Source organism: Rhizobium sp. BK251 (genome assembly GCF_004345245.1).
Lineage (GTDB): Bacteria > Pseudomonadota > Alphaproteobacteria > Rhizobiales > Rhizobiaceae > Rhizobium.
In genome coordinates this window covers 396579-453245 of record NZ_SLUQ01000001.1, presented here as the reverse complement: position 1 = coordinate 453245, position 56667 = coordinate 396579, and the positions used below count along the sequence as shown (strand labels likewise).

Here is a 56667-nt window from a genome sequence, read left to right as displayed (position 1 = left end):
GCCATAGATCATGGTGCAGGTCGGGGCGCCATGGATGCCGAGCTTGTGCTCGAGGGAATGGCAGAAGATATCGTTTCGTGCGCCGAGCGATCCATCCGCATTGACGAGGAATTTCGGCACGAGGAAGAGCGAGATGCCACGAGTGCCGGGCGGCGAGTCCGGTAGCCTGGCGAGTACAATATGGACGATGTTGTCCACCGCGTCGTGGTCGCCCCAGGTGATGAAGATCTTCTGGCCGAACAGGCGGTAAGTTCCGTCCGGCCGGCGCTCGGCGCGCATCTTCAGCGCGCCGACGTCCGAACCTGCATACGGCTCCGTCAGGTTCATGGTGCCGCTCCATTCGCCGGAGACGAGCTTTCCAAGATAGGTCTCCTGCAGATAGGGGCTGCCGTGGGCGACCAGGGCCTCAACTCCGGCCATCGTCAGCGTCGGTCCGAGCGCAAAGGCCGTCGAGCCGGAGTTCCACATTTCGAGGGCGGCGACATTCAGCATGTGCGGAAGGGCCTGCCCGCCATATTCCTCCGGCGCGGTCAAACCGTTCCAGCCGCCGGCGATCCAGTCCCGATAGAGATCGGCCCAGCCATCGGGGATCCTGACCTCGCCGTCGACCAGCCTTGCGCCCTGCCGGTCTCCGATGTCGGCAAGCGGAGCGACCTCATCGCTGGCAAAACGCCCCGCTTCCAGCAGAATGGCATCGACGAGGTCCTCGCTCAGTTCACCGAGCAATCCGGCGTCGAGCGCCTCCTTCATGCCCACAACATGCTTCAGGGTGAACGCGATCTCATCGACAGGTGCCTTGTACATGCGATCCTCCTGCTCTTGCGCTTCCGGCTCCCATGCGGGTGCTCCACGGCCCACAAAGGAGCCGGCTCCACCTGCCCAATGGCTAGTTTATTTTTACGTAAACGTCAATTTCGAACCGTGCTTGCATCGTCCTCGATAAAGGCGCATCGAATGCCTGCCGCGTCTCTCGTGACGAGAACAGTATGCGCTTGCATAAACGATCGTCATGGAGAATCTCTAGGCTTGCACACCCCGGAATATAAGACCGAATACTGACATGGACACACTGCCCGCCAACATTCCCGGCCTCGTCTGGGCCTATCGCATCAACCGTGGCGCGGCAAAGCCCGCGCGGCTATCCAACGAAGCGCACAAGGGCGATCTCGCGGCCGAGGACGGATTCTTCTGGCTTCACCTCAATCTCGCCGATGCGCGCGTGCCGGCCCTCCTGGAGGAGATCGAGGGCCTTCCCGAACCGGTGCGGGCTGCCCTTACCACGCACGACACCCATGCCGCCGTCACGGTGGACGACCAGATGCTTTTCGGCACGCTGGTGGATTGCCAGCGCGAATTCGACCGCGACACGCGCGACCTCGGCTGGCTGCATTTCGCCATTTCCGATCGCTTCATCATCACGACGCGCCTGCAGCCCTTGCGCAGCGTCGAGCGCGCCCGCATGGCGATCGAAAAGAATGCAGCGAAGTTCCAGCGGCCGGTCGACCTTTTCGAACTGCTGGTGGTCGAGTTCCAGCGTACCCTGATCTCGATCGTCATGGACATGACGGAAGAACTCAACGTGATCGAGGATTTCGTCTATGACAACGCTCCGCGCGACGAGCGGCGGCGTCTGGCCCCTGTGCGGCGGACGATCGTCAGGCTTCATCGGCACCTGCGCACGCTGCTGAGCCTGATGCGCCGCGCCGCGGCCTCGGACGACGATGAAATGCCCTTCGGCTTCGAGGAGATCGCCGGTCGCCTCACCGGCCGGCTGGAATCCGTGGATCATGACGTCTACGCGCTTCAGGAAAGGGCACGGCTGCTGCACGAGGAAATCGACTCGAAGCTCTCATCCGAGACGAACCGGCACCTCTACATTCTCTCGCTGATGACGGCCTTCCTGCTTCCGCCGACGCTCGTCACCGGCTTCTTCGGCATGAACACCTCGAATCTGCCTTTTGCCAGTGGCTCCAGCGGCGGCACGGAATATGCGGTGGCGCTCATCATCGCGTCGGTGCTCTTGGCCTGGTGGCTGCTGAAGCGGGTCAATATCCTCTGAACGAAGACGCCCGGCATCTCTGCCGGGCGCGAATACCATTCACAGATGTCCCTCGCCCTCAAAAGTAGGGCGAATAGCACTGCTGGCGCGGGCCGTAATAGGGCTGGAAGGTGTTGTCGTAGGACCTGTAGGAGCGGTAACGACTTTCGCACCAATAGACGTGGCGCGGGTTGATGCCGCCTGCCGGGGCAGCGTAGTAACGCGGCTGGCTGGCGATGGCCCCGCCGATGATGGCGCCGGCGCCGAAAGCCGCAAGCGGGAACCAGTAGTTGTTGTAGTAGCGATATCCCGACCGATAGTAGGGATAGCCGCGATAGCCGTTGTAGTAGCCGTACCGATAGGGCCGGTAGCCGCCGCCATAATAGGGCCTATAGCCGCCATAGTAGGGGCGGTAGCCGCGATATCCGCCGTAGCCACCGTATCCGCCGAAACCGCCGTAGTATCGGCCCGGGCTGCGGCGTTCATACTGGAACTGGACATTCTGGACGTCGGTTGCGGCAGGTACAGCTTGCGGGACCGCAGGCGCCTGCGGCAGCGGCATGGCTTGGCCCTGCACGAAACTCGACAAAAGCACGGCCGCAGAAACGGCCGCGGTTGCGATCCTCATGCTCAACCTACTCATTGTGAATCTCCAATCCTGAGCGGAATGACGCTTATGTATAACAACTGCGACGCTTCTGATTTGTTCCCCGCTGTTACTTCCGGGGAAATATCCGGAAAGTTTATCAAGAATTTCTAACAGAACCAATATTAACCGGGCATTAACCGGCCATACCCAACCTATTCCGATGGCGGGATTCTGGCGGGTGCTAAACTTGCATGCGGTCCTTCTGGCGCTGGCCCTGGCCGCGCCGGCGCACGATGCGGCGAGTGCCGATCGCGGGCCTTGGCGCGACACGAAAAACGCCCTCGTCATCGATGCCTACGAACTTAACATGATAGACTGGGATGCGCTCCTCCAGGACAGACGCATCGCCGGCTTCATCTCCAAGGCGTCGGACGGCCTGCCGGAAAGCTTCAGCTGCGATGGCGACCATGCGGGCGATACCGTCGCGCACTGCAAGACCATGTGGCGGAAATATGCGGTGAGCCGCGAACTCTACCAGACGCGCCGCATGGTGGCGCGCGCCAACGGCCTGCTCTGGGGCGCCTATCACCTCGCCCGCCCCGGCAATCCGGTGGACCAGGCCAATCACTTTCTCGCTTACGCCGATCCGAAGCCTGACGAGCTCATGGCCCTCGACATAGAGGGGATCGACCCCGAAAAATACATGTCGCTCGAGGACGCGCAGATCTTTGCCGGGCACATCAAGACGCGCACGGGGCGCTATCCGATCCTCTACACGAACCACGATACGGCTAGGTATATCGCGGCGCATAGGCGCGAGTATCCGATCCTGTCGCGGCTGCCGCTCTGGTATGCGCGCTACAAGCCCGACATCGTCGGTGTCTTTCCCCTCGGCAACTGGGAGAACTATGCGCTCTGGCAATTCTCGTCGGCTACGAACTGCAGCAAGAGAAAATGCCCTTACCGCGTGACCGGAACGTTGAGGGATATCGACGTCAATGTCGTTCCGATGGGCAAGCAGCACCTCGCAAAGATATGGCCACATGGCCACCTTTTGCCGGCAAAGCCGCTGGAACCGGAAATCATGATTGCGGCAGCGAAATCCTGCACATGGCAGCTGCCCGCCATGCCGTTCCCACTCGACCCGATCGTCACCTCATCGATCGGTTCCAAGCCACGTGGGGGGAGGCCCGCGGACTGAGCTGTTCGCGTGCGCGAAGACCTCAGGCCTCGATCTCTACGTCCGTCTTCGGCCGCGAGCAGCAGGCGAGGATGTATCCCTCGTCGATTTCATCGTCGAGAATGCCGCCATTGTGGCTCATCTCGACCTCGCCCGAGAGCTTCATGACGCGACAGGTGCCGCAGAGGCCGGATTCGCAGGCCGCTCCGATGCGCACACCGGCGGCACGCGCCGCCTGCAGGATCGTCTGGCCCGACGCGCAGGCCGCATCCTTGCCGGCCATGGAGAACCGGATCGTCGTCCCCTCCTCCGCCGGCGCATCGTCGCTCACCTCGGCAAGCGGTGTCGGCGCCTCGGCCGGCAGGAAGCTTTCCTGATGATAGCGCGACATGTCGAAGCCGTGCGCCTCGAGCATCGAGCGGACGGATTCCATGAAGACTTCCGGGCCGCAGCAGAAGATCGTCCGCTCCATGAAGTCGTGCGCGAGCAGCGCGATCTTCGCCTTGTCGATCCGCCCCTTCAGGCCCGACCACAGGTCGGTGCGGCCGCACTGCTCGACGATGAAGCCGAGGTCGAGACTGGGCATGAACCGCGCCAGATATTCGAGCTCGGAGCGGAAGATGATGTCGGAGGGGCTGCGGGAACAGTTGATGAAGGTGATGTCCGACAGCGGCGCCGTATCGGCCATGTAGCGCGTCATCGACATCATCGGCGTGATGCCGGAGCCGGCCGAGAGGAAGAGATATTTCTCCCCCGGATGGCGGACATGGGAGAAATCGCCGACCGGCCCATAAGCGCGAATGCGCATGCCGGGCTTCAGGTTCTCGAACATCCAGCGCGTGCCGACGCTGTCCTTCTGCGCCTTCACCGTCACCGCGACAGAGAAGGGCCGCGAGGGACTGGAGGAAAGCGTATAGGTGCGCATGGCGGGTTCCGGCCCCGTCGGCAACTCCAGCGTGACGAACTGGCCCGGCAGGTAGCGGAACCAGTTCTCGCGGTCGGAGCGGAACGTGAAGGTCATCACGTCCGGCGCCTCCGGAGTGGCCGAAAGGCATTCGAGAAGATGCAGCCTGTCGTTCCAGGGCTGCATCTGGTCGAGGTGCTGGAAGGAAACCGCCATGTTCATCTCACGCCACCACGGAAAGCTTGGCCTGGTCGCCCTGGAGCCGGTTGATCATGAAGTTGGAGTACCATTCCACGAACTGCATGACGCCGCCCTCGTCGGCCTCCGAATAGGGGCCGGGCTCATAGGCCGGCGAGTGGATGCCGAACGCGTTTTCCTCGACGATGCGGCGATCCTGGTCGTTGGTTTCCGTCCAGACATGCGTCAACTCGTCGAGATTGTAGTCCACGCCCTCGACGGCATCCTTGTGGACGATCCACTTCGTCGTGACGGCGGTCTCGTTTGGACCGATCGGCAGCACGCGGAAGGAGATCGCATGGTCGCCGAGCATGTGATTCCACGTCGTCGGATAGTGGAAGAGCAGCATCGTGCCGATGTGGCTGACCGTCACGTCATCAGAAAGCGGCCGCTTGACGGCGCGCTGGCCTGACATGGTGTAGCTTTCCGCGCCTTCGATCAGCGGCATGCGCGCCGTGCGGAACTGGCCGTCCGGCGAAATCTTGAACTCGCTCGGCAGGCCGGCACGCTCGCAGCGGCTCCAGTGCTCGGCGATGACGGGATCGTCGAACGCGCCCTGCACGCCGCTGACGGTCGGTGCTTCCGGGAAGGTACGGCAGAGTTCCGGATGGTTGGCCGCGCAATGATAGCATTCGCGGTTGTTTTCCCAGACGAGCTTCCAGTTGCCCTTCTCGATGATGGTGCTCTGGAAGGCGATCTTCGCCTCGCCGATGCGGTGCGGCTTCATGTAGGGTTCGATGGAATTGCGAACCGGCGCGAAATCCGGGGCGTTCTTCGCGAGGCAGATGAAGATGTAGCCTGCAACGCTCTCGCAATGGGCCGGCTTCAGGCCGAACTGGCTCTTGTCAAAATCCTCCGCCATATGGCGGGCGAAAAGCAGCGAGCCGTCGAGTTCGTAGGTCCACTGGTGATAAGGGCACACGAGCTTTGCCGAGGAGCCGCGGTCGGAGGTGCAGACGCGCGAACCGCGGTGGCGACAGCTGTTGTGGAAGGCGCGGATCTGGTTGTCACGGCCGCGCACGATGACGACGGGATATTCGCCGACCTGTACGGTGAAATAGTTCCCGGCCCTCGGCACTTCGCAATCATGGCCGATAAACAGCCAGTCGCGATAGTAGAGCAATTCCATGTCCAGCTTGAAATAGTCGGGGTCGGTGTAAAAAGGCTGTTCCAGGCTGAAACCCTGGCGGCGGTTCTTCAACTGCCTCAAAACATTGCTGCGAATATCCATTGCATATCCTCGTGCATCTCGCTGTCGTTGCGGGCGGAGGACACGGCTCGACCGGCCCCGAAAGACCCCGGCACGTTTTCCTCCGGCCGCCCGCCGCGGCCAGTTCAGAATCTCTATCCCCAGGCTGGTTTCCGGGCTCAGGAGCCGTCCCCGCAGGGACGATCGCGGCGCCTTCCCAGGCTTGAATGCCCAGTGGCTGTTTTGCCGCGTTATGCTCCACCACCGTTGCGGGGGCAGCGCCGGATTTCGACCGGCTTCCCAATTCTCCGCCTCCCTATCGGGCGGCACCTTGAGATTGCTTCATATAAGCATCGGTCCTTGCCGCCGCGTGGCTGCAATGCGACATGGGCTTCGAAATTGGCGACAGCACAGAAGCTGTGATCGCGCCGTGAGCGCGGTTCGAGGATCACCCTTCAATTCAATGCGTTAGAGGCTCCAGCACTCCGCTGGCAGCCACGTCGCCGCTGACGTCGGCGAGACCTTGGGGACGGCCCATTCCGTTTGCGACACATGCCGCCGAAAACGGAAGTCGGCAACGCGGTTGTGGCATCATAACGGCACAGCCGAGGCCGTCACCTTAAGCCGGCATTAAGCATGGGCCCCTATCCTGCCCGCACGGACACAAGATTGGAAAGAGTGCAGGCGATGGCAAGGCTCCGATACTACGATGCGAGCAACCAGGTGCCGCCGCCCGCCGCCACCGCCGCAACGATCCATTCCGAGTTCCTCCGCACGGGCAAGATCACCCGCGCAAAGGAAAACGAGCTCGCCGGTGGGCGTCGCTATCTCTCCCACGAGGCGGTGGCGGAACTCACTGGCCGCAAGCTGAGAGCGGCCGGCGAAAAGACGGTCGAGCGCCTGAACGGCTTCCACGATTCCATCAGGTTTCCCAAGCTGATATTCCACCGGACGCTGAGGGGGAGCCCTCATCTCGGTTACTGCCATGTGACCGCCGCGCGCACCCGCTTTGCGCAGTACGAGGGCGTGAACTGGGCCTTCTACATCGCCAACTTCTATGCGGAGATCGGCGACAACGACAATTTCTTCGAGCAGTTCAACCCGAAATATTCCCGCATGTACTTCGCCGTCGCGATGACCCCCTCGGAAGACTCTGCCGAGGCGGAAGCCGAAAGCGACGCGCCGAGCCGGCCGAAGATGGTCATCGACCGCAACATCAGGGGTAACGGTGTGCTCTTCCACACCCATGACCCGCAGGTCGCCATCAGGAACGTGCTGCTTCTGGGCGCACGACACGAGCAGTTGCGGGACATCATCCGCCAGCTCTGAGGGCAGCCACCCGCGTCGAGAAAGGCAATTGATCCCCGGCGTCGGAAAGCCTAATGACAGCCTGAACTGCGAACCGGTCAGGCCATGGCAAGACACATCGACATTGGAACGAACGAAGAGACGGCGATCGTCGAGGCCTGCAAGGTGCTCTCCGACGGCTTTCCGATCGCGCTTCCGACGGAAACCGTCTACGGACTTGCCGCCGACGCAACCAACCCGCTCGCCATCACCCGCATCTACGAGACCAAGGGCCGGCCGCGTTTCAACCCGCTGATCGCCCACATGTCCGGCCTTGAGATGGCGGAGCGTCACGCGATCTTCGATCCGCTTTCGCGACGGCTTGCTGAGGCCTTCTGGCCCGGGCCGCTGACGCTGGTCCTGCCGCTCAGGTCGGACAGCGCCATCCATGCGCTTGCGACAGCCGGGCTCGACAGCGTCGGCATCCGCGTACCGGTGGGCTTTGCCGGTCGCCTGATCGGTGCCTTCGGCAGGCCGCTTGCCGCCCCCAGCGCCAACACGTCCGGCAAGGTGAGCTCGACGACCGCGGAACACGTCGCGGACGACCTTGGTGAGAAGATCCCGCTCATCCTCGATGCCGGCGCGTCCGCTGTCGGCGTCGAATCGACGATCGTCAAGATCGAGGACGGCGAATTGCGGCTGCTGCGGCCGGGCGGGCTGGCGGCGGAGGAGATCGAGCGAGTCGCCGGCAGGAAGCTGCTGCGCAACGGCGCCGGCAAGGCGGCTATCGAGGCACCGGGCATGCTCGCCTCGCACTACGCGCCGGGGGCTGCAGTCCGGCTCAACGCCACAGAGGTTAACGCCGGCGAGGCGCTGATCCGCTTCGGCGACGCACCCGTTTCCGGCGTAGAGGCGGCGGCGGCCGTTCTCAACCTCAGCCCCGGCGGCGACCTTTCGGAGGCGGCGACGAACCTCTTCGACTTCATGAAGAAGGCCGATGCCAGCGGCGCGGCCACGATCGCCTTTTCCGCCATTCCCGAGGAGGGGCTGGGCGAGGCGATCAACGACCGGCTGCGGCGCGCCGCAGCCCCGAGGGAATAGGACGGGAGGCAGAAGACCCAATGGGCGGAACGATGATCTCACAGGAACTTCTCGAACGCTTCACGGCGATCGTCGGCGAGCGGCACGCGCTGCGCGATGCGGCCGATCTTGCCCCGCATCTCGTCGAGAACCGCGGACTCTATCACGGCGCCTCTCCCCTGCTGCTCAAGCCGTGCTCCGTCGAGGAGGTCTCGGCGATCCTCAAGCTTGCCAGCGAAACCAGTACCGCGATCGTGCCGCAGACGGGGAATACCGGCCTTGTCGGCGGCCAGACGCCGCGTGAGGGCGGCGCCGACATCATTGTCTCTCTGGAGCGCATGAACCGTGTCCGCGAAGTCGATCCGGTCGCCAACATCCTCGTCGCCGAAGGCGGTGCGATCCTCGCCGAGGTGCAGAAGGCAGCCGAGGCGCATGGCCGCCTCTTCCCGCTCTCGCTCGGCTCCGAGGGGTCCTGCCGTATCGGCGGTAACCTCTCCACCAATGCCGGCGGCACCGCCGTGCTTGCCTATGGCAACATGCGCCAACTCTGCCTTGGGCTGGAAGTCGTGCTGCCGACCGGCGAGATCTGGAACGGGCTCCGGCGGCTGAAGAAGGACAATACCGGCTACGACCTGCGCGACCTCTTCATCGGCGCGGAAGGCACGCTCGGCATCATCACCGCCGCCGTCTTGAAGCTGTACCCGCAACCGCTCGGCAAGCAGGTGGCCTTTGCCGGTCTCAACACCGTCGAGGACGCGCTTGCGCTGTTCAACCAGGCATCCAGCCTGTGCGGTCCGGCCCTGACCGGCTTCGAGCTGATGCCGCGCTTTGGCGTGGAGATCACCGCCCGCAACATCGAGGGCGTGCGCGATCCGCTGGAATCACCACATCCCTGGTATGTGCTGATCGATATCTCAACCTCGGATTCTGCCGAGACTGCCGAACGGATGATGACGACGCTGCTGGAGCAGGGCTTCGAAGCGGGTCTCGTGCAGGATGCCGTCATCGCCTCGTCGGTCGCCCAGCAAAAGGCGCTCTGGCACATGCGGGAAAGCATGTCGGAGGCGCAGAAGCCCGAGGGCGGCTCGATCAAGCACGATGTCTCGGTTCCCGTATCGCAGATCCCGGAATTCATGCACCAGGCGGAAGAGGCGGTGATGGCGGCAATGCCCGGCGCGCGCATCTGCGCCTTCGGTCACATGGGCGACGGCAACATCCACTACAACATTTCCCAGCCCGTCGGCGTCGACAAGGACGCCTTCATCGCACGCTGGCACGAGATGAACGGCATCGTCCACGGATTGGTGCTTGCCCATGGCGGCTCGATTTCGGCCGAGCACGGGATCGGCCAGCTGAAGCGCGACGAGCTTGCTTCGATCCGTTCGGAAATCGAGATGGATCTGATGCGCCGCATCAAGCGCGCCTTCGACCCCGCCGGCATCATGAACCCGGGCAAGGTCGTCAACGTCTGAGGCGCTGTCGGCCTACCGCGCTCCGCCCATGAGGATGCTGAGCGCGGTCGAAGCGGAGGACGTGGTGTCCGTATTGTTCGCCACGTCGTACATTGCGGCAAAGCGCTTCAGCATCTTGTCCAGCTTCTTGGGATCGTGCAGGTCTTCGATGTTGACGATCTTCTTCAGCATCTTCGCCTGCTGATCGACATCCATGCCCGAAATCGAACTCGGCAGGTTGAATGTCGTGGTGATGACCTGGAACATGGCCCTGTCGCCCATCAGGTCGTAAATCGAGGTCATGCGATCGGCGTTGCGCTCGAAATAGAGGGCAAGGCGGATCCCTTCATTGCTCTCGCCCTGCTCGAGTTCCAGCGTCTGCCGCAGATAGAGCTCGCCGGTCTTTCGCAGTTCGCTGGCATTCTGGGCAACGCCGACGCCGTCCCTCGAAAGCTGACCCTTCTCGTCGAAATTGAACGAGGTGACGAGGTCCCTGAGCTTTGCGTTCTCCGGCTTGTTCAGGATGCTCTTCGGATCATCCGGATCGGCGGCGAAAGCCTGCTTCAGCACATCGGCCGTGTATTTTTTCGGGTCGAGCCCCTTCGCTGCCAGCATGAAGGAGACGAGGTCCTTGTTTCCAAGCAGGTCGGAGACCGACTTGACCGTGCCGATCGAGTCCTCGAATTTCGCGATATCCTTTTTCGCGGCCTTCACGGCATCATCCTTGGCCGGGCCTTCGAGGGACATGGTCTTGCGGTCGCTGTAGTCTAGTGCAAGCGCGGACATCTGATTGGCGGAGAGCGCCTGCAGCGCCACGGAGACATTGCCCTTGCTGTCGAAATTGAAGGCCTTGGCGAGCTTGACGAAGCGGTCATCCTTCAGCGAATTGACGTAGCTTTTCGGATCGTAGGGGTCGCTCGTGAGGATCTTGCGCAGCTCGGTCTTCGACACCTCGCTCTCGTCGATCCCGTAGGCCCGCAGCGCCATCGAGGTGAGTTCAGGCATCTTGTTGTTGAAGGCGTCCTTGTCGTCCCTGTTGCTCACGAACAGGTCCTTGATCTTGACGATGCCGCTGTCCATCCGCTTCTTGAAATTCTTCACCGCATCGTCGATCAGATCGGTCGTGCTGTCGTCGTAGCGGGCAGTGTAGTTGGCGGAGACCTTGGCGACCTGCTCGGCCGTCTGCACGTCCTGTCCGGCCGGAACGGTGCCATCGGCCGCAAAGTTGAACATGGGAACCACGGCGGCATAACCGAGCTGGTTGGCGTAGCTCTTGGGGTCAGAAATGTCGCTTGCCATGACGGCCTTGAAGCCCGCAGCGCTGAGCGCCGGATCGATGCTGTAGGCGGCCTTAACATAGCTGAACAGCCGGGGATCCTTCACGAGGTCATCGATCGAGCGGACCGAGAGGATATTGGCCTCGTAGTAGGCCTTGTTGTATTGCGCCCCGACCTTCGTCGTGAAGGAGGGAACGGTGATGTTGTAGGTTTCGACCATCTTGTCGGTCTGGGCGGCCGTCTGGGCAGCGCCGTTGGCAACCGTGCCGTCGGCGTTGAAGCTGAACTGTGCGGCGAGCGCCTTGTACTTCGCATTGCCGTTCGTGTTGACGAAGCTCGCCGGGTCGTTGACATCGCTTGTCAGCACCTGCTTCAGGAAGCTCTTGGAAACGTAGGTCGCATCGATGCCGAGGGAGTCCAGCGCGTAGTTGCGCAGCCGGTCGTCGTTCAACAGCTCGTTGACATTCGTGACCTTGGCGATGGCCTTCCGGAAATAGGCGCTCTCGGTCTTGGCCGAGCCTTCCTCGTTGGTGAAGGACTGCTTGTAGAGGCCTATCAGTTCGTCTTCCTGCGCATCGCTCTGGACATCCTTCGACGTGGAGCCGAAGTTGAAGGCGGCTGCGAAGTCCTTGTACCTCTGGTCGTTCAGGCGATTGGCAAAGCTGTTCGGATCGCTGAGGTCGCTCTCGAGAACCTTCTTCATGAAGGCCTTGGCATAGCCCATGTCATCGAGGCCGTAAGCCTTCACCGCATAGCTATAGAGGCGGTAGTCGTCCATCAGATCATCGACGGTCTCTACCTTGCCGATGTGGGCATTGTAGTAGTCGCTCTCCCGCTTGACCTGCGTTTGGGAGGCAACCTTGTCGAGACTGCTCTTGATGTCCCGGTTGATCAATGTGAAGCCGAGATAGGTCGAGATCATGAAGGGCGCCCTCTTGAGCACGGCTGTTGGCGGACAGAATCTGTTGCCTAAGCTTCGCACGGAAAGCTTACTCGAGGCTTACCGGCCTTCGCCTTATGCGTGTATCGTTTAGGACCACTCGACGCCGCTTTCTTCACCCTTCGGAAACCCTGCGGCGTTGGCCTTTGCTAACCATCCATGGACGCAAAGTTTTCTTAACCGCGATTTTTAAGCTGTCCGGAAGAGCGGGTGCCTATTGTCGGGCCATAGAGGACGGAAAGTCCCAAGGAGAAGACCGGCGACGGCTCTCAGGTAAGACAAGGGTAGAAACTCGATGACCAACACCGTCATGAAGCCCGCATGGGCAGGAACGACACTTCGGCTGGACCCAAAGCGCTTTCCGCAGCAGGTCAGCTATGCAGCCAAGGGGTCGTCTTCCGACGTCACAATCACCATCGACGAACGGGGCGCCGTAATGCGCAAGGTGCTTCCGTCGAGCGGCCTGCCGCTTTCCATCGCCTTGCCGAAGCGCGCCTTCAAAGGCGTGGCGGCCCGCGCCATCGATCACGGCGACGGCGAAGTCACCGTGACGCTCGAACTTCATCACGACGATCCGGAACTCTGCATTCCGCTTCTCGTCGCGCATGACCTTTGTGATATCGCCGCCGACTGGCGCAGCTGGTCCGAAGCCTTCCGCATTCCCATGCTGATGGTCGAGGCCGACGGCATTGCCCGGCCGCTCGAGGAGCATCTCGGCGACATCCGGACGCAGCAGCTGAAGCCGCGGCGCCGGCACTCCTTCTTCGCAAACCGCCGCCCGCGTTTTCTGGTGCGGCGTACAACCGGCCAGCTCGGCGTCGCCATGAAAATCGCCGGACGCGAGATCATCGCCCGCAAATAGGCCCGCAGGACCCTCGCTCAAGACAAGGATCCGGTCCCACAAGGGGCCGGATTTTCCTTGCGGGTTACGGCACCAGGAATATCAGCGACAGGAAGAGGCCCGCGAAGATGATACCGCCGACCTTGCCGTTCGACTTGAAGAGCGCGAGGCACTGCGCGGGATCGTTGATGTCCAGCCGGGCGATCTGGTAGGCAAACATCACCGCAGCGATTGCGAGGCCCGCAAAAGCAAGAACGCCGGCACCGGCGACCGTGAACGAGCCAAACATCAGCAAGAGCGTCAGGCCATAGAGGCCGACGAGCCAGAGCCGCGTTCTCTCTCCGAAGAGACGAGCGGTGGAGCGAACGCCGATGAGCTCGTCGTCCTCCTTGTCCTGGTGGGCATAGATCGTGTCGTATCCGATCGTCCACACAATCGCCGATGCATAGAGAAGCAATGCCGCGACCGAAAGGCTTCCGAAGACGGCGGCCCAGCCCATCAGCGCACCCCAGGAGAAAGCAAGTCCCAGGAAGAACTGCGGCCAATCCGTGAAACGCTTGGCGAAGGGATAGAGCGCCACGATTGCCAATGACAGGACGCCGAGGATGACCGTGAACCAGTTGAACATCAGGAGCACGACCAACCCGACCAACGCCTGCAGCACCATGAATATCTTGGCCTGGCGTCGGCTCACCCTGCCGGAAGGCAGCGGCCGCGAGCGCGTACGCTCCACCTCCATGTCGATCTCGTGGTCGACGAGATCGTTGTAGGTGCAGCCGGCGCCGCGCATGGCAACGGAACCGACGAAAAACAGGAAAAGATGCAGGATGAACTGGCGGCCGGAGAAGACACCCGCATGCGCGGCCACGTTTGCCGCAAGCCCCGCCGACCAGAAGCAGGGCCACATGAGCAGCTGCCAGCCGATCGGCCTGTCCCAGCGCGCAAGCTGCGCGTAGGGCCAGAGTGCCGGGCTTAATATCCGGTACACCCAGTTGTCCGAGGGCGCGTCGGCCACGCGCCCGTGATTATGTTCCGCCCTTTTGTACATGACGCCATGTAGCGGCGGCGGCGTGCGTCGGTCAATAACCCGCCGCACGCCCAGGGGCATCATCGCGTCGAGAAATTGAACCGGTAGTTCGCCGAGACGCCGACCGTGAGCTGATTCGGGGAACCGCGCTCCGTGACGAGACTGCTGTCGGCCGCCGATCCGGCCAGACGCTTGTACTCGATGAAGGAACTCGCGGTGAGATTTTCCATCGCTTGCCAGGTAAGCGCCCCGCCGACACCGACCGATTCGATACCGCCGCCCGGACTGTAGGCGGAGAGGCCCGAAGCTGCGGCCTCCTCCGTGGTAACGCCGTAATAGGTGTCGAAATAGTCCCTGCTGGCGAAGGTCGCGCGGGGACCGCCCGAGAGCTGCAGGTTCGGGGCTATATCGGTAAACGCGTCGACCGCGAGATCGGCGACGAGCCCATAATGGGAGCGGACACCCTGGCGCAATTCGGCACGGCCGCGCAGCCAATCGGTCGGGTAGGCCTCCACGAAGCCGCCGATTTCGGCACCCCATTTCACTGCCTTCAGGCCCTTGAGCTCCGAGGCGGTATTTCCATCCTGTTCCGGGACGAACCGCCCGGCAATACCGGCGCGGACGGTACCGTTATCGAACAGGGCAACGGACGGACTGTCGTTGCGCGAGGAGAAACGCGGGGAACTTCCCTGCTTGCCGACCGAAACGAGAGGGGCGAACTGCAGGTCGCCGCGGGAGGCGCCCTTGAACTTCGGCCCGACGAAAGCCTCGGCACCGAGGCTGAAATACCAGTCGCCGGACCACCACGGCGAGCCATCCTGGGCTCTTGCCATTCCCGAAGACAAAAGAAAAACGCCCGCAAACAGGGGCGCCAGCAATCGACAAAACATATCCGCACTCCAGAACACGCAATACAAAGGCCGCGGACCGACGGCACTAAGTGCGCAATTATCCGGATGTCGTTACCGCACTGTTAACTACGGCTGCTGAATCGATTGGCGGTCGCGGGAAACAGAACGCGGCGCCGGCTTCGGCGCCGCGTCATCCCGCCTGCCCTATCAAATCAAAAGGTTACCTTCTCCAGAGGCGCGCGCGTCGCCTCGAATTCCTTCAGCCTGGCCTCGCCCGCAGCGATGTAGCTGCGATTGTCCGGAACGGCGAACTGGTTCTTCGAGAGCTGGATCTGGAAGATGAAGAGTTCATCCCAGCGGAAGCCTATCTCCGATCCGGCCAGATAGAATTCCCACATGCGAAAGAACCGCTCGTCATAGAGCGCAACCGCCTCCTCCTTGCGGGCGACAAAGCGCTCGCGCCAGTGGCGCAGCGTATACGCGTAGTGCATCGGAAGGATTTCGACGTCCTTGACGAGCAGCCCGGCCTTTTCGAGTGCTGGCGTGACCTCGCCGACCGAGGGGATGTAGCCGCCGGGGAAGATGTATTTCTCGATGAAGGCGTTGGTGGCGAAGCTCGGCTTCGGCCGGCCGATCGAATGCAGCACCATTACGCCGTTGTCTTCGAGCAGGTCACTGACCTTGCGGAAGAAGTTGCGGTAGTTGCCGATGCCGACATGCTCGAACATGCCGACCGAGACGATGCGGTCGAACTTCCGGCCCGTCAGCGTCCGGTAGTCCTGGAGCTCGAAGCGGACGCGATCGGCAAGGCCACGCTTGGCCGCACGGTCGCGCGAGACCTTGAGTTGTTCCTCGGAAAGCGTGATCCCGGTGAAATCCGACCGCTCGGTCGCTTCGGCCAGGTACATGCCCATGCCACCCCATCCGGAGCCGATTTCGAGGATGCGTTGACCGGGCTCCAGCAGGAGCTTCGCAGCGATGTGGCGCTTCTTCGCAAGTTGCGCTTCATCCAGGGTGATGCCCGCAGGCTCGAAATAGGCACAGGAATATTGCCAGTCCTGATCCAGGAAGAGATCGAAGAGCTTGGCCGAGAGATCGTAGTGATGCGCAACATTGTGCTTGTTGCGGTTGACCGGGAAGCGGCTCTTCAGCTGCTGCCACGCGATGCGGCCGATGAGCAGCGCCGCCATGCGGAAGTCGAAGATCTCGTTGGTGGTGTTCTGCTTCACCAGGGCGAGGAAGTCATAGATGTTGCCCTGCTCGAGGATGAACCGGCCTTCCATGAACATCTCGCCGAGCTTGAGCGTCGGGTCGCGACCAATCGCCTCTTCGGCCTCCTGGTCCGCAAGACGGACGGCGACCAGATCGCCAGAGCCGTCACCGAGTATGTGCGTCTCACCTGAGGCGCGAGTGATTTTCAATGAACCTTTGCGGATAATTTTCTTGACGATCGTTAAGAGGGCCGACGCCATTGACGCCTCGCATGTTTTTTGGGGGACGACAAAACAATGCGAGCACTAAACGCCTCTTTTTGCGGACAGACAAGCACGCGGAATGGCACTCCGGCACGAACGGTGCCAAAGTGTGACATTCTTGCAATGACGGCCGCTAAGCCCTTATTTTCGTTTCATGGCATCGGCGAGCGCGGCCCCGAAACTGCCCCGCGTTTCCTCCTTCGGCCGCCCCTGCTGAGGTTTTGCCGATGAGCGATCGCTCCCCGACGGCCGCGACTCACGTGCAGTCGGCACGCCGGCAGAGCCGTCGTCCCGGCGCATCGAAAGCGCGATTCGCTTGCGCCTCGCATCGACCTCGACCACCCTCACCTTCACCACGTCGCCGGCCTTGACGACCTCATGCGGGTCCTTCACGAAGCGGTCGGCAAGCTGCGAGACATGCACCAAACCGTCCTGGTGGACGCCTATGTCCACGAAAGCGCCGAAGGCTGCGACATTAGTGACGGTACCCTCCAGCATCATGCCAGGCTTGAGGTCCGAGATCTCGTTGATCCCTTCCGCGAAGGTCGCGGTCTTGAAGCTCGGGCGCGGGTCCCGGCCGGGTTTTTCAAGCTCCGCGATGATGTCCTTTACCGTCGGCAGCCCAAACTTCTCGTCGATGAACTTCCGCGGATCGAGCCCCTTCAACATGGCGCTGTCGCCCATCAGCGTGCGCAGGTCGCGGCCGCAGGCGGCGACGATCTTCTTGGCCACTCCATAGGCTTCCGGGTGGACGGACGAGGCATCAAGCGGCTCCTTGCCATCAGGGATGCGCAGGAAGCCCGCTGCCTGTTCGAATGTACGCTGGCCGAGGCGGGAAACCTTCAGCAGTTCCTTTCGGCTTTCGAAGGGACCGTTCTGGTCGCGGTGCAGCACGATGGCATCGGCAATCGAGCGGCCGAGGCCTGAGACGCGGGCAAGCAGCGGCGCGGAAGCAGTATTGAGGTCGACGCCGACGGCATTCACCGCGTCTTCCACCACCGCATCGAGCGAGCGTGAGAGCTTGCCCTGGTCGACGTCGTGCTGGTACTGGCCGACGCCAATCGACTTCGGCTCGATCTTCACAAGCTCGGCCAGCGGGTCCTGCAGGCGGCGCGCGATCGAAACGGCGCCGCGCAGCGACACGTCGAGGCTTGGGAACTCCAGTGCCGCGGTCTCCGAGGCGGAATAGACCGAGGCGCCGGCTTCCGAGACGATCACCTTGGTCGGCTTGGCACCCGGCAGCTCGGCCAGCATGTCGGCCACCAGCTTTTCCGTCTCGCGACTGCCGGTACCGTTGCCGATCGAGAGCAGCTCGACATTGTGCTTGCGGATCAGCGAGGCAAGCTCGACCTGGGCCCCGCGCACGTCGTTTCGCGGCTGGAAGGGATAGACGGTGGAGGTGGCAACCAGCTTGCCGGTGCCGTCGACTACGGCGACCTTGACACCGGTGCGGATGCCCGGATCGAGACCCATGGTGGCGCGGGACCCCGCCGGCGCCGCAAGCAGCAGATCCTTGAGGTTGCGTGCAAAGACGTGGATCGCCTCCTCCTCGGCCCGCTCGCGCATCTCGCGCATCAGGTCGAGCGAGAGCGACATGGAGAGTTTCACTCGCCAGGTCCAGCTTGCGACCTCCATCAGCCAGCGGTCGCCGGGGCGGCTCGCGCCGATCTCGTATGCGCTCGCGATCATCCGCTCGGCCGGCTTGTTTGGCGAGGCGATCTCGGCATCGGCCTCGATCGAGAGCGTCAGCACCTCCTCGTTCCAGCCGCGCAGCATGGCGAGTGCACGGTGGCTCGGCGCCGTCGCCCAGCGTTCGGAATGGTCGAAATAGTCGGAGAATTTCTCGCCGGTCACCTGCTTGCCGTCCACGACCTTCGCCTTCAGGAGGGCGGCATTGCGCATATGGCCGCGCAGCTTGCCGAGCAGGTCGGCATTTTCGGAAATGCCCTCGGCGATGATATCGCGCGCGCCTTCGAGCGCCGCCTTCACGTCCGGCACATCCGCCGTGAGGAAACCTTCCGCAAGCACTGCCGGCTCCTTCGCTCGCTCCGCGAGGATCGCTTCGCCCAGCGGACCCAGGCCACGCTCACGGGCGATCTCGGCGCGGGTGCGACGCTTCGGCTTGTAGGGCAGATAGAGATCTTCCAGCTCGGCCTTGGTGGCTGCACCAGTGATCTTGCCCATAAGCTCGTCGGTCATCTTGCCCTGGCCGGTGATCGATTCGACGATCGTGTCGCGGCGGGCTTCCAGCTCACGCAGGTAGACGAGACGTTCCGCCAGATTGCGCAGCTGCGTATCATCCAGCCCGCCGGTCACTTCCTTGCGATAGCGCGCGATGAAGGGCACCGTCGCACCCTCGTCCAGAAGCTCGATCGCCGCCTTTGCCTGATCGGGCCGGGCGTTGATTTCGGAGGAGATGACAGCGGCAAGCGAGCGGAGGTCAGCGGCCATGAGAATTCCTGCGTTTCACGAAAGTTGCGGGACCATAACGGCGAAAAGCGGCAAGGCAATGCCCGGCCCGGCTTTCCACAGCAAGATGCGCGCGATATGTCGCCTTTTTGCGGTTGTGCAGAAGCGGCATTCTTTGGTAGCAGAGGCGACCGTTTTGGACCGTCCTGCCTTCAGGACGCAAGGAAGAGTAACATGCCGAACCTGCTTCTCGAACTTCGCTCCGAAGAGATTCCAGCACGCATGCAGCGCAAGGCTGCGGGCGACCTGAAGAAACTCGTCACCGATGCGCTGGTCGAGGCCGGTCTTTCCTATGAGGGAGCGCGCGAATACTGGACGCCGCGACGCCTCACGCTTGACATCCATGGCCTGACGGCCCGTTCGGCCGATGTCCGCGAAGAGCGCAAGGGCCCCCGCACCGATGCCCCGGAAAAGGCGATCGAAGGCTTTCTGCGCGGCGCAGGGCTTTCCTCTGTTTCCGAAGCGCAGGTGGTCAGCGACCCGAAGAAGGGCGATTTCTACGTCGCCGTCATTTCGAAACCCGGCCGCTCGGCGGAAGAGATCGTCGCCGAGGTGATGCCCGGCATCATCCGCGATTTTCCCTGGCCGAAGCCCATGCGCTGGGGCAAGGCCTCGGCGAAGCCCGGCTCGCTCACCTGGGTGCGGCCGCTGCAATCGATCGTCTGCACCTTCGGCACCGAGCACGAGGAAACCGCCGTCATCCCCTTCGAGATCGACGGCATCACGGCTTCCAACATCACCTATGGCCACCGCTTCCATGCGCCAGGCGCGATCACGGTCAAGCGCTTCGATGATTATGCCGCGAGCCTGGAGAAGGCCAAGGTCATGCTCGATGCCGAGCGGCGCAAGGACATCATCCTCCATGACGCCCGCGACATCGCCTTCGCAAACGGCCTCGAACTCGTCGAGGACGAGGGCCTGCTGGAGGAGGTCTCCGGCCTCGTCGAATGGCCGCAGGTGCTGATGGGCTCCTTCGAGGAGGACTATCTCTCAATCCCCTCGGAAATCATTCGCCTGACGATCAAGACGAACCAGAAGTGTTTCGTCACCCGCCCGCAGGGTGGAGAGGGCCTCTCCAACAAGTTTATCCTCGTCGCGAATATCGAGGCGAAGGACGGCGGCAAGGAAATCGTCCACGGCAACGGCAAGGTCGTCCGCGCCCGCCTCTCCGACGCGCTGCACTTCTGGAAGCGCGACCAAGGCAACCTGCCGGACCTCGAGACACTCGTGGCATCCGCCGAGAAATTCGGCCTCGATCTCGCCAAGCCGCTCGACCAGCGCATGGCGAAGCTCGACGCGCTGAACGTAACGTTCCATGCCAAGCTGGGTACACAGGGCGAGCGCGTGCAGCGCATCCGGGCAATGGCTGCGAAGATCGCCTTTCCTCTCGGCGCCGACTACAAACTGGTCGACCGGGCCGTCGTGCTTGCGAAGGCCGACCTGCGCACCGAGGCAGTTGGTGAGTTCCCGGAACTGCAGGGCGTCATGGGCCGCAAATACGCCGCTCTGCAAGGCGAGGATGCAGCCGTCTCGACCGCTATCGAGGACCACTACAAGCCACAGGGCCCATCCGACCAGCTGCCGGGGGAAAAGATCGCGATCACAGTTGCGCTTGCCGACAAGCTGGACACGCTGATCGGCTTCTGGGCCGTCGATGAAAAGCCGACCGGCTCGAAGGATCCGTTCGCATTGCGTCGCGCCGCGCTCGGCGTCATCCGCATCATTCTGGAACGCGGCGTTCGCCTGACACTGTTGCCGCGTATCGCGAGCCATATGGGCCGGATCGATGCGGACATATCGGAGAAAGCCAACGGCAGGAAAGCCGAGCAAGGCGGGGACTACCTCACATCCCAGGGCGCAGTGGACGATGGCCAGTCGCGTCAGCTCGATCTCCTCTCCTTCTTCCACGACCGCCTGAAGGTCTACCTTCGCGATCAGGGTGCCCGCTACGACCTCATCGATGCGGTGCTGACGCCCGAGGCTGACGACCTGCTTTTGGTCGCCCGCCGCGTCGAGGCGCTGACCGCCTTCATCACCTCGGAAGACGGCAAGAACCTGCTCGCCGGCACCAAGCGCGCCACGCAGATCCTTGCGGCCGAGGAGAAGAAGGGCACCGTGATCGCAGACGGCGTTTCCGAAAACCTCTTCCGGCTCGATGCCGAAAGAGAGCTCTTCGCCGCCATCACCAAGGCGTCCGCGGAAGCGTCCGCCGCAATCGCCAACGAGGATTTCCGCTCGGCCATGCAGGCGCTCTCGGCACTGCGTGCCCCAGTCGACCGCTTCTTCGAGGAGGTTCTCGTCAACGACGAGGACACAGCCATCCGCGCCAACCGCCTCGCGCTCCTGCGACTGATCCGAGACGCGACGGGCACGGTTGCGGATTTCTCCAAGATCGCGGGGTAAGGGGCGTCTAGACGCCAGTTCAAGTGTGATTGGCTTGCGCCAACGCGAGTTTTCGCGTCGCGAATTGTCGTCAACTTGAATGGACGATCAGACTGTCCTTGCCAATTCCCTTAGGTTGCTGTTTACTACACAACACAATCATTGGGTGCGCGATGTGTTGGTCTGAATTGAGAGACTGTGCAGATGTTGCCGGGAACCTTGCCACGGTTGCGACAGCATTGATCGCGGGGGGCGCCTTATGGTTTGCGTGGCGGCAAATCAGCGAGAACCGGAAAATATCCAGGGAGTCCGGAGCACTAGGAGCCTATCGCGACTATCTGCGGCTTTGCTTTGATTTTCCTCAGTACTCCTCTGCCAAAATGGCACTCAGAGAGATAGGCGCTGAGGATTTTTCTGGAATAGAATGCGATCTTACCAAAAGGTCTGAAAAATACCTCTGGTTTCTCTCGATATTGCTGAATACCGCGGAACAAATTCTCCTCGACGTGGAGGCTGAAGGTGAGTGGAGGATAGTGTTGAAGTGGCAGCTTCACTATCACCATCCCGCCTTGCAGGAAATTTGGCCAGGGTCTCAGTTCGGATATTCCGGGGCCATGCGGAAGCTTGTCGACGAAGTTCTTGCCGAAGGCCCGGATGTGTGACGACGGCGAGGCGCCGTGAGGGCCGTTAGCCCAGGACACCGGTTGTGATGATCGCAAGGACCGCGTAGCGCGCGGTCTTGGCGATGGTCACGAGCAGCAGGAACGTCGGCAGGGGCTCGCGGAGCACGCCTGCCACGACGGTGATGGGATCGCCCACGATCGGCACCCAGCTTGCGAGCAGCGACCACTTGCCATAGCGGCGATACCAGCGCTGCGCGCGTTCCAGCGCCGGCTCGCTCACCGGAAACCATCGTCTTTCGCGGAAGCGCTCGATGCCCACTCCGAGCAGCCAGTTCAGCACGGAGCCGAGAACGTTTCCAGCGCTCGCCACGGCGACCAGCAGAAGGGGCGAATATTCAGCGCTCAGGATGAGGCCGACGAGCCCTGCCTCGGATTGCATGGGGAATATGGTTGCGGCGGCGAACGACATCATGAACAGGCCGGCATAAATTGCGAGGTCGTTCACGGCCGTTTCTCTGCCGGGCCAGATTGGCGGTCTTCAGCGATGGCGACAGTCCTTCTGGTGCGTGAATGGTGCGGCGGCGAAAGCCCCGTGGGCTGGAATTACCATGCCCGACGAGGTATTCCCAAGTCATGAACAAGATCCTCGTCAGCGCCTGCCTCATGGGCCATGCCGTCCGCTATGACGGGCGGGCCAAGCCGCTCGCCCACCCGGCAATCGAGCAATGGCGGCAGGAGGGCCGGCTGGTCACGATCTGTCCGGAGATGTCGGCCGGCATGCCGGTGCCACGCCCGCCGGCAGAGATCGAGCCCGGCAACACCGGCGAGGACGTTCTTTCGGGCCACGCCGGCGTGTTTGAAATCACGGGTGGTCACGTCACCCACGAATTCCTGCAGGCTGCCGAAAACGCTGTGGCCCTGGCGCGCGACACCGGCTGCCGCTATGCGCTGCTGATCGACGGCAGTCCCTCCTGCGGCTCTGGATTCGTCTATGACGGTTCGTTTTCTGGAAACCGCAAGACGGGAAGCGGCGTCACGGCCGCAGCCCTGAGACGCGCCGGCGTCGAGGTGTTCTCGCACGGCGACATCGAGAGGCTGATCGAGCGCCTTGCCGCTGCAGATGGTGGCTGAGAACGCCGTAGGCGGAACACTTCTCCCCTTGTCCCAAGATGCCTCCGAGCTCGGACAATCCGAGAGGTTCCGCGTTCACGCGCGCCTTCCGGAACGATCTTTGAAACCCACGAGAAGTCGAAAACCCGTGCTCCCCACGCTTACGTGCTCCGGATAACGCGAAGGTACAAGATGGTCAGGATGATGGCCCATAGATAATCGAAGGCTGCGAACCAGAGGAAACCTCCGCCGCAGAAGACCCACACGCTTCCCATCCAGACGCGGCCGAACAGGCCGATGATATTGGGAGCGCGGACCCCGACCGGATCGCGCAACCCGGGGAGATAGAGGGTCGTGACAAGGATAAGCGTCGCACCCCAGCCTCGCGTCCAGCCATCGGGGATCGGGCCGGGCAGGCCCGCATAGTAGCCGACGACATCGGGAATGAGGAGGCAGGCGAGCCCGATCGCCAGGTGCAGCAGCAGGTTGATTGACAGCAGTATCTTGTAAGTGCGCACGATGCCGGTTCGCGATACGCCGGATGCATTAATGTCCAGGCTGCCAGTCATAGGCGCTCCCCCGCTCGAGCAATTCCAGCAAAAGTGCGTAGCGATTTTGCGTCCGGAACTGCGTTAGACAAATAGATGGAGCATGCCCGTCACTCATGGAAAACGGAAACGCTCTGGACCAGCGGGAAGCCGAAGTAGCGGCTTCCTGCCGGCGATCGGGCCGGTGCCGTGGCTTTCAAGGCAGTTGCAGGCAACAGCGCTTCAGCTGCGGCGCACGTTCCACATTGCGCCCGATGCGGCTGCGCGACAAGAGCTATCGCCGCCTAAAAACAAGCGAAGGTTGTCTCTTGGGCGCATGGAGCATCCATAGATAAAAGAATGCGCCCTTGCTTCTCTTCAAGGGCGCATTCATTCCACCACTGGTGGAACCCCTAGCGACCGAAACCTTGGTCGGGTGGGGCAGGGAACTTTTGATCTTACTGTAGCCTAAGCTCAAATGCAGAAATGTCGAGCGGCTTGATTTGTTCCGTCGCGCTGGCGGCTGTCGGGGCAACGGAGGCGGACACTGGCTTGACGTCGAAGGGCGTGACGGCGGCAGTCGTCGATACGGTGTCGATACCCTCTGCGGGAGCGCCCTCGCCTTCGACCGCGGCGACAGCCGCGGGCGTCGCCTTGGAGACGAAGACGACGGGCGAGCCGCCCATCCAGGCTTCGGTGCGCACGACCTTCGGCGCGCCATTGATGTCGCGGATCTCGACCGTCTGTGTGCCCGGCTTGAGTGCGGGAACGATATAGTCCCTCTTAGGATCCTTCTTCCGCAGCGGCGGGCAATCGGCGCAGGCCTTGACGACGATGCTGCCGGCATCCGCTGCGGGCTTTGCCGGGATGCGCTCGATCGAGGAAGCGGCCGCCGAGCCTGCGGCGAGCGCGAAAGCGACTGTCAAGAAGATATGACGCATGCGGGGCTACTCCGTCTCAATATGGGAGCAGATTAGCGCGCCTTTATTTCCATCCGGTCAGGGGAAACGGTAAAAATTGAATGGAAGCCTGTTTTTGTTGCGAAATCAGCCGCCTCAGCGCCCGTCGCGCGCGATCGCCTGCCAGCCGATGTCGCGCCGGCAAAAGCCGTTGTCCCAGACCACCTTGTCCACCAGTTCATAGGCCTGCTCTTGGGCTTCACGAACCGTCGCGCCGGTCGCCGTCACATTGAGCACGCGACCACCGGAAGCGACCAGTTGGCCGTCCTTGAGGGCTGTGCCGGCATGGAACACCTTGGCCCCTGCTGCCGTCTCGGGCAGGCTCTCGATCGGCGTGTTCTTTTCGTAGGCGCCTGGATAACCCTTCGACGCCATGACGACAGTGAGTGCCACGTCATCGCTCCATTCGGCGTCGACCTTGTCGAGCGTGCCGGTGGCGCAGGCGTGCAGGATCGGCAGCAGGTCGCTCTTCAGCCGCATCATTAGCACCTGGCATTCCGGATCGCCGAAGCGGACATTGTATTCGATCAGTTCCGGACCCTTCTCGGTGATCATCAGCCCGGCGAAAAAGACGCCCGAAAAGGCATGGCCGCTTTCCGCCATGCCGCGCACGGTCGGCTCTATGACTTCCTTCATGGTGCGCGCCACCATGTCCGGCGTCATGACTGGGGCCGGCGAATATGCGCCCATGCCGCCGGTATTCGGCCCGGTATCGCCGTCGCCGACGCGCTTGTGGTCCTGGGCGGCCGCAAGCGGCAGCACGTTCTTGCCGTCGCAGAGACAGAAGAAGCTCGCCTCCTCGCCATCGAGATAGGCCTCGATGACGACCTCGGCACCGGCTTCCCCGAAGGCGCCCTCGAAGCAGTCGTCGACGGCAGCCAGCGCCTCGTCGAGCGTCATCGCCACCGTCACGCCCTTGCCGGCGGCAAGCCCATCGGCCTTGACGACGATCGGCGCGCCCTGCTGGCGGATATAGGCCTTTGCCTTCGGCGCGTTGTTGAAGCGCTGGTAGGCGCCGGTCGGAATGTCGTAGCGCGCGCAGATATCCTTGGTGAAGCCCTTGGAGCCTTCGAGCTGGGCAGCCGCGGCCGAGGGGCCGAAGACGGCGATTCCATCGCGGCGCAGGCGATCGGCAAGGCCCGCGACCAGCGGCGCCTCGGGGCCGACGACGACGAAATCGATCGCCTTCTCGCGGCAGAAGGCGGCAACCGCCTCATGGTCTTCGATGTTCAGCGCGACGAGGCTCGCATGTTCGGCGATGCCGGGATTGCCTGGAGCCGCATAGAATTCGGTCATCAGCGGGGATTGGGCAAGCTTCCAGGCCAGCGCGTGCTCGCGTCCGCCGCATCCGATCAACAGAACTCTCATGGCCTTGCCCCTTCTGGTTCGTCCTGCCGCCGTTAAGCGGGGCGGCAGCAAAGGTCAAGAGGCTACCAGCCGCCTCCCCCGCCTCCGCCACCGCCGCCGCCCGAAAAACCGCCGCCGGAGGAAAAGCCCGACGAGGAACTGGAGCGCGGCGCCGGAATGGTCGAGGCGATGGTCGACGACATCGAGGACGAGAAGCCGCCGATGCGATCGGAAAAGCTGCCGTAGGAGTGGCCGGAGTACCAGCCGGGGCTGTAGGCCGCGGCCGCGGCACCGGCTGCCGCCGCCGCAAGCCAGGCTTCGAAGGCGCGAGACCATGGCTTTTCAACCCCGAGCGCCACCGCATAGGGCAGAAGCGTCTCGAAATGCTGCGGCGACATGGTCGGCGCGCCCTGCATGTTCATCCGATCTTTCTCGGCAAGCGTCAGATATTGCCTTAGGCCGTCAATGCCATCCATCAACCGTGCCCCGAGCGGCGTCGGCGCACCCATCAGGAAGAAGAACACGAAGTTCGCAATGAAGATGCCGGTGATGGCGACAAGCAGCGGCAGCTGCTCGTTTTCCGCCGCAGACGTCGCAAGCATCGCGACGAAGCCTGAAAGGACAGAAACGGCGACGACGCCGATGATGGCGAAGACCACGACCCTAATGATGCGCACGAGAAGGCTTGAATGCCGGTGAAAGGCCTTGCCGATGCTGACCGCCAGGATCGAAGCGAAGACCGACAGGAAGAGCGGCACGACGATGAGCGGGATCGCCTCCTCGTGCAGCTTGCCGAAGAGCACGATGCCGGCAAGGAAGAGAGCGGAAAGCAGCACGCCGCCAACGATATAGAGGACATTCGCCTTGTAGTACTGGCCGCGATGTTCTCTCTCGATGGCGCTGCGGAACTTCTGTCCGATCTTCTGCACCTTCACACCATTGGCCTTGTCGATCACGAGCTGCGAGCCCTCGCCGCCCAAGTTGTCGAGCAGAGCCTGCTGCCCGGATTCCAGATTCGGTGGCAGAGCCTTGCCCGTGCGGCGAATGATGATCCTGCTGTCGAGGTCTTCGAGGACCACGTAGCCCTTGACGGCAAGGTCGAGCGCGGTCGCAGAAAGCGCCGTCCATCCCTGGCCGGAAAAGCCCTTGTTGTCGACATAGTTGACCAGCGCCGGCGACAGGCCATCCGGCGGATCCCAGCGCGGCACCATGACGCCCCGCGCTGGATCGCGTCCGACCGCGAGCCAGGCGCGCGTGTAGTAGATCAGGACAACCGCTAGGCCGCCGAAGCCGAGGATGAGGTCGAGATTGTCCTTGAGGAACCACATCCGTTCCTGCGAGGCGCTGGGCGGGGCGATGACGCCCTTGGCAAGCTTTACGGCGATGGTGAGCCCTTCGCCGACGGCCAGCGGCCGTGTCATCTCGAAGTCTACGCGGTTGCCCTGTTCGGTAACGCGCGCGTTATGCGCGGTGGAACCCTGCGGACCCGTGAAAAAATTGACGTCTTCGGCAATGGCGCCTTCTGGCAGCGTTACGTCGGCGGACGCAGAGAGGATCGGGAACCGCCAGCCGTTGCCGGTGACGTTCCAGTAGAGTTCGTCATGATCGGCGAAATAGCGGATCTGGCGGTTGGTGCGGTAGGTGATGGTGAAGCTGTGCCGGCCGGGGTCGAGAAAGACGTCCTGCTCGCCGGTGTAGATACGGATGCCGCCGCCGATGCTTTCGCTGTGCCACGGCTCTGGCCGGCCGTCGCGTTCCACCGAGACCACCTCGAAATCGACATCGGCCCTGCGGCCGTTCGCGTCGAGGAAAGTGAGCGGGAAGTCGCGGAAGATACCGCGCTTGATTTCCCGCCCCTCGACCTGAACGTCGAGCGTTTCGGAGACCTGCATCTGCCCATCGCGCTCGACCTCGACAGCGGAGCGGAATGAGTTGATGACCTCCGCGGCGGACACGCTCGACAGTGAAAGCGGCGTTGCCAGCCACAGCACCGCCAGAGCAAGCGTAGCAAGAAAGCCCTTCACCGTCCGGTTCCCCTCCCCTCGCCGGGCGCGAGGCCCGGCATCATCGTCACAATGCTTCTTCGCCCTCGTATTCGACACCCAGCGAGGCCAGCGCCCGCCAGTAATCCGGGTAGGTCTTTGCGACGCAGCCCGGGTCGAGAATGGTGATGCCCTTTATCTTCAGCCCGGCCAGCGCGAAGCTCATGGCGATGCGGTGGTCCGCGAAGGTGTCGATCGAAGCCGGCAGCGTCTTGCCAACAAGCGAGGGATCGGAGGCGACAATCAGGTCGTCGCCCTCCTCACGGGCGAGATCGGCAGCAATATTCGTGAGCCCGATGGAGAGCGCGCGGATGCGATCGCATTCCTTGACGCGCAGGTTGGCGATGCCGACGAAGCGAACAGGCGTCTCGTTGAAGGCCGCGAGCACGGCGAGTGTGGGGACGGCGTCCTGCATCTGCGAGCCGTCGATCACCGCCGGCAGGTGCGGAAACTTCGAGATGATGTCATGGGCGCGCGCATCCGGCTGGGAGAACTCGCCCGCCGGCGTGCCGAGGTCTATGCGCCCGCCCGTCAGCACTTCTGCGGCCCAGAGATAGGTTGCCGCCGATGCATCCGGCTCGACCGCAAAGTCGGTTGCCGTATAGCCGGTCGGCTCGACGCGCCAGGTCTTCGGGCTGGTACGCTCGACCTTGGCGCCAAAGGCGCGCATGGCCGCGACCGTGAGATCGATGTAGCCGAGCGCGCCGATATGCTCGCCGGTCAGCTCGATCTCGACAGGGCCGGTACCGCAGGGGGCCATCATCAGCAACGCCGAGACATACTGGCTCGAAAGGCCGCCATCGATCGTGACCTTGCCGATCTCGATCGGCCCCTTGCCGTTGATGGTGACCGGCGGGCAGCCGGTCTCGGCCGTTGCATCGATGCCGAGCGAGCGAAGCGCTTCGACGAGCGGCGCGATCGGGCGCTTGCGCATATGCTGGTCGCCGTCGACAACGACCTTGCCGTCGACGAGGGCCGCGGCCGCAGTCAGGAACCGGGTCGCCGTCCCGGCATTGCCGAGGAAGAGCGGTGCGGACGGCGCCTGCAGGCGGCCACTGCCCGTGACGATGAAGGTGGTATCATTCGGCTCGTCGATGGTGACGCCCATCGCCCGCAACGCCTCAGCCATGTAACGCGTGTCGTCGCTTTTCAGGGCGCCCGTGAGGCGGCTCGTTCCCTTCGCCAATCCGGCAAGCAGAAGCGCACGGTTGGTAATGGACTTCGAACCCGGAGGGCTCACCCGGCCCGAAAGCGGTCTGGACGGCGGGATAATGGTCAGTTGGGCTGTGCTCACGATATTGTCTCTTCCGTCGATGCGCGGCCCGGTCTCGAAAGGGCCCCTGGAATGCACGTCGCCCGTCCTCTACGACAAATGAGCCCGTCCTGCAAAATCAGAATTTGACCGTCGGGACGGCGCGGTCGGCCTCGTTCGTAATTTCGAAATATTCGCGCTTTCCGAAGCCGAACTGGCCAGCAACCAGGTTGGATGGGAAGCTCTCGACCTTAACGTTCAGGTCGCGGGCAGCGCCGTTGTAGTAGCGCCGCGCCATCTGGATTTCGCTCTCCATGGTCTCGAGCGAGCCCTGCAACTCGGAGAAATTCTGGTTGGCCTTCAGATCAGGATAGGCTTCGGCGAGCGCCAGCAGGCGGCCGAGCGCCTGTCCAAGCAGGCCTTCGGCCTGGGCGCGCCCGGCAACGTCTCCCGCGGGAACGGCCTGCGCCTTGTTGCGCAGCTCCACCACCTCTTCCAGCGTACCACGCTCATGGGCGGCATAGCCCTTGACGGTCTCGATCAGGTTCGGGATGAGGTCGGCGCGCCGCTTCAATTGGACGTCGATGCCGGACCAGGCCTCCTCCGCCATCTGCCGCGCACGGACAAGGCCGTTGTAGATAAAGACGGCGTAAAGCGCGACGATGACAATAATGGCGAGCAGGATATACATCGCGATTCCCCCGGCGAGTACAAATTCGCGCGGAGATTAGGCAGGATCGCAGATGTTGTCATCTGCGATTTCGTCGCGTTCTCACCGTTTTACCGCCGAACTGCCTGCGTTTGGATCGGATCAGGCAATAAACCGGCGCGAAAGCGCCACCGGCCAAGAATTGTTATTCCGGGCCGGTGTCGTCTAGAGGATATCAGGCCACCTCGCGGGCGAGATTCACCCCACCGGCATCCGTCAGGAGGAAAGCCTCACCGCAGGCCTTGGCAAGCGTGCGCACCCGCAGGATGTAGCTCTGGCGTTCGGTCACGGAGATCACGCCACGCGCATCCAGCAGGTTGAAGACGTGGGACGCCTTGATGCATTGGTCATAGGCCGGGAAGACGCACTTGTGCAGGCGCTGGTTGGCGTTGTCGCCCGGCGCACCGGCGGCGAGCAGCGCCTGACATTCCTTCTCCGCATCGACGAAGTGGCGATGCAGCATCTCGGTGTTGGCGAATTCGAAGTTATGGCGCGAATATTCCTGCTCGGCCTGCAGGAAGACATCGCCGTAGGAAATCTTCTCGGCGCCTTCGCGGCCATTGAAGTTCAGGTCGTAGACATTGTCGACGCCCTGCACGTACATCGCAAGGCGCTCCAGGCCGTAGGTCAGCTCACCCGCGACGGGCGCGCATTCGATGCCGCAGACCTGCTGGAAATAGGTGAACTGCGAGACTTCCATGCCGTCGCACCAGCACTCCCAGCCGAGGCCCCAGGCGCCGAGTGTTGGGCTTTCCCAGTCGTCCTCGACGAAGCGGATATCGTGCAGCAGCGGGTCGAGACCGATCGCCTCGAGCGAGCCGAGATAGAGCTCCTGCAGGTTCGGCGGGTTCGGCTTCAGGATCACCTGGTACTGGTAATAGTGCTGCAGCCGGTTCGGGTTCTCGCCGTAGCGGCCATCGGACGGGCGGCGGGACGGCTGGACATAGGCTGCCTTCCACGGCTTGGGGCCAAGGGCGCGCAGCGTAGTCGCCGGATGGAAGGTACCGGCACCGACTTCCATGTCGTAAGGCTGCAGAACGGCGCAACCCTTGTCCGCCCAGTAGCTGTGCAGCGTCAGGATCAGCGCCTGGAAGGAGCGCTTCGGATTCATGTGGTCGGGAATGGCTGCTGCGGTCATGATGAAGGCATCACTGTTCAGTTGGTTTTGGTGGCGCGACAGGTGCCACGCTATGGAAATGGGGTCAAGCTCTTCACTTGGCTCTCGGCCTCGTCACTCATCCTCGCGCTTGACCCGGTATTCGCCGGTTGCGGGATCCTTGACCAGCGTGCCCATGGCGCCGGTCTGGCGTTCGCGCTCGGCGCGGCGGGACTTTTCGGCAAGGCGCCGTGCATCCTGGATGAAGCGCCGATAGAGCAGCCAGCCGCCGCCGACGAGCACGATGAGAAAGATGATTTGCGGCATGGCTGCCCTCCGTCAGAGTCCGTAGCGGCCCCACATTGCCTTCTCCTCGGCCGCTTCCACAAGCCCTGTGGCAAGGCCCGAAACGACGCCGTTGAGGCCCGCCGAGGAGGCACCCGGAACCCTGCGACCGAAGAGGCCGCGGGGCGCGCTGACCAGCTCCAGTCGGGTCTTGTCGCCATAACGTTTCTTCAGTTCAAGCCGCATGTCGCCGAGACCATCCACCAGCCCAAGTTCCAGCCCGCGCAAGCCGCTCCAGAACAAGCCGGAGAAGATCGTCTCGTCGTCTGTCAGCTTGGCGCCCCGACGCTCGCGCACCATGGCGATGAAGATCTCGTGGATCTCGTGCTGCAGCCCCTTCAGGAAGTCGATGTCCTTTTCCTTCTCCGGCTGGAAGGGATCGAGGATCACCTTGTTTTCACCTGCCGTATAGACGCGCCTCTCGACGCCGACCTTCTTCAGCAGTTCCGGAAAGCCGAAGCCGCCGGAAACGACGCCGATGGAGCCCACGATCGAGGTCGGATCGGCGATGATCTCGTCGCCCGCGAGCGCGATCATGTAGCCGCCGGAGGCCGCGACATCCTCGACGAAGACCAGTACCTTCTTTTCCTTCTCACGGGCGAGTTCACGGATGCGGCTGAAGATCAGGCGCGACTGGACCGGCGAGCCACCCGGCGAATTGATGGAGATGGCGACGGCCGGCGCCGCCTTGAAGCCGAAAGCCTTGTCCAGGACGGCGGCCACGTTGACGAGGTTCAGCGCCGGGCGGAACTGATTGCCACCACTCATAATGGCGCCGTGCAACCGGACTACGGGGATGACCGTATCATCCTTGCGGAAGCGTCTCGGTATCAGCCTCTTAAACAATCCTGCCATCTTTCAATTCCGCTCCCTGTTTCCAATAAATTCCTCAGCAGTGCATGTATGCTCTGCAGCGTCAAACACAATGCCGAACCTCACAAAAGCTCGCCACACCGTCACATAGTTGCGAATGACTTGCATTATCATTCCAAACAGGTTACCACTGCCAATATCGACAAGACCGGGACCAGATACATATGCTTGAACGCAATACCACCCCAGGCTGGCGCCACGAACGCGAAGAAGCCTCACTTTCCGATGTCTACAGAACTGTGCGGACATCATCGAGCGGCTCGACGTTTCGGCGGATCGCAGCTTTCGCGGGTCCCGGTTACATGGTCGCCGTCGGTTACATGGATCCCGGCAACTGGGCGACGTCGCTGGCCGGCGGTTCGAAATTTGGCTACGCGCTGTTGACGGTTGCCCTGCTGTCGAACCTGATGGCCATCGTCCTGCAATCGCTGTGCGCACGCCTCGCTATTGCATCCGGTCGCGACCTTGCCCAGGCATGCCGGGACGCTTTCCCGAAATACGTGTCCGTGCCGCTCTGGGCCTTTGCCGAGATCGCGATCATCGCCACTGACATTGCCGAAGTGATCGGCACCGCGATCGGCCTCAACCTGCTGTTCGGGATACCCCTGGAACTGGGCGTGCTGATCACCGCACTCGACGTTTTTCTCATTCTCTATCTGCAGAAAGTCGGGTTCCGCTGGGTGGAAGCCTTCGTGATTACCCTCCTCGGCGTCATCGCAGTCTGTTTCGCCATTCAGATCTTCATGGCCGACCCGGAATGGGGCGCCGTCATCCGCGGGTTCTTCCCGACGACGGAAATCGTCCGCAACCCGGAGATGCTCTACATCGCGCTCGGCATTCTCGGCGCGACGGTCATGCCGCACAATCTCTATCTGCATTCCGGCATCGTACAGACCCGCGACTACGGCCATTCCGTGCCGGAGAAGCGGGAAGCGCTCAAGTTCGCCACGATCGATTCGACCGTCGCGCTCTGTTTTGCGCTGCTGATCAACGCTTCGATCCTGATCCTTGCAGCAGCGGCTTTCCACGCGCACGGCAAGACGGATGTGGTGGAGCTTGGCGAGGCGTCTTCGCTGCTGGCTCCCCTCCTCGGCCTTGCGATCGCACCGACCCTCTTCGGCATCGCACTTCTCTGCTGCGGCTTGAACTCGACCGTGACGGCCACGCTTGCCGGCCAGATCGTCATGGAAGGCTTCCTGAGAATCCGCTTGCAGCCGTGGATGCGGCGCCTGATAACGCGGGGGATTGCCATCATCCCCGCGGCCTTCGTCACCATCTGGTACGGCGACCAGGGCACGGCGGAATTGCTGATCCTGACGCAGGTCGTGCTCAGCCTGCAGCTTTCCTTCGCCGTCTTCCCGCTTGTCATGTTCACTGCAGACAAGACCAAGATGGGTGAACTCGTCTCGCCCCGTTGGCTGAGCGGCATCGCCTATGTGATCGCAATCGCGATCGCCACGCTCAACATGAAGCTGCTGTTCGACTTCTTCCAAAGTCTCACCTGATCCTCAACGGCGGCGATAGCTCGCCCGGCCGTTGTTCAGGTCGTCGACGAAGGAAGAAAAGCGATGCGTCCCCTCGTCATGCATGACGAGGGGCGCGCGCAGCGAAAGCCGCGCCTTCGAGCCCTTGATTGCCGTCACCAGAATGCGCACGGCATTTTCACCCTCACGCGGATGGACTGGCGTGATCTCGACACCTCCGAAGCGCCGGCCGCAGGCATCGATGATATCGCCGATCGACTGCGGCCGCGCGATCAGCGAGAGCTGACCACCGGGGATCATGATGGCGCCGGCCGTGCGGATCCAGCTCTCGAACAGGTCTCCGGTCATCGCGTGCGCCTCGGCCTTCAGCGCATCGGGCGTACGCCGGTCGCCGGCATCGTTGAACGGCGGGTTCATGATGACATGATGGAAACTGTCATCGACCAGTCCCGCGGCATTGCGGAGCTTGCCGGTCAGGGTCACGTCGGCCTCCGCGGTCGAAACACGCGCCGCAAATGCCGCGTTCTCGGGCAATGCGAGGCTCTTCCTCGCAAACTCCGCCATTTCCGCCGAGCGCTCGAAAAGGACCACTTCAGCTCGTTCGAGCCGCGAGGCGACGGCCATCCCGGCCGCCCCTGCCCCTGCCCCGAGATCGGCAACCCTTATGGGCCCTTCATCGGCGACGAGTGCTGCAAGCAGCATCGCGTCCATGCCGGCGCGGTGGCCGCGGCCCCTGGGCTGGACGATATGGAATCGGCCACGGTGAAAAGCGTCGATAGTTTCGGCTGCCGTCATGGCGGCTCTCAGGTCTTGCTGCGCAGCTCGGCGCCGAGGCCTGCATCAATGAGGATACGGCGCGCCTGATCGGCCCGCTCGTCATCGACCAGCAACCGCCTCTGCAGCATTCCCAGCGAACCCTCCAGCACGCTCATCGCCTGATCCGCAATCACGCAATGAATCCCCGCATCCTTCATCAGGCTCTCCGCAAAGGACAGAAGCACGGGATCGTTGGCGCGGATAAGTTCGTGCATTTGCGATATATTCCCTGTCAAATTCGCGCGACCGGGACAAATCGCCTCTTGCCGCGCCTCCTGCCCCTTTCTATTGTCAAACGCGATGAATGAACAGGAGTCCGGGTCGTTGGGCGTGGTAATACCGCTTGAAGAAGGCAAAAACAAACTCGCGTCAATCAAGCCGCTCGTCGATCTGACCAAGGCGGACATGGAGCGGGTAAACCAGCTTATCCTTTCCAAGGCAGGCTCGGACGTACAGATGATTCCGGAGGTGGCAAACCACCTCATCTCCTCCGGCGGGAAACGGCTGCGGCCAATGCTGACCCTCGCTGCCGCCGCCATGTTCGGCTACGAGGGCGACAACCACATCAAGCTCGCCACCAGTGTCGAGTTCATGCATACGGCGACGCTGCTGCATGACGACGTGGTGGACGAGAGCGACCTGCGTCGCGGCAAGTCCACGGCGCGCATCATCTGGGGCAACCAGGCGAGCGTCCTTGTCGGCGACTTCCTGCTCGGCCAGGCCTTCCGCATGATGGTGGATGCCGGTTCGCTGGATGCACTCGACGTGCTTTCGGCCGCCGCATGCGTCATCGCCGAAGGCGAGGTGCTGCAGCTTTCCGTCGCCAAGAACATGGAAACGACTGAAGACGACTATCTCTCGGTGATTCGCGCCAAGACGGCTGCGCTCTTTGCCGCTGCCGCGGAAGTCGGCCCAATCATCGCCTCCGGCGGCAAGGCCGGGCGCAACGCGCTCAAGTCCTATGGCATGAATCTCGGCCTCGCCTTCCAGCTGGTCGACGACGCGCTGGACTATGGCGGCAAGGCTGCGGAACTCGGCAAGAATGTCGGCGACGACTTCCGCGAGGGCAAGATCACGCTCCCCGTCATCCTCGCCTACCGGCGCGGTACCGGCGAGGAGCGCGCCTTCTGGCGCGATGCCATCGAAGGCGGCAGCAACAGCGATGCCAACCTGGAGAAGGCGCTGCGGCTGATAACCAAATACGGCACGCTGAACGATACGATGGCAAGGGCAGTCCACTATGGAACGATCGCCCGCGACGCGCTGGCGCCGCTGCCCGACAGCACCTGGAAATCGTCGCTGTTGGACGTCATCGATTTCTGCATCGAGCGCCTGAACTGAATCGATCATCGGCTGATTTTCTTGCGGGACCGCTTCAAAAAAGCCATCCTATTGTGAATCAGTCGTAGCAACTGATTGTGCGGCCGACCGTGGGGACGGCCCTCGGAGAAAGGTTTTCCAATGCGGCAAAAAATTGCCATCCGTTTCCTATCGAGCGCGGCCTTGGCGGTGGTTCTCTCCTTCCCTGCCATGCATGCGGCGCGAGCGGAGGCAGTCCCGTCGAGCGAACAGGCCGCGCCCGTCGTGAAGTTCGATCCTGAAAACGTGACGACCTTTTCCGGTGCTTTCCTTGCTGCCCGGACCGCCGACGTCGACCACGATTACGACACCGCCATCACCCTCTACAAGAAGGCGCTGATGTTCGAGCCGGGCAATCCGGAAATCCGCCAGCGCCTGATGATCTCGCTGCTCTTGAACGGCGACCTTAAGGACGGCGTGAAGTATGCCGACGACCTGAAGGCGGATCCGTCCGTCGAGCGCATCACCACGGTCGTGCGGGCCATGGATGCCATTCGTCGCCACGAATTCAAGACGGCCGACAGCCTTCTGAAATATGACGGGCCCAACGATCTCGACCGCATGATGAACGACCTTCTGGCCGCATGGGCCCGTGTCGGCTCCGGCAAGGGCAAGGAGGCGCTTGCATCGGTCGAGAAGATGAAGGGTCCCGACTGGTTCCGGATCTTCCAGAACTACCATGCCGGCGCGATCGCGATCATGAACGGCAATGTCTCGGCCGCGCGCCGGCATCTGAACGATGCCGTGCTCGACAAGGAAGGCGGGGCAACAGCGCCTGATACCTTCATGCGCTCCGTGATGGCGCTGGCGCGCCTCGAGGCAAGCACCGGCAACAAGCAGCGGGCCCTCGACGCGATTTCCGTCGGCGACAACATGGTCAGCAACTATGCGCCGCTGAACGCGCTTCGCGAAAGCATCGAGAACGGCGAAAAGCCGCCGCAGCAGGTCACCAACGCCGCACAGGGTGCGGCTGCCGTTCTCTTCTCCGTCGGCAGCGCGCTCAACCGCGACGGCGCGGAGGACATCGTTTCGCTCTACCTGCAGACGGCCCACGCTCTTGACCCCGAAAGCGCCGACACGCTGGTCCTGCTCGGCGGCATAGCCGAGAAGCAAGAACAGATGGACCGGGCCATCGCCTTCTACAAGCAGGTGCCGGACGGCTCTCCCATGCGGCGCATTTCCGAGCTGCAGCTCGGCCTGGCGCTGGCGCAGGGCGGCAAGGTCGACGAGGCGCGCAAACACCTCCAGGCGCTGATCGTATCGGATCCAAAGGATATCCGCAGCTACCTTGCCTATGGCAGCGTGCTTTCCGACGCCAAGGATTACCCGGCAATGGCCGAGAACTACGACAAGGCCGTGGAAATCATCGGCCCGGTGCCGAGCCGCGGCCATTGGTCGGTTTTCTTCCAGCGCGGCATCGCCTACGAGCGGCTGAAGAAATGGGACCAGGCCGAGCCGAACTTCCGCAAGGCCCTGGAACTCAATCCTGACCAGCCTCAGGTGCTGAACTACCTCGGCTATTCCTGGGTCGACATGAACCGGAACCTCGACGAGGGGCTGGACATGATCAAGAAGGCTGCTGACCTCAGGCCGGATGACGGCTATATCGTCGATTCGCTCGGCTGGGCTTACTATCGCCTGAACCGTTTCGACGACGCCGTGAACGAACTCGAGCGGGCCGCGCAGATCAAGGCCGGAGACGCGACGATCAACGACCATCTCGGAGATGCCTACTGGCGGGTCGGGCGCAAGCTCGAGGCCGTCTACCAGTGGAACCGTGCCCTGACTGCCGACCCCGACGAGGCGGAAATTCCGAAGATCAAGGAAAAGGTCGCAAACGGCCTGCCGGCGCTCGACAGCGATGCCAAGGCTGCCGACACGTCCAAGCAGCCCGAGCCCGCTCCTGTCGTCCCACCGGCCGCCGACAAGAAGTCCTGACGGACGGCCCATGACCGGTTCCGGCACGGCGGGGGATTTTGACGTCAGGGAAGACGCCCGCGCCAAGATCAATCTTGCCCTGCACGTGACGGGTCGGAGAAGCGACGGTTACCATCTGCTCGATATGCTGGTGACCTTTGCTGGGCATGGGGACAGGCTTGGCTTCTCATCCGCGTCGGAGGACCGCTTCACGCTCGATGGGCGCTTCGCGGACCAGCTTTCGCAGGATGCCGGGGGTGACAACCTGGTCCTCAAGGCCCGCGACCTCCTGCGCCAGGCTATAATCGAAACCGGCGGCGAAGTGCGGCCGGTCCACATCCATCTCGAAAAGAACCTGCCGATCGCCTCGGGCATCGGTGGTGGGTCGGCGGATGCGGCGGCGACGCTGCGCGGGCTCTCGCACCTGTGGAACACGGAGTTGCCCGACGACGCGCTTTCCGCGCTTGCCGTCCGATTGGGCGCCGATGTGCCCATGTGCCTTGTGAGCCGGCCGCTGGTCGCCCGGGGCATCGGCGAAGAGGTCGAGCTTCTTGCGGATTTCCCCTCTTTCGCCATGGTACTTGCCAATCCGCTCGTCGGCGTTTCCACGCCGTCCGTCTTTCGCGGGCTCGTGAAGCGGGACAATCCGCCGCTTGCAATTCACCCGCGCCCGCACGACATCAGGCAATGGACGGAAACCATCCGGAGCCTCAGGAACGACCTGGAGCCTCCGGCGCGGCTTATTGCCGGCGAGATCGCGATCGTATCGACCATGCTTGCCGAGGCCGGCGCGGGCTTGGTACGCATGTCGGGCTCGGGAGCGACCTGCTTCGGCCTGTTCGAAACGCCGCAATCGGCGGCACGGGCTGCGGATCTCATGCGTAAAGAACGGCCAGACTGGTATTTTGAGGCGACCGAGACGACCCCGGGAGAAGCATCATGGCAGGCCTAGACGAGACGCGTCCCTTCATCCCCGTGGGCATCGCCGTGCTGACGGTCTCCGACAGCAGGACACTGGAGAACGACAAATCCGGTGACACGCTGGCAGGCAGGGTGATCGAGACCGGCCATCGTCTCGTTGCGCGCGCGATCGTGCCTGATGACAAGGACCGCATCCGCGACCAGGTGCAGACCTGGACGCTGGACAAGGAAATCGACGTCGTCATCACGACGGGCGGCACCGGCTTTACCGGTCGGGACGTGACCCCGGAAGCGCTGGAACCTCTCTTCGAAAAGCGGATGGACGGCTTTTCCGAGGTCTTCCATCGCATCTCCTATGACAAGATCGGCACATCGACGATCCAGTCGCGCGCAACAGGCGGCGTCGCAAACGCGACCTTCATCTTCGTGCTGCCCGGCTCACCCGGCGCCTGCAAGGATGCCTGGGACGGCATCATCAAGGCGCAGCTCGATTATCGCCACATGCCCTGCAATTTCGTGGAAATCATGCCGCGCCTCGACGAACACCTGAAGCGTGGCGCAGCCGGCTGAGCCTATCGCGCGGCGCGGGCGACCCAGGATGGGATCAACTCGCTCGAGAGCTGCCTTGTCTTCTGGCCCTTGGCGAACTCCGTCAGGCGCATGCCTGTCCTGGCCACGCTGAGGGCCTGCCGCTTGGACAGGAGAAGGCCAAGCTCGAGCGGAGGCTGTGAACGGCCTATGCGCTCGAGAAAGGGCCGCCTGTAGGCACGCGACGCAGTGAAACGCGCCGGCACCTTGTTCAGCGACACATACTCGGCGATCTCCTCGATCCAGCCGGCCTGCGGGCGGGCGCCCGGCTCGACCAGAAGCAGCCATTCCCCGCGCGCCGATTGAACGACATCCTTGATATCCCATTGGGAATGAAAGCGGCAGCCCGCGGCATCCGCAACGCGCGACGTCCCGTCGCGCGAGCCGTGGTCAAGCACCACGACATCGCACACGAGTCCTTCGACAGCCCCTGCCACGAGAACCGATAAAGTCTGCGCCAGCTCAGGTTCCTGATCCTGGCATTCGATTATGACAGTCAACATTGCCTATTTATAATGCATCGCACAAATTTTTGCCAGCAGTGGATTTCGCATTTTGTTCTTGCATTGTTCTCATTCCTCGGATAGGAATTTAATCATGATTGAAGGCGGATGCAACTGCATCCTGCCCCTGGAGCCACCAATGAACAAGCAATCCCTAGCGGGGCAGGACGCGTTTGCGCCTGCCAATACGGCGGATGTTGCTGACGCGATGATCACCGCCTCCGGCTTGCGCATCGAGATCGACCGACGGCGCGGCCGCGGCGCCGGCCTCAATCCGAGCGGCCGCTTCGAGCCCGTTCAGCGCGAGGTATTCGACGACGGCTGGCAGACGTGGGAGGAATTGCCGCCCTTCAAGACGGATGTGCAGGTGGAAAAGCCGCGCACGGCGATCACCCGCAATGCATCGCCCGACATTCCATTCGACCGCTCCATCAATCCGTATCGCGGCTGCGAGCACGGATGCATCTACTGCTTCGCCCGGCCCACGCACGCCTATATGGGCCTTTCGGCAGGGCTGGACTTCGAATCCAAGCTGTTTGCCAAGCCGGACGCGCCGAAGTTGCTGGAGCGCGAACTGGCGAAGCCGGGGTACAAGGCGCGCGTGATCGCCATCGGCACCAATACGGATCCCTACCAGCCGATCGAGAAGGAATGGCGCATCATGCGGCAGACTCTCGAGGTGCTGAACAAGGCGAGCCATCCGGTCTCGATCGTCACGAAGTCGGCGCTTGTGATGCGCGACATCGATATCCTGAAGGAGCTGGCATCGCGAAACCTCGTGCGCGTATCGCTGTCGGTGACGACGCTCGACCGCAAGCTCGCGCGTACGATGGAGCCGCGCGCGGCGACCCCGACGCGACGCCTGGAAGCGATCCAGGCGCTTTCGGAGGCCGGCATTCCAACTTCCGTCATGGCAGCGCCGATGATTCCGGCCCTCAACGACCACGAGCTCGAACGGATTCTCGAAGCCGCCAAGGCTGCGGGCGCGCAGGAGGCAGGCTACGTCATTCTGCGCCTGCCGCTGGAGGTAAGCCCGCTTTTCCGCGACTGGCTGCTGCAGAACTACCCGCATCGCTACCAGCATGTAATGTCGCTGGTACGCTCCATGCGCGGCGGCAAGGACTATGACGCCGAATTCGGCAAGCGCATGAAGGGAGCCGGCCCCTATGCCTGGCAGATCAGCCGCCGGTTCGAGCTTGCGGTGAAGCGGCTGGGCCTGACGCGACGCAGCATCCAGCTTCGCGACGACCTTTTCGTGCCGCCTGACGGCAGCGGCGTGCAGCTGTCGCTGCTTTGAGATTGCGTCTTTTAGCGGATGGCCACCCTGTCCCCCGTCCGCTGAAACAGCCCCCGGTCCGCCGCCTCACTGCGGCATGTTGACCGCCATGCCGCACCGGGGGCTTGAGGAGATCGGGCTGGCGTGCGAATTTCCGCCGCATGAAAGCTCGCACGTCACCCGATTCTCCTCTGCTTTTCGAAGATATCCCGCTGCTGCCGGATTTCCGACTGGAGCTTGCCGCACGGAAGGCCGGCCATTGGCCGGTCGCGGGAGCTGACGAAGCGGGGCGTGGCCCCCTTGCGGGGCCTGTCGTTGCGGCTGCCGTCATCCTCGACCCGGAGCGTATGCCGGAGGGATTGAACGATTCGAAGCAGCTTTCAGCCGCCCAGCGCGAGAACCTCTTCGAGCACATCCTGGCGACGGCGACCGTCTCCATCGCCTCCTCGAGCTCGATACGGATCGACGAGACCGATATCCGCAAGGCGAGCCTTGACGCCATGCGCCGCGCAATCTGCAGCCTCGCGATCCGGGCAAGCTATGTCCTGACCGATGGGCTTGATGTGCCGGCCGGGCTGCACTGCCCCGGGAAGGCTGTCGTGAAGGGCGATTCCCGCTCCGTCTCCATCGCCGCAGCCTCGATCGTCGCCAAGGTGACGCGCGACCGGATGATGGCGCGCGCCCACACCGTCTTTCCCGCCTACGGCTTTAATTCCCATTCCGGCTATGCCACAGCCGTCCACCGCGCCGGCATCGAGCAACATGGCCCGTGCTCGCTTCACCGCATGAGCTTCCGGCCATTGCGCAGGGAATGAAGCGCCAAAAGAAGCCCAATAAAAAAGGCCGGAGAATCTCCGGCCTTCTGATTCTGGTGATCGCCTCGACGCTCAGTTCAGGCGGTTCTTGACCTCGCCAACGGCGGTCTCGAACAGCTTCGACTGGACGCCGTTGTCGGCCTTCTTGGCGAGAACCGACTCGGCGGCTGCAATGCCGAGATCGACGGCGGCCGAACGCACCGCCTTCATCGCATCGGCTTCTGCCTGCTTGATCTTCTGTTCCGAAATGGCGGTGCGGTTGGCGACGAATTCCTCCGTCTTCTTCCGGGCCTCTTCCGTCAGCATCTCGGCCTCACGCTCGGCGGCAGCAACGATGTGCGCAGCCTCGGCCTCGGCCTCCTTGCGCTTGCGCTGGTACTCGGCGAGCAGGTGCTGGGCCTCTTCGCGAAGACGCTTGGCTTCGGCTAGCTCGTTGCGGATATGGTCGGCGCGGTCGTCCAGCGACTTCGCCATCATGCCCGGAACCTTGAGATAGACGATCAGGGCAAGAAAGAGGACCAGTCCAACGAAAGCAAAGAAGGTTGCATCAAATGCGAATTCCATCGATCAAGCCTCCTGCTTTGCGCCAGCGACGGCGGCGGCGACTTCGGTATCGGTAGTCTTTGCGCCGATCAGCTGCTCGACGACGGCACTGGCGGTCTCCGCCGCAATCGAACCGACGTCGGCAAAGGCCTTTGCCTTGACTTCCGCGATGTGGGCCTCGGCGGCCTTGAGCTTTTCGGCAAGACTTGCCTCGATCTTGGCGCGCTCTGCCTCGGCCTTCGCCTTGGCACTTTCGCGAGCCGCGGCACCGATGGTGTTGGCCTTTGCGCGGGCGCCGGCAAGTTCGCTTTCATATGTCGCGACGGCTGCGTCGGCTTCCGCCTTCAGCTGGCTCGCCTCATCCAGATCCTGCGCGATGCGGTCATGGCGGCCATCTATGATGGCCCCGATGCGCGGCGCGATAACCTTTTGCATGAGCAGATAGAAGACGCCGAACGTAATCACCAGCCAGAGAAGCTGGGACGAGAAGGTCGACGCGTCAAAAGGCGGGAAAACCGCGCTGCCGTGCTGGTCTTCCGCAATGCCGGTCTCGGTATGGACCTCGCCTGCAGCAGGGGCGCCATGGGCATCCGTGCCGCCGGGCTGACCTGTTTCGGTTCCCGCCGGAGCTTCTTCAGCATAGGCCGGGGTCACAAACAACATGCTCACCTCCAGGTGTACTGCAAATGCGAAAGATCACGGCTCGCTGCCCGCAAGCCGTGATCCGTCAATTCGCCGATATCAGACGGCGAAGAGCAGAAGGAGAGCAACGAGCAGCGAGAAGATGCCCAGAGCTTCCGTAACGGCGAAACCGAAAACCAGACGGCCGAACTGGCTGTCAGCAGCAGACGGGTTGCGCAGAGCGCCGGAGAGGTAGCTGCCGAAGATGTTGCCGAGGCCGAGAGCCGTACCGGCCATACCCAGGCAAGCAAGACCTGCACCGATGAACTTTGCTGCTTCCGCTTCCATGTTGAACTCCTTTGAAATGGGTTGTTGCGGCGAATGACTGACGCCCTTTGACGTCAATGTCGGTATCCTTAGTGACCACCCGGATGGATCGCGTCGTTGAGGTACATGCAAGTCAGTACCGCAAAGACGTATGCCTGCAGGAAGGCTACGAGGAACTCGAGACCGGTCAGGGCGACCGTCATGATGAGAGGAAGAATGGCGCCACCGACACCGACAGCACCGAGGGCTCCGAGCGAGGCGACGAAGCCTGCGAACACCTTGAGCGTGATGTGACCGGCGAGCATGTTGGCGAAAAGACGAACAGAGAGCGAAATCGGACGCGACAGGAACGATATGATTTCGATCGAGACCACCAGAGGCAGCAGGATGCCCGGCACACCTGAGGGCACGAAGACCTGCAGGAAATGGAAGCCGTGCTTATAGAAGCCGTAGACCAGCACCGTGCCGATGACCAGGATGGCAAGGGCAAAGGTGACGATGATCTGGCTCGTCACCGTATAGAAGTACGGGAACATGCCGAGCAGGTTTGCCGTCAGCACGAACATGAAGAGCGAGAAGACCAGTGGGAAGAACTTCATCCCCTTAGTGCCGGCGCCCTCTTTCAGCATGCCGGCAATGAATTCGTAGGAAACCTCGGCCACCGACTGCGAGCGACCCGGAATGATCGCGCGGTTCGAGGTGGAGAAATAGAGGAAACCCGCAGCAACGGCCGCCGAGGCGACCATAAAGAGCGAGGCATTGGTGAACGAAAAATCAATTCCGCCGATCTCGATAGGCACAATCTTCTGGATCAGGAACTGATGGGTCGGATCGTTAGACACCGCTTGTTCTCTCTCATTTTGCCCGCCTGGCGGCGGAGGTCATTACCATGGGAGCGCGCCTTTTCAGGCGCCGTTTCCCTTGTTCGCATCTTTGCCGTCACCGCCGTCCACGGGGTATGGATTTGACACCTTCCCCGCCGACCGCAGAACGTTCAGCACACCAGCACAGAAGCCGAGAAGCAGCAATATAATCATGCCCCAAGGTGCCGTGCCGACAAAACGGTCGAAAAGATAGCCAAGGATGGCGCCAACCACGATTGCGGAAATGAACTCGCTGGAAAGCTTCATCGCCTGGGCATAGCCTTTGCGGCTAACCTCGGCTCGGGCTTCCGTCGCTTCGTCCCCCGCCGTCTCGTTCCGTTTGCTCGCAAGCTCTGCCCCCAGACGCTTGCTGCGCTCTTCCAGACTTTCTTCGCGGTCATCCGCCATGATGAGTTCCTCGCCTTTCGCTGCCCGCGATCCCGCTACCCCGGTGATTCCGGACAACGAACGCGAAGGTCCTACCACCTTCCGGCCCGTTTTGAAGTCGCGCGCAACATAGTTTTAGGGGAAAGCATAGTCAAGGCGTGGGCTGTCCATGTCCAGCCATTAATTAGCCGAGGCAAATCATATACTTACATCGATGATGGAGCACCGCGGCAAAATTGACGGGAAGAATCCCATCTGCGAGGACGCCATATCCCCAAGGTTTCATGGCGCAACCTGTCATTTCGGCTCGGAGGAGGCTGCGAAACGACCGAATCCTCAGATCCAGCCGCCGCCATAGGTGCGATAGAAGACGTGAAGACCGATGCGGCCCACCTTCGCCATCGTCTTTGCCCACTTCGGGCGAACATAGACTGCGTGATAATGGGTGGCCGAGCCGACCTGGGGCAGCCAGATCTTGCCGGCAGTGACCGCCATGGCGACCTCGCGGGCGACACGCCAATGATATTGTGAGTTCACGCGGTCCTTGATGTTGTCGCAGGCGAAGGAAAACTGGCAGCGATTACGCCAGTCTTCGTTCTGGTAGACCACGCCGCAGATCGTCTTGGGATAGGCCGGATTTCGGACGCGGTTCAGGATGACCTGGGCGACAGCGGCTTGGCCCTGCACCGATTCACCGCGTGCCTCGAAATAGATGCCGGAGGCCAGGCACTGCTGTTCCGCGGGGGAGAAGACCGAGGGCGGCAGGACGCTTGCGGCCCAGGCGTGATCATCCGGGCCGATCTGCGGGACGAACCGGCCGGCGTCGTCATCCTTCAGAATCGAATCGAACGGCGACACGCGGGCATAGTCGGGCGCAGCCGGCGCGTAGGCGGTGGCCAGCGAGTCCGCCTTCTCATTGGTGACAAGATCCGCGAGGATCGTGGGCACGCCGGCGTCCTGCTTGGGCGCGCGTTTGCGATAGAAGGCGGTCGCGATCTCGATCTCCTTGCCCTTCAGCTGCGGCTTCAGAAATGCGGCCTTGTCCTTTGTCTGCATCGAGGGGCTCAAGAGGAAGCTCTGGCGCTCGATGATGCTGCCCGCGGAAAAGTCCTTCGGCGGCCGCATCTGCTCGACCGCAACGACGCGACCTTTCTTCACCTTCCGGTTTACGCGATCCTCGTCCGGAAGCTCCTCCTGCCCCCTGTCCTTTGCGACGAAGGCGACCTTGCGGCCGTCCGGCAGCACCATGCCCGCGCCGGGGGGAATCGCCTGCGTCTGGACGGGATCGGTAAAGGCAAGCTCGGCCTGGTGAATGGAGCCCGCGGGCGAATCCGTCAGCACCATGCGCCAGTTGCGGCCGCCGTCATCAAGGCCGGCAAGCAGTGCGGCAAGATCGGCATGGGCCGCGCCAGTCGGAAATGCCAGCCAGCCGCAGAGGCCGAAGACGGCGGGAGACGTCCAGCTCGGAGGCAGGACGCGAAACTTGCTTGGGAAACGGCTCTTTCGACGCAACACCAGACTCCACTCAGGCACGCGAGGACACAAGCCGAAACAATGTCTCATTAACCTTGATGCTTGGTTAATGAGAGGGCCAAAGACTTAACGGCGGGGAGATTGGTTGCCCGGAAACGAAAAACCCGGCTCGCTCGAGAGCCGGGTTGCAATGCTTCGAACGCCTGCTTGCCTCAGATGATCACGTGGGAACCGAGTTCGACCACGCGATTGGCGGGGAGACGGAAATAGTCCGAGGGGTCGGTTGCGGCATTTGCCAGCGCGATAAACAGCCTGTCCTGCCAGTGCGGCATGCCCGATTTCGCGTCAGGAACGAGCTTGCGACGGCCGAGGTAGAATGACGTCGACATGATGTCGAACTTCAGCCCGGACTTCCGCAGCATTGCGAGCGCCTGCGACACATTCTGCGATTCCATGAATCCGAAGCGCAGCTCCACCTTGGAGAAGCGCTCGGAGATCTTCTCCACGGAGTAGCGGTCACTCGCCGCGACGCGGGGCTTGTTGATCGTGCGAATGGTCAGGATGACATTCTTATCGTGCAGCACATGATTGTGCTTCAGGTTATGAAGCAGCGCCGCAGGCGCGGAGTCCGGATCGCTGGTGAGGAAGATCGCGGTGCCGGGAACGGATGCCGGTGAATGCTCGCTCTTGCGCTCGATCGAGCTCACGAAGGACGGAAGCGGGATATCGGTGTGGCGGGTGCGCTCGTTGAGGATGGCCGTGCCGCGGCGCCATGTCCACATGATGATGGTGAAGGCGGCGGCAATCATGACCGGGATATAGCCGCCATCGTGGATCTTCAGCAGGTTGGCGCCAAGGAAGATGAATTCCAGCGCGAGCAGCGGCAGGATGGCCGCGACGGCGACCGGCATCGACCAGTTCCAGCGCACGCGGACGAACTCGAAGGCCATGATCGTGGTTACGACCATCGCGCCCGTGACCGAAATGCCATAGGCGATGGCCAGCGCATCCGACGTCTTGAAGCTCAGGACCAGGAAGATAACGCCGAAGAAGAGGACGGCGTTCACCGAGGGCAGGAAGATCTGCCCGGTATTCGTCTCGGAAGTGAAAAGGATCTCCATGCGCGGCAGGAAACCAAGGTGAATGGCCTGGCGGACGAGCGAGAAGGCACCCGTGATGACCGCCTGGCTGGCAATGATCGTCGCAGCCGTCGCAAGAATGACGACGGGCAGCAGCGCCCACTTCGGATACATCAGATAGAAGGGATCCGATACGGCCGACGGATCGTTCAGGATGAGCGCGCCCTGCCCCAGATAGTTCAGGGTCAGCGCCGGAAAGACGAGGACGAACCAGGCCCACTGGATGGGGCGGCGCCCGAAATGCCCGAGGTCGGCGTAGAGGGCCTCCGCGCCGGTAACGGTCAGGAAGACGGCGCCGAGCACAACAACGCCGTAGAAGCCCTCCTGCAGGAGGAAAGTCAGGGCATACCATGGGTTGAAGGCGGCCAAAATGCCGTAATCGTCCGAAATATGGGCAATGCCGGCCGCGGCCATCACGATGAACCAGAGGGCGGTGATCGGACCGAAAAACCTCGCAACGGCACCGGTGCCGTGGGACTGCACGACGAAGAGCAGCGCCATGATGACGACCGATATCGGTACGATGTATTGCGTCAACTGCGGCGTCACCAGCTTCAGGCCCTCGACGGCAGAGAGCACCGAAAGCGCAGGCGTGATCATGGCATCGCCGAGAAACAGGGCAGCGCCCAGCATGCCGAGCAGCATCAGCATTGCAGTGTGGCCGTTCGCCGTCTTCATGAGAAGAGCCAGAAGGGAAAGCGTGCCGCCCTCGCCGTCGTTGTCGGCGCGGAGCAGAAACAGGACGTACTTGATCGTCACGATGATGGTCAGCGCCCAGATCATCAGCGAGATGAGGCTAATGACCTCGAACCTCTCCAACCCGTCATGTGCGACCGGCTTCAATGCCTCGCGGAATGCGTAGAGCGGGCTCGTGCCGATATCGCCGTAGACAACGCCGATCGAGCCGAGCGCGAGCGCAAACAGCTTGCGAGGCGTCATATTTCGCTCTGATTCGACGTTGAGTTCCTGGTACATGGGTTGCGAACAGGCTCCTAGAGCCAGCCTTTCCAGCGGAAAAAGAAAAACGGGATGATGGCCGAAAGCACCATGATGGCCAGCGAAAGCGGATAGCCCGGCCCCCAGTGCAGTTCCGGCATAAATTCGAAGTTCATACCGTAGACAGACGCCACCAGCGTGGGCGGCAGGAACACCACGGAGGCGATCGAGAATATCTTGATGATAGCGTTCTGCTCGATGTTGATAAGGCCTAGCGATGCATCGAGAAGAAAAGTGATGTTGCCGGCAATGAAGGAAGCATGCTCCGACAGGGACTGAATGTCGCGCGACACGGTTCGGCAGAGTTCCTTTACATCCTGATCCTGTTGAACGCCCGGCACGGTATAGAGAAAGGTCATCATCCGCGACAGCGAAGTAAGACTATCACGAATCTTGCTGAGCAAACGGTGCTGACCAGCGACATCGCGCAGCTTATCCTCAAGATAGTTTGCGGGGCGCCGCATCTTGCGGCTCTTCTCGCCGAAAACCTGAAGCGACAGGTTGTCCACGCCAAGAACAGCCTGCTCAAGGATCTCCGCGGTCCGATCGGTGATCGTTTCCATAAGCTTCGCAAGAAGCGCCTCGGAGGTGCGCCAATGCTCGGGGATGCGGTGCAGGGCGGCAATGAAAAGAGCAAAGGACTTCGGATGCGCATAGCGGATCGTCAGGAGGCGGTTGCCGGCCAGAATGAAAGCGACATCGGTCAGCGCCGGCACTTCTGCCTCTACCCGCCATATCAGCGAGGCGGTCATGAAGACGGCTCCGTTCTCCACGTAGAGGCGGCTCGACGGCTCGATGTCCTTCATGTCCTCGCGCGTCGGCACCTCGATGCCCAAGAGTTTCTCGACATGAACTTCCTCGGCACGGGTCGGCTCCACCATGTCGATCCAGACGACATCCTTGGGAAGCTCTGCCGAAGCGCTGAGATCGGTTATCTCGACCGATTTGTAGTTCGAACAGTAGGCGGTAATCACCGAACCACTCTCCAGCCGGCCAGCGCCGTCAATCGGTGCGCGCTAATCGCAGCAATGTACATGGCAAGCCTTTCCCATGATACGGTCGCCGGCCCGAAAGCGGACGCCGATATCAGATCGACCGGGGAGCGCAGATTGCCGAGCCTGCTGCTCCATCGGGACGCTAACTGTGGCAGATGAAAAAAGGTTCATACAACTCCGGCCACGCTTCGGCCATAGTCTCATGTTCAGCACCAGCCCGTCGGTCAAAGCCGGACTCCACAACGTAGACGAACCGGAGACCTGTTCAAACGGACTGCCCTCTCTCGCATCGGCCGAGAGGCGCCGACATGACGGCGGCGCATATGCAGCAAAGTGCTGAAATAATCAAGAGAGATTACTTCAACACGGCTGTTTCGCCGCACTTTCCCCTCATTTTAGGGGATCAGGAAATATCCGCTGGCCCCTATTCGAAGACGATCGCCGGCGCCTCGCGCTGAGGCAGGCCACTTACCTGCTCCCATGCCTTGGCAGCGATGTCACGGTAAATGCGGGCGGTGATCCCCTCCGGGTCGGACACGACCACCGGCGTCCCGGCATCCGAAGTCTCACGAATGTTCATCGTCAGCGGCACCTCGCCGAGGAACGGCACGCCGATGCGGCTCGCCTCGCGCCGCGCCCCGCCATGGCCGAAGATATCGTAGCGTGCGCCGGTATCCGGGGCGATGAAGTAGCTCATGTTCTCGACGATCCCCAGCACCGGAACCTCGACCTTGCGGAACATGTTCAGCCCCTTGCGCGCGTCGATCAGCGCAAGATCCTGCGGGGTCGAGACGATGACGGCGCCGGCGAGCGGTACTTGCTGCGCCATGGTCAACTGGGCGTCGCCGGTGCCCGGCGGCATGTCGACCACGAGCACGTCGAGCTCACCCCAGGCGACTTCACGCAGCATCTGCATCAGCGCCGACTGCACCATCGGACCGCGCCAGATCATTGCCGTTTCCTCGTCGACGAGGAAACCCATCGACATGACCTTCAGCCCGTAATTCTCCATCGGATTGATGATGCGTCCGTCGATCTGGGTCGGGCGGCCCGAAATCTTCAGGAGACGCGGCATGGAAGGCCCGTAGATGTCGGCGTCCAGGATGCCGACGCGCAGCCCGTTCGCCACCATGCCAAGGGCGAGATTGACCGCGGTCGTGGACTTGCCCACGCCGCCCTTGCCCGAAGCCACCGCAATTATCGCCTTGATGCCGGGAACACCGATCTTGCCCGTGCGCGGAGGCTGATGAGGATGGGCATGCGCATGACCGTGAGCCGCCTGCGGCGCAGGACGCGGCGGTGCGGCAGGCGCCGAACCGGCCTTCCGGTCGGCGGTCAGCGTTACCAGCGCGCCCTTCACGCCGGGCATCTCCTTGATCACCCGCTCGGCGGCAAGCCGCAAAGGCTCGAGTTCGTTGGCGCGCTCGGCGGGCACGGTGATCGAGAAATAGACCTTTGCGTCGGAGATGAACACATCGGAAACCATGCCGAGTTCCACGATGTTGTGCTCGAGATCCGGGCCACGCACCGTTTTCAGCGTTTCAAAAATCTGTTCCCTGGTGACCTCGGTCATTCCATCCTCACTGAGCGATTTCAGCTTAGATAGTAAAGCGCAGCCGCTTCGCCAACCAAAAAGAGGTGCAGACGCTGGAAAGTGGCATGCGGGATCACGGTTTCGCGGTTCCCGGACTATTCCTGCATCGCAGCAGTGCAGGAAAGGCTCACCGGACAATGACAAAGCCGCCGCTCGTATCTCAGCCGGGAGAAAGCGGCTTTCATGATACGAACGACGGCTCTTGTTTCGCGCCGTTATTCGGCGCTGACGTTAAAGTCCCCTCTGGACCTCTGCATATTGCGTTGCAGGAACCGTGCCAGATGCAACGGAGAAAATTTTCTGTTTGCTTTTCAGTGGCTTGACTGTCTATGTCGACAAATGCCCGCTTCTTGGGCCGATGCAGCGCCAGCCCAATAATTGTGCGGAGCACAAAATTCTGCACAATTCTTACACTTGTCCCACAGCTGCAACAATGCGCGGCACGAAGCCGGCGGCAGGCTACTTTATAAGCCCTACCCTGAGGGCCTTGGCCACCGCCTGGGTGCGGTTGACGGTATCGAGCTTCTTGGTCGCACGGTTCAGGTAGTGATTGACCGTGTGCTCGGACAGGCTGAGGATATCGGCGATCTCCGCGCTCGTCTTGCCGGCAGCGGTCCAGTTCAGGCAGTCGATCTCCCGGTCCGTCAGGCTGTCGGTGACGCGGACGTCCATGCTTCTTATCTCGGCAAGCCTGTCAAAGATGTGGACGGAGATGTAGTTGAGTTCCATCATTTCCTGCGGCGTGAACGCCTCCCGATCTCCCGCGAAGGAGACTGCCCCGCGCGCACCGGTAGCATCATGCGCCGGGAAATAGCCAGCCCGCTGCATCTTGAAGCGCTCGAAGAGGGAACTCACCAGGTTGCCCTTGCCGTCGTCCCGATCGCTCGTGCTGGTCGCGATGTCATAGAAGAAGGGAAGCGTCGAATTCCTCAGCCGGCGGACGACCGGACTGTTCACCAGCAGGCCCTCCTGGTCGTAGAGGGCAAGCAGTTCCGCCGGCCAACTGCTGATGACCGAATTGCTCTGCAGCTCGAGGGAAGTGATAGGCGGCAGGTTGAACACCATGAAGGCGCGGCAACGGAAAGCCTCGGTCAGGCGCTTCATATATCGGAAGATGTCGAATTGCGTCTTCAGGCCCGCTATTTCACCCGCAAAGTGGTCTCCGGGTACGGATTTTCCCAGTTGCTGTATTGGTGCCATCGTCCCGCTACTTCACTTTCAATATACAGGGCGCTCTTCCCCGCCGCGGCCCGAAGCCCTCGAACAGGCGGCAGGCCCGTGACCATAATCGCATAACGTGCGTTCCCGCCAGCCGGTTGCACGGAAAACTGCATTAATTCGAAAAATATCATCTACCCGAAAAACAGGCCGGGTCTCTACGCCTACGATTGCCGCGAAAATAAGCAGCCGCTCCAAGAAGGGTGATTCGCCGAAATTTCTCAACACCTCCCCAAAGATAATCCAAGGTTCAACTTTATTCCCTGCCGGGCAGGCTGGCGAGCCCAACATTGGTTTGATCCGCCCGGCTTGCCCCGGCATCTACCAGCGCGGGCCGAGGCGCATCCTCATGTCGCGCATGACGCCCTCTGCCGTCAGCCGCACCAGGCCCGACCAGAGATCCAATTTTTCCATCGTGACACGATAGGCCGGGCCCGTGACGGAAATACCGGCGATGAAGGAGCGCTCGGCGGAAAACACCGGGGCGGCGACGCAGCGGATGCCGATCTCATGCTCCTCGCAGTCGAAGGCGTGGCCCCGGCGGCGGGTCTCTTCGATGTCGGTCAGGAGCGATGCGGCGGAACGGTGGGTATGCTCCGTAAAGGCAGTAAGCTCCAGAGCGGCGACGACGGCCTCGAGTCGCGGCGCATCGAGAACCGAGAGAGCCGCCTTGCCGACGCCCGTGCAATAAACCGGCGAGGCGTTGCCGATCTGGGAGTACATGCGAACCGCCTGACGCCCCTCGACCTTGTCGAGATAGATGATCTCGGAGCCGCGCAGGACGCCAAGATGCACTGTCTCGCCGGTCTGCTCCTGAAGGCTCCTAAGATGCGGCTCGGCCACCAGGCGCAGCTCGCTGCGCGCCCAGGTCCGCGACGCCAGTTCCAGAAGGCGGATGCCGGGCACATATCTCGCATCAGCATCGAGCTCGAGCAGCCCCTCCTCCACGAGATGGCCGAGCTGGCGATGAAGCGTGCCGCGCGGCTGATCGGCCTCCGCGAGAATGTCGGTGAAGCGCATCGGCCCGTCGGCGGCAGCCACCAGATCGAGGAGGGACACGAGCTTGCCGAGCGTTCCCGTTTCCTTCATTTTGTTCCTTTCGCGCCGAGGCCTCGCGCGGGCGGCGGGCTTCCCGCATGCGACCGCATTTCACCTTGACAATGAAGGGAGCCTAGCTCGATAATTCCATATAGTCAAATAGAGTTCCAAATAATGGAACGATTGGTCGACCACAAAGCAAGGTCGGCGCCGGGAGGATAAATATGGACGTGAGCAGAACGCTCGCCCAGTTTCCGGATCTCAAGGACCGGGCCGTGCTCATCACCGGCGGTGGTTCGGGGATCGGCGCGGCGCTTGTCGAAGGCTTCGCGCAGCAAGGCGCGAAGGTTGCCTTCATCGACATCGCGGAGATGGAGAGCTCAGCGCTTGCGGAGCGCCTATCGGCGCAAGCGGCCCATCCCGTGCTTTTCCAGAAAGCCGATCTGCGCGACATCGATGCAGTTCGAAGCGCGGTGAACGTGGTCGCGGAGAGGCTGGGGCCGATCCGCGTGCTGGTCAACAATGCGGGCCGCGACGACCGGCACGAATTCGACGAAGTCACGCCGGAATATTGGGATGACAATCACGCGACGAACCTGAGGCACGTCTTCTTTGTCTCCCAGGCAGTCGTGCCCTCGATGAAGGCGGCGGGCGGCGGCGCCATTATCAACATGTCCTCGATAGCCTTCCTGCTGAACATGCCGGAACTGCCGGCCTATGCCACGGCCAAGGCGGCGATCATCGGTCTCACACGCAGCATGGCCGGCCTGCTCGGGCCGGACAACATCCGGGTGAACTGCATCCTGCCGGGCATGATCGCGACCGAGCGGCAGATGAAGCTCTGGCTCACGGAGGAAGGCATCGCGCGCATGGTCGATCGCCAGTGCCTGAAGCAGGTGCTCACTCCAGAGTCGCTCGTGGGACCCTGTCTTTTTCTAGCATCCGGTGCTGCAGCGGGCATGACCGCGCAGTCCATAATCGTCGATGGAGGCATCTTCTGATGGAAATACCCGCTTATGTCGCGGTGGATTGGGGCACGAGCAGCTTTCGGCTGTGGCTCGTCGGCAGTCGCGGCGGCATTCTCGCCGAACGGCGAAGCAACGAGGGCATGACGACTGCCTCGCAACTCGGTTTCGAGCGCGTCCTCCAATCGCATCTCGACGCCGTGGAGGCGCCGGCCACCCTGCCCGTGATCATCTGCGGCATGGCGGGCGCCCGCCAGGGCTGGGTCGAGGCAGGCTATGTAGACACGCCGACCTCGCTCGGGACCGTGCTCGCCGGCGCCGCCAGCGTGCCCGGCCAGGCGCGCGACGTCCGTATCCTGCCCGGTATCGCACAGCGCAACCCGGACAGGCCCGATGTCATGCGCGGCGAGGAGACGCAGCTTCTCGGTGCGCTTGGCGCCACGAGCAGCGGTGAGCAGATCGTCTGCATGCCGGGTACGCATTGCAAATGGGTGCGGGTGCTGGACGGCGTCGTCACCGGCTTCTCCACTTTCATGACCGGCGAACTCTTCGACGTGATCACGAAACACACGATCCTTTCGCATGCTGTGGCCGGCGCCGCCGACGCGGCACCCGACGAGGCAGCATTCGCGGCCGCAGTCACCGCCGCCTTCGAGCGGCCGGCGCTTGCGACCAATCTCCTTTTCACGGCGCGCGCGGGCCAGTTGCTGCTGGGCTCCGGCGCCGCGACAGCACAAGCGCGCATCTCCGGGACGCTGATCGGCCTCGAGATCGCCGGAGCGCTTTCGACTGCCGGCAAGGATGCCAGCATCACGCTGATCGCTTCCGGCCGACTCCTGGCGCTCTATGAAACCGCCTTCCGCCACCTTTCCCTTTCCTTTAATGCAATAGATGCCGATGCCGTCGTTCGCCGTGGCCTTTCCGCCGCGGCCCAGGCGATCTGGCCAGATGAAGAAAGCAAAAGCGCATGACCCGCATCCCCTTTCCCTCCATGAAGCGCCCCCTGATCGCCATCCTGCGCGGCATCAAGCCGGAGGAGACCGAAAGCATCGTCGGAACGCTGATCGAAAACGGCCTGACGGCGATCGAAATCCCGCTCAACTCGCCCGATCCGTTTCGCTCCATCGAGATTGCGGCCAAGATGGCTCCGCCGGAATGCCTGATCGGTGCCGGCACCGTTCTGACCGTGGAGGACGTCGACCGGCTCGATGCTGCGGGCGGAAAGCTCCTTGTCACACCCAATGTCGATGCCGACGTCATCATTCGCGCAAGGGTATGTGGCATGGTGACGATGCCCGGCGTCTTCACTGCGACGGAAGCGCTTACCGCCGCACGCGCCGGCGCGACGGGCCTCAAGTTCTTTCCGGCAAGCGTGATCGGACCTGCCGGCATCACCGCCATTCGCGCAGTGTTGCCGCCGGAACTCGTGATTGCGGCGGTCGGCGGCGTTTCTGACAAGAACTTCGCGGACTACACCAAGGCCGGCATCCTCGCCTTCGGCCTCGGCACCAGCCTCTACAAGCCCGGATTGACCGCCGCCGAGGTTGCCGAGCGCGCCAGAACGACCATTTACGCCTATGATGCAGCCATAGGAGCGTGAGGGAATGACGGAGATTTATGACTTCGAGGGCAAGATTCTCTGCGACACGGCTTCCGTGCTCGGCGAGGGTCCCACCTACGATCCGGACACGAATACCGTCTGGTGGTTCAACATCATCGGCAAGGAACTGCACGAACTCGCTCTGGCGACGGGAAAGAACACGGTTCATGCGCTGCCGATGATGGGGAGCGTACTTGCCCGGATCGACGCCAAGCGGCAGTTGCTTGCGACCGACGAGGGGCTGTTCGTGCGCGATACCGCCTCCGGCAATCTGACCTTCTATGCCGCGCTCGAAGCAGACAAGCCGGAAAACCGGTCCAATGACGGGCGCACCCATCCCTCCGGGGCTCTCTGGATCGGCACCATGGGCAGGCACGCCGAAATGCAGGCGGGCGCGATCTATCACGTTGCCGGCGGCAAGGTGACGCGGATATTCAGCGGCATCAGCATCCCGAACTCCATCTGCTTCTCTCCTGACGGCACGATCGGCTATTTCACCGATACCCGTATCAGCAAGCTCATGCGGGTCATGGTCGATCCGCAGACCGGCCTGCCGGCGGGCGAACCGATCGTCATGGTCGACAGCATGGATGATCCTGGCGGTCTCGACGGTTCGGTCTGCGATGCCGACGGCTATATCTGGAACGCCCGCTGGGGCGCAGGCTTCGTCGATCGCTACAGCCCCGACGGGTTGCGCATCGCCCGCTACCGTGTGCCCGCGATGCAGCCCTCCTGCCCGGCGTTCATTGGCCCTGATGCGAACCGGCTCGTCGTCACCACCGCGTGGGAAGGACTGGACGACACGGCCCGCTCCGCACAGCCGCAGGCCGGCTCCCTCTTTGAGCTTGGCGTGACCGTCAGGGGCGTATTCGATCCGCCGTACAAGATCTAGTTTCCAGTGGACCACATTGACATTGAAGGCGCGGCGACAAGGCCGCGCTTTCTCGTTTTATGGGCTTCGCTTGAAGTTAGTTCATCGAAAAAGTTCCGCTAATACGAGAAAAATTGCCCGTTTTTTTGTCGGAACCAATTGCTGGTTGACCCATTTCCCTTTCGAACCGGCTCGGAACACGATGCTCAAAGTGAACGCATCTCCGGGCTCAGGATCAACGATCTGATTGAAAGGTAG

The 56667-nt window shown here is 62.3% G+C and carries 53 protein-coding genes and 1 riboswitch (1 of these 54 cut by a window edge); of the genes, 20 read left to right on the top strand and 33 right to left on the bottom strand.

The window, feature by feature from the left end; genetic code table 11:
- A protein-coding gene (locus EV286_RS02115) for an acyl-CoA dehydrogenase (protein WP_132955344.1) crosses the window boundary here: on the bottom strand, positions 1 to 804 show its 5' end (the start). The gene continues 975 nt to the left of window position 1, outside the view; 804 of the gene's 1779 nt are visible here — the first part of the coding sequence; its start codon is at positions 802 to 804; the stop codon falls past the left edge of the window.
- Between the two features lie 256 nt (positions 805 to 1060).
- On the opposite strand from EV286_RS02115, the gene EV286_RS02110 reads away from it, so the two are divergent.
- A complete protein-coding gene (locus tag EV286_RS02110) occupies positions 1061 to 2059 on the top strand; it encodes a transporter (RefSeq protein WP_132955343.1) in 999 nt (332 codons plus the stop codon).
- Between the two features lie 58 nt (positions 2060 to 2117).
- Here the strand turns inward: EV286_RS02110 and EV286_RS02105 are convergent, their stop codons facing one another.
- Positions 2118 to 2681: a BA14K family protein gene (locus EV286_RS02105; protein WP_132955342.1), complete on the bottom strand. Its 564-nt coding sequence runs from the start codon at positions 2679 to 2681 to the stop codon at positions 2118 to 2120.
- Positions 2682 to 2847: 166 nt separating this feature from the next.
- Between EV286_RS02105 and EV286_RS02100 the strand changes: the two genes are divergently transcribed.
- Positions 2848 to 3828: a GH25 family lysozyme gene (locus EV286_RS02100; protein ID WP_132955341.1), complete on the top strand. Its 981-nt coding sequence runs from the start codon at positions 2848 to 2850 to the stop codon at positions 3826 to 3828.
- A 22-nt stretch (positions 3829 to 3850) separates the two neighbouring features.
- Here EV286_RS02100 and EV286_RS02095 read toward each other — a convergent pair whose 3' ends face one another.
- Positions 3851 to 4933, bottom strand: a complete 1083-nt coding sequence (locus EV286_RS02095; protein ID WP_132955340.1) for a hybrid-cluster NAD(P)-dependent oxidoreductase — start codon at positions 4931 to 4933, stop codon at positions 3851 to 3853.
- A gap of 1 nt (position 4934) precedes the next feature.
- On the bottom strand, positions 4935 to 6179 hold the full coding sequence (locus EV286_RS02090; protein WP_132955339.1) for an aromatic ring-hydroxylating dioxygenase subunit alpha: 1245 nt from the start codon (positions 6177 to 6179) through the stop codon (positions 4935 to 4937).
- Positions 6180 to 6283: 104 nt separating this feature from the next.
- A riboswitch (cobalamin riboswitch) is annotated at positions 6284 to 6486 on the bottom strand.
- 338 nt (positions 6487 to 6824) lie between these two features.
- On the opposite strand from EV286_RS02090, the gene EV286_RS02085 reads away from it, so the two are divergent.
- The 3 genes from EV286_RS02085 (at position 6825) to EV286_RS02075 (ending at position 9976) form a co-directional block, all read left to right on the top strand.
- On the top strand, positions 6825 to 7466 hold the full coding sequence (locus tag EV286_RS02085) for a DUF6656 family protein (protein ID WP_132955338.1): 642 nt from the start codon (positions 6825 to 6827) through the stop codon (positions 7464 to 7466).
- A gap of 84 nt (positions 7467 to 7550) precedes the next feature.
- Positions 7551 to 8525: an L-threonylcarbamoyladenylate synthase gene (locus EV286_RS02080; protein WP_132955337.1), complete on the top strand. Its 975-nt coding sequence runs from the start codon at positions 7551 to 7553 to the stop codon at positions 8523 to 8525.
- Positions 8526 to 8545: 20 nt separating this feature from the next.
- Complete coding sequence (locus tag EV286_RS02075; protein ID WP_132955336.1) at positions 8546 to 9976, top strand: FAD-binding oxidoreductase; 1431 nt, start codon at positions 8546 to 8548, stop codon at positions 9974 to 9976.
- Between the two features lie 12 nt (positions 9977 to 9988).
- Here the strand turns inward: EV286_RS02075 and EV286_RS02070 are convergent, their stop codons facing one another.
- Positions 9989 to 12154, bottom strand: coding sequence for a DUF1217 domain-containing protein (locus EV286_RS02070; RefSeq protein ID WP_132955335.1), 2166 nt, complete (start codon positions 12152 to 12154; stop codon positions 9989 to 9991).
- A 313-nt stretch (positions 12155 to 12467) separates the two neighbouring features.
- Between EV286_RS02070 and EV286_RS02065 the strand changes: the two genes are divergently transcribed.
- A complete protein-coding gene (locus EV286_RS02065; protein WP_132955334.1) occupies positions 12468 to 13034 on the top strand; it encodes a DUF6101 family protein in 567 nt (188 codons plus the stop codon).
- 64 nt (positions 13035 to 13098) lie between these two features.
- Here EV286_RS02065 and ubiA read toward each other — a convergent pair whose 3' ends face one another.
- The 4 genes from ubiA to EV286_RS02045 all read right to left on the bottom strand — a co-directional run bounded on the left by ubiA (position 13099) and on the right by EV286_RS02045 (position 18817).
- Positions 13099 to 14061, bottom strand: coding sequence for a 4-hydroxybenzoate octaprenyltransferase (gene ubiA, locus EV286_RS02060; RefSeq protein WP_132955333.1), 963 nt, complete (start codon positions 14059 to 14061; stop codon positions 13099 to 13101).
- Positions 14062 to 14120: 59 nt separating this feature from the next.
- Entirely contained in the window at positions 14121 to 14873 is a 753-nt protein-coding gene (locus EV286_RS02055) for a MipA/OmpV family protein (RefSeq protein ID WP_245500585.1), read from the bottom strand.
- A 230-nt stretch (positions 14874 to 15103) separates the two neighbouring features.
- On the bottom strand, positions 15104 to 16363 hold the full coding sequence (locus tag EV286_RS02050) for a cyclopropane-fatty-acyl-phospholipid synthase family protein (RefSeq protein WP_132955331.1): 1260 nt from the start codon (positions 16361 to 16363) through the stop codon (positions 15104 to 15106).
- A gap of 144 nt (positions 16364 to 16507) precedes the next feature.
- Complete coding sequence (locus EV286_RS02045) at positions 16508 to 18817, bottom strand: Tex family protein (protein WP_132955330.1); 2310 nt, start codon at positions 18815 to 18817, stop codon at positions 16508 to 16510.
- Positions 18818 to 19009: 192 nt separating this feature from the next.
- Here EV286_RS02045 and glyS point away from each other — a divergent pair, with 192 nt between their 5' ends.
- The gene (glyS, locus tag EV286_RS02040) at positions 19010 to 21238 is read left to right on the top strand and encodes a glycine--tRNA ligase subunit beta (RefSeq protein ID WP_132955329.1); all 2229 of its coding nucleotides are present in this window, start codon (positions 19010 to 19012) and stop codon (positions 21236 to 21238) included.
- A gap of 152 nt (positions 21239 to 21390) precedes the next feature.
- Positions 21391 to 21879, top strand: a complete 489-nt coding sequence (locus EV286_RS02035; RefSeq protein ID WP_132955328.1) for a hypothetical protein — start codon at positions 21391 to 21393, stop codon at positions 21877 to 21879.
- Positions 21880 to 21904: 25 nt separating this feature from the next.
- On the opposite strand, the gene EV286_RS02030 is transcribed toward EV286_RS02035, so the two are convergent.
- Entirely contained in the window at positions 21905 to 22345 is a 441-nt protein-coding gene (locus EV286_RS02030; RefSeq protein WP_132955327.1) for a YqaA family protein, read from the bottom strand.
- Between the two features lie 128 nt (positions 22346 to 22473).
- Here EV286_RS02030 and EV286_RS02025 point away from each other — a divergent pair, with 128 nt between their 5' ends.
- Positions 22474 to 22971, top strand: a complete 498-nt coding sequence (locus EV286_RS02025; protein WP_132955326.1) for a DUF523 domain-containing protein — start codon at positions 22474 to 22476, stop codon at positions 22969 to 22971.
- A gap of 140 nt (positions 22972 to 23111) precedes the next feature.
- Here EV286_RS02025 and EV286_RS02020 read toward each other — a convergent pair whose 3' ends face one another.
- The 9 genes from EV286_RS02020 to EV286_RS01980 form a co-directional block, all read right to left on the bottom strand.
- The gene (locus EV286_RS02020) at positions 23112 to 23519 is read right to left on the bottom strand and encodes a hypothetical protein (protein ID WP_132955325.1); all 408 of its coding nucleotides are present in this window, start codon (positions 23517 to 23519) and stop codon (positions 23112 to 23114) included.
- 416 nt (positions 23520 to 23935) lie between these two features.
- Entirely contained in the window at positions 23936 to 24418 is a 483-nt protein-coding gene (locus EV286_RS02015; RefSeq protein WP_132955324.1) for a plant virulence effector HPE1-like domain-containing protein, read from the bottom strand.
- Positions 24419 to 24532: 114 nt separating this feature from the next.
- Entirely contained in the window at positions 24533 to 25804 is a 1272-nt protein-coding gene (gene purD / locus EV286_RS02010; protein WP_132955323.1) for a phosphoribosylamine--glycine ligase, read from the bottom strand.
- A gap of 62 nt (positions 25805 to 25866) precedes the next feature.
- The gene (locus tag EV286_RS02005; protein ID WP_132955322.1) at positions 25867 to 27807 is read right to left on the bottom strand and encodes a DUF2207 domain-containing protein; all 1941 of its coding nucleotides are present in this window, start codon (positions 27805 to 27807) and stop codon (positions 25867 to 25869) included.
- Between the two features lie 46 nt (positions 27808 to 27853).
- Positions 27854 to 29122 (bottom strand): 3-phosphoshikimate 1-carboxyvinyltransferase, encoded by a 1269-nt coding sequence (locus EV286_RS02000; protein WP_207909720.1) that lies wholly within the window; start codon positions 29120 to 29122, stop codon positions 27854 to 27856.
- Positions 29123 to 29216: 94 nt separating this feature from the next.
- Positions 29217 to 29768, bottom strand: coding sequence for a LemA family protein (locus tag EV286_RS01995; RefSeq protein WP_132955320.1), 552 nt, complete (start codon positions 29766 to 29768; stop codon positions 29217 to 29219).
- Between the two features lie 193 nt (positions 29769 to 29961).
- A complete protein-coding gene (locus EV286_RS01990) occupies positions 29962 to 30897 on the bottom strand; it encodes a glycine--tRNA ligase subunit alpha (RefSeq protein WP_132955704.1) in 936 nt (311 codons plus the stop codon).
- A gap of 120 nt (positions 30898 to 31017) precedes the next feature.
- On the bottom strand, positions 31018 to 31209 hold the full coding sequence (locus EV286_RS01985) for a hypothetical protein (RefSeq protein ID WP_132955319.1): 192 nt from the start codon (positions 31207 to 31209) through the stop codon (positions 31018 to 31020).
- A gap of 12 nt (positions 31210 to 31221) precedes the next feature.
- Positions 31222 to 32082 (bottom strand): S49 family peptidase, encoded by an 861-nt coding sequence (locus tag EV286_RS01980; protein WP_132955318.1) that lies wholly within the window; start codon positions 32080 to 32082, stop codon positions 31222 to 31224.
- A gap of 182 nt (positions 32083 to 32264) precedes the next feature.
- On the opposite strand from EV286_RS01980, the gene EV286_RS01975 reads away from it, so the two are divergent.
- Positions 32265 to 33605, top strand: a complete 1341-nt coding sequence (locus EV286_RS01975) for an Nramp family divalent metal transporter (protein WP_132955317.1) — start codon at positions 32265 to 32267, stop codon at positions 33603 to 33605.
- Between the two features lie 3 nt (positions 33606 to 33608).
- On the opposite strand, the gene EV286_RS01970 is transcribed toward EV286_RS01975, so the two are convergent.
- Together EV286_RS01970 and EV286_RS01965 are read right to left on the bottom strand one after the other, a co-directional pair.
- Positions 33609 to 34379 carry a methyltransferase gene (locus tag EV286_RS01970; RefSeq protein WP_132955316.1) on the bottom strand — a complete coding sequence of 257 codons (771 nt, stop codon included), beginning with the start codon at positions 34377 to 34379 and terminating at the stop codon, positions 33609 to 33611.
- An 8-nt stretch (positions 34380 to 34387) separates the two neighbouring features.
- Positions 34388 to 34615 (bottom strand): DUF2007 domain-containing protein, encoded by a 228-nt coding sequence (locus EV286_RS01965; protein ID WP_132955315.1) that lies wholly within the window; start codon positions 34613 to 34615, stop codon positions 34388 to 34390.
- Between the two features lie 109 nt (positions 34616 to 34724).
- Between EV286_RS01965 and EV286_RS01960 the strand changes: the two genes are divergently transcribed.
- From EV286_RS01960 to moaB, 4 genes are all read left to right on the top strand, one after another.
- The gene (locus tag EV286_RS01960) at positions 34725 to 35741 is read left to right on the top strand and encodes a polyprenyl synthetase family protein (protein WP_132955314.1); all 1017 of its coding nucleotides are present in this window, start codon (positions 34725 to 34727) and stop codon (positions 35739 to 35741) included.
- Between the two features lie 120 nt (positions 35742 to 35861).
- The gene (locus tag EV286_RS01955; RefSeq protein WP_132955313.1) at positions 35862 to 37697 is read left to right on the top strand and encodes a tetratricopeptide repeat protein; all 1836 of its coding nucleotides are present in this window, start codon (positions 35862 to 35864) and stop codon (positions 37695 to 37697) included.
- Between the two features lie 10 nt (positions 37698 to 37707).
- Complete coding sequence (locus EV286_RS01950) at positions 37708 to 38628, top strand: 4-(cytidine 5'-diphospho)-2-C-methyl-D-erythritol kinase (RefSeq protein ID WP_132955312.1); 921 nt, start codon at positions 37708 to 37710, stop codon at positions 38626 to 38628.
- Positions 38616 to 39167 carry a molybdenum cofactor biosynthesis protein B gene (moaB, locus tag EV286_RS01945; protein WP_132955311.1) on the top strand — a complete coding sequence of 184 codons (552 nt, stop codon included), beginning with the start codon at positions 38616 to 38618 and terminating at the stop codon, positions 39165 to 39167. The genes EV286_RS01950 and moaB overlap by 13 nt, the downstream gene beginning before the upstream one ends.
- A 2-nt stretch (positions 39168 to 39169) precedes the next feature.
- Here moaB and EV286_RS01940 read toward each other — a convergent pair whose 3' ends face one another.
- Complete coding sequence (locus tag EV286_RS01940) at positions 39170 to 39688, bottom strand: glycosyl transferase (RefSeq protein ID WP_132955310.1); 519 nt, start codon at positions 39686 to 39688, stop codon at positions 39170 to 39172.
- A 139-nt stretch (positions 39689 to 39827) separates the two neighbouring features.
- Between EV286_RS01940 and EV286_RS01935 the strand changes: the two genes are divergently transcribed.
- Positions 39828 to 40985, top strand: a complete 1158-nt coding sequence (locus EV286_RS01935) for a PA0069 family radical SAM protein (protein ID WP_132955309.1) — start codon at positions 39828 to 39830, stop codon at positions 40983 to 40985.
- A 140-nt stretch (positions 40986 to 41125) separates the two neighbouring features.
- Entirely contained in the window at positions 41126 to 41779 is a 654-nt protein-coding gene (locus tag EV286_RS01930) for a ribonuclease HII (RefSeq protein ID WP_132955308.1), read from the top strand.
- Positions 41780 to 41851: 72 nt separating this feature from the next.
- Here the strand turns inward: EV286_RS01930 and EV286_RS01925 are convergent, their stop codons facing one another.
- The 11 genes from EV286_RS01925 to EV286_RS01875 all read right to left on the bottom strand — a co-directional run bounded on the left by EV286_RS01925 (position 41852) and on the right by EV286_RS01875 (position 53024).
- On the bottom strand, positions 41852 to 42343 hold the full coding sequence (locus EV286_RS01925) for a F0F1 ATP synthase subunit B (RefSeq protein WP_132955307.1): 492 nt from the start codon (positions 42341 to 42343) through the stop codon (positions 41852 to 41854).
- A 3-nt stretch (positions 42344 to 42346) separates the two neighbouring features.
- Positions 42347 to 42985 (bottom strand): F0F1 ATP synthase subunit B, encoded by a 639-nt coding sequence (locus EV286_RS01920; RefSeq protein WP_132955306.1) that lies wholly within the window; start codon positions 42983 to 42985, stop codon positions 42347 to 42349.
- Positions 42986 to 43063: 78 nt separating this feature from the next.
- Positions 43064 to 43291 carry a F0F1 ATP synthase subunit C gene (locus EV286_RS01915; protein ID WP_018330055.1) on the bottom strand — a complete coding sequence of 76 codons (228 nt, stop codon included), beginning with the start codon at positions 43289 to 43291 and terminating at the stop codon, positions 43064 to 43066.
- 68 nt (positions 43292 to 43359) lie between these two features.
- On the bottom strand, positions 43360 to 44112 hold the full coding sequence (locus EV286_RS01910) for a F0F1 ATP synthase subunit A (RefSeq protein WP_132955305.1): 753 nt from the start codon (positions 44110 to 44112) through the stop codon (positions 43360 to 43362).
- A 63-nt stretch (positions 44113 to 44175) separates the two neighbouring features.
- The gene (locus tag EV286_RS01905) at positions 44176 to 44541 is read right to left on the bottom strand and encodes an AtpZ/AtpI family protein (RefSeq protein WP_132955304.1); all 366 of its coding nucleotides are present in this window, start codon (positions 44539 to 44541) and stop codon (positions 44176 to 44178) included.
- A gap of 315 nt (positions 44542 to 44856) precedes the next feature.
- Positions 44857 to 46032 carry a cell wall hydrolase gene (locus EV286_RS01900; RefSeq protein ID WP_132955303.1) on the bottom strand — a complete coding sequence of 392 codons (1176 nt, stop codon included), beginning with the start codon at positions 46030 to 46032 and terminating at the stop codon, positions 44857 to 44859.
- Between the two features lie 173 nt (positions 46033 to 46205).
- Positions 46206 to 48107: a potassium transporter Kup gene (locus tag EV286_RS01895; protein WP_245500584.1), complete on the bottom strand. Its 1902-nt coding sequence runs from the start codon at positions 48105 to 48107 to the stop codon at positions 46206 to 46208.
- A 17-nt stretch (positions 48108 to 48124) separates the two neighbouring features.
- Positions 48125 to 49102, bottom strand: coding sequence for a magnesium transporter CorA family protein (locus EV286_RS01890; protein ID WP_132955301.1), 978 nt, complete (start codon positions 49100 to 49102; stop codon positions 48125 to 48127).
- Positions 49103 to 49547: 445 nt separating this feature from the next.
- Positions 49548 to 50696 (bottom strand): Mrp/NBP35 family ATP-binding protein, encoded by a 1149-nt coding sequence (locus EV286_RS01885; protein WP_132955300.1) that lies wholly within the window; start codon positions 50694 to 50696, stop codon positions 49548 to 49550.
- A gap of 480 nt (positions 50697 to 51176) precedes the next feature.
- Positions 51177 to 51917, bottom strand: coding sequence for an autoinducer binding domain-containing protein (locus tag EV286_RS01880; protein ID WP_132955299.1), 741 nt, complete (start codon positions 51915 to 51917; stop codon positions 51177 to 51179).
- 339 nt (positions 51918 to 52256) lie between these two features.
- Entirely contained in the window at positions 52257 to 53024 is a 768-nt protein-coding gene (locus tag EV286_RS01875; RefSeq protein ID WP_132955298.1) for an IclR family transcriptional regulator, read from the bottom strand.
- A 179-nt stretch (positions 53025 to 53203) separates the two neighbouring features.
- Between EV286_RS01875 and EV286_RS01870 the strand changes: the two genes are divergently transcribed.
- Genes EV286_RS01870 through EV286_RS01855 form a run of 4 tightly spaced genes read left to right on the top strand, consistent with a single transcriptional unit; the run spans position 53204 to position 56430 of the window.
- Positions 53204 to 53974, top strand: coding sequence for an SDR family NAD(P)-dependent oxidoreductase (locus tag EV286_RS01870; protein ID WP_132955703.1), 771 nt, complete (start codon positions 53204 to 53206; stop codon positions 53972 to 53974).
- A complete protein-coding gene (locus tag EV286_RS01865; RefSeq protein WP_132955297.1) occupies positions 53974 to 54909 on the top strand; it encodes a 2-dehydro-3-deoxygalactonokinase in 936 nt (311 codons plus the stop codon). The genes EV286_RS01870 and EV286_RS01865 overlap by 1 nt, the downstream gene beginning before the upstream one ends.
- Positions 54906 to 55538, top strand: coding sequence for a 2-dehydro-3-deoxy-6-phosphogalactonate aldolase (locus EV286_RS01860; protein WP_132955296.1), 633 nt, complete (start codon positions 54906 to 54908; stop codon positions 55536 to 55538). The genes EV286_RS01865 and EV286_RS01860 overlap by 4 nt, the downstream gene beginning before the upstream one ends.
- 4 nt (positions 55539 to 55542) lie before the next feature.
- The gene (locus EV286_RS01855) at positions 55543 to 56430 is read left to right on the top strand and encodes an SMP-30/gluconolactonase/LRE family protein (RefSeq protein WP_132955295.1); all 888 of its coding nucleotides are present in this window, start codon (positions 55543 to 55545) and stop codon (positions 56428 to 56430) included.
- Positions 56431 to 56667: the final 237 nt, after the last annotated feature.

What these genes read in the sequence shown, in the direction of transcription:
- EV286_RS02110 (WP_132955343.1), top strand. Translation starts at nt 1,061, where the DNA reads ATGGACACACTGCCCGCCAACATTCCCGGCCTCGTCTGGGCCTATCGC.
- EV286_RS02105 (WP_132955342.1), bottom strand. Translation starts at nt 2,681, where the DNA reads ATGAGTAGGTTGAGCATGAGGATCGCAACCGCGGCCGTTTCTGCGGCC.
- EV286_RS02100 (WP_132955341.1), top strand. Translation starts at nt 2,848, where the DNA reads ATGGCGGGATTCTGGCGGGTGCTAAACTTGCATGCGGTCCTTCTGGCG.
- EV286_RS02095 (WP_132955340.1), bottom strand. Translation starts at nt 4,933, where the DNA reads ATGAACATGGCGGTTTCCTTCCAGCACCTCGACCAGATGCAGCCCTGG.
- EV286_RS02090 (WP_132955339.1), bottom strand. Translation starts at nt 6,179, where the DNA reads ATGGATATTCGCAGCAATGTTTTGAGGCAGTTGAAGAACCGCCGCCAG.
- EV286_RS02085 (WP_132955338.1), top strand. Translation starts at nt 6,825, where the DNA reads ATGGCAAGGCTCCGATACTACGATGCGAGCAACCAGGTGCCGCCGCCC.
- EV286_RS02080 (WP_132955337.1), top strand. Translation starts at nt 7,551, where the DNA reads ATGGCAAGACACATCGACATTGGAACGAACGAAGAGACGGCGATCGTC.
- EV286_RS02075 (WP_132955336.1), top strand. Translation starts at nt 8,546, where the DNA reads ATGGGCGGAACGATGATCTCACAGGAACTTCTCGAACGCTTCACGGCG.
- EV286_RS02070 (WP_132955335.1), bottom strand. Translation starts at nt 12,154, where the DNA reads ATGATCTCGACCTATCTCGGCTTCACATTGATCAACCGGGACATCAAG.
- EV286_RS02065 (WP_132955334.1), top strand. Translation starts at nt 12,468, where the DNA reads ATGACCAACACCGTCATGAAGCCCGCATGGGCAGGAACGACACTTCGG.
- ubiA (WP_132955333.1), bottom strand. Translation starts at nt 14,061, where the DNA reads ATGTACAAAAGGGCGGAACATAATCACGGGCGCGTGGCCGACGCGCCC.
- EV286_RS02055 (WP_245500585.1), bottom strand. Translation starts at nt 14,873, where the DNA reads ATGGCAAGAGCCCAGGATGGCTCGCCGTGGTGGTCCGGCGACTGGTAT.
- EV286_RS02050 (WP_132955331.1), bottom strand. Translation starts at nt 16,363, where the DNA reads ATGGCGTCGGCCCTCTTAACGATCGTCAAGAAAATTATCCGCAAAGGT.
- EV286_RS02045 (WP_132955330.1), bottom strand. Translation starts at nt 18,817, where the DNA reads ATGGCCGCTGACCTCCGCTCGCTTGCCGCTGTCATCTCCTCCGAAATC.
- glyS (WP_132955329.1), top strand. Translation starts at nt 19,010, where the DNA reads ATGCCGAACCTGCTTCTCGAACTTCGCTCCGAAGAGATTCCAGCACGC.
- EV286_RS02035 (WP_132955328.1), top strand. Translation starts at nt 21,391, where the DNA reads ATGTGTTGGTCTGAATTGAGAGACTGTGCAGATGTTGCCGGGAACCTT.
- EV286_RS02025 (WP_132955326.1), top strand. Translation starts at nt 22,474, where the DNA reads ATGAACAAGATCCTCGTCAGCGCCTGCCTCATGGGCCATGCCGTCCGC.
- EV286_RS02020 (WP_132955325.1), bottom strand. Translation starts at nt 23,519, where the DNA reads ATGACTGGCAGCCTGGACATTAATGCATCCGGCGTATCGCGAACCGGC.
- EV286_RS02015 (WP_132955324.1), bottom strand. Translation starts at nt 24,418, where the DNA reads ATGCGTCATATCTTCTTGACAGTCGCTTTCGCGCTCGCCGCAGGCTCG.
- purD (WP_132955323.1), bottom strand. Translation starts at nt 25,804, where the DNA reads ATGAGAGTTCTGTTGATCGGATGCGGCGGACGCGAGCACGCGCTGGCC.
- EV286_RS01995 (WP_132955320.1), bottom strand. Translation starts at nt 29,768, where the DNA reads ATGTATATCCTGCTCGCCATTATTGTCATCGTCGCGCTTTACGCCGTC.
- EV286_RS01990 (WP_132955704.1), bottom strand. Translation starts at nt 30,897, where the DNA reads ATGAATCCGAAGCGCTCCTTCCAGGCGCTGATCCTGACGCTGCACAGC.
- EV286_RS01985 (WP_132955319.1), bottom strand. Translation starts at nt 31,209, where the DNA reads ATGCCGCAAATCATCTTTCTCATCGTGCTCGTCGGCGGCGGCTGGCTG.
- EV286_RS01980 (WP_132955318.1), bottom strand. Translation starts at nt 32,082, where the DNA reads ATGGCAGGATTGTTTAAGAGGCTGATACCGAGACGCTTCCGCAAGGAT.
- EV286_RS01975 (WP_132955317.1), top strand. Translation starts at nt 32,265, where the DNA reads ATGCTTGAACGCAATACCACCCCAGGCTGGCGCCACGAACGCGAAGAA.
- EV286_RS01970 (WP_132955316.1), bottom strand. Translation starts at nt 34,379, where the DNA reads ATGACGGCAGCCGAAACTATCGACGCTTTTCACCGTGGCCGATTCCAT.
- EV286_RS01965 (WP_132955315.1), bottom strand. Translation starts at nt 34,615, where the DNA reads ATGCACGAACTTATCCGCGCCAACGATCCCGTGCTTCTGTCCTTTGCG.
- EV286_RS01955 (WP_132955313.1), top strand. Translation starts at nt 35,862, where the DNA reads ATGCGGCAAAAAATTGCCATCCGTTTCCTATCGAGCGCGGCCTTGGCG.
- EV286_RS01950 (WP_132955312.1), top strand. Translation starts at nt 37,708, where the DNA reads ATGACCGGTTCCGGCACGGCGGGGGATTTTGACGTCAGGGAAGACGCC.
- moaB (WP_132955311.1), top strand. Translation starts at nt 38,616, where the DNA reads ATGGCAGGCCTAGACGAGACGCGTCCCTTCATCCCCGTGGGCATCGCC.
- EV286_RS01940 (WP_132955310.1), bottom strand. Translation starts at nt 39,688, where the DNA reads ATGTTGACTGTCATAATCGAATGCCAGGATCAGGAACCTGAGCTGGCG.
- EV286_RS01935 (WP_132955309.1), top strand. Translation starts at nt 39,828, where the DNA reads ATGAACAAGCAATCCCTAGCGGGGCAGGACGCGTTTGCGCCTGCCAAT.
- EV286_RS01930 (WP_132955308.1), top strand. Translation starts at nt 41,126, where the DNA reads ATGAAAGCTCGCACGTCACCCGATTCTCCTCTGCTTTTCGAAGATATC.
- EV286_RS01925 (WP_132955307.1), bottom strand. Translation starts at nt 42,343, where the DNA reads ATGGAATTCGCATTTGATGCAACCTTCTTTGCTTTCGTTGGACTGGTC.
- EV286_RS01920 (WP_132955306.1), bottom strand. Translation starts at nt 42,985, where the DNA reads ATGTTGTTTGTGACCCCGGCCTATGCTGAAGAAGCTCCGGCGGGAACC.
- EV286_RS01915 (WP_018330055.1), bottom strand. Translation starts at nt 43,291, where the DNA reads ATGGAAGCGGAAGCAGCAAAGTTCATCGGTGCAGGTCTTGCTTGCCTG.
- EV286_RS01905 (WP_132955304.1), bottom strand. Translation starts at nt 44,541, where the DNA reads ATGGCGGATGACCGCGAAGAAAGTCTGGAAGAGCGCAGCAAGCGTCTG.
- EV286_RS01895 (WP_245500584.1), bottom strand. Translation starts at nt 48,107, where the DNA reads ATGTACCAGGAACTCAACGTCGAATCAGAGCGAAATATGACGCCTCGC.
- EV286_RS01885 (WP_132955300.1), bottom strand. Translation starts at nt 50,696, where the DNA reads ATGACCGAGGTCACCAGGGAACAGATTTTTGAAACGCTGAAAACGGTG.
- EV286_RS01880 (WP_132955299.1), bottom strand. Translation starts at nt 51,917, where the DNA reads ATGGCACCAATACAGCAACTGGGAAAATCCGTACCCGGAGACCACTTT.
- EV286_RS01875 (WP_132955298.1), bottom strand. Translation starts at nt 53,024, where the DNA reads ATGAAGGAAACGGGAACGCTCGGCAAGCTCGTGTCCCTCCTCGATCTG.
- EV286_RS01865 (WP_132955297.1), top strand. Translation starts at nt 53,974, where the DNA reads ATGGAAATACCCGCTTATGTCGCGGTGGATTGGGGCACGAGCAGCTTT.
- EV286_RS01860 (WP_132955296.1), top strand. Translation starts at nt 54,906, where the DNA reads ATGACCCGCATCCCCTTTCCCTCCATGAAGCGCCCCCTGATCGCCATC.
- EV286_RS01855 (WP_132955295.1), top strand. Translation starts at nt 55,543, where the DNA reads ATGACGGAGATTTATGACTTCGAGGGCAAGATTCTCTGCGACACGGCT.